Raw genomic sequence first — 57,671 nt, forward strand, 5'->3', positions numbered from 1 at the left:
TATATGTTATTTAGATATTTAATTTATAAAGTATGGATACTTAGTGGTTTGATTAATAAATTATATGGCGACCTCGGGCACCATTTGTTTTTTACTCCCGAGTGTTATTTTCCAATAAATTATCTTTAAAATACTATATTTAAGGGATTATATAAACATTCTTTTTATTCTATTTCATTATTTTTTGTGTTAAAATATTGCAAAAAAGTGGGTTACTAAATGGATTACTTTTTACAATAATACAAAGAATAAAAATGGCAAAAATTAATAAACTTACAGATAGTTTCTTAAAAAGCGTAAAATGCGATAATGGTAAAAAATTTATAAAATTTAGTGATCCTAGTATAAAAGGATCGTATGTTTTTGTTTATCCTAGTGGTAGAAAACTATTTAAAACAAGACAAGCTAATGATACTTATATAACACTTGGGGAATACCCCTTGCTTTCCCTAGCAGAGCTTAGAGAAATAGCTATAAATTCGCACAAACTAAAAGCCAAGGGTCAAAACATAAGCAATGCAAAAAGATTGAAATTTGGCGTATTATATGATGAAGTATTAGAAAATGCAAGAAAGAGTAATTTAGCAACGAAAACAATCCAAAGAGGACTAAGCTACAAAGAAGGTATTTTTAAATCTTTAGAATATAAAAATATTAATGATATAAAAAGAGTAGATATTGTTAATATTTTAAAGACCATAGAGCATAAAAGCGCTACGCTTCAAAAAGCAAAGATATGGATAAATAAAGTATTTGAATATGCTTTGCAACTTGAGATCATAGAAAACAATCCCGTAGCTTCTATCAAAAACAATATTGTATTTAAAAAACCAAATCAGGTTATACACCAACTTACCCTATTAGATGAATCTGATATTAAAGAATATATAAATACTCTAATACATTCAAATATCAAACAAAGTCATAAAAATTTAATGTTTTTTGTGCTTTTAAGAGCCCAAAGACCTGGCAATATTATAAAAGCTACTTGGGATGAGATAGACTTTAAAAATGAAATTTGGACTATATCAGCTCAAAAAATGAAAATGCGTAAAGAGCATAATATAGCATTAAGCAAACAAGCTATAAGTATATTAAAAAATCAATATGCAATTAAAGTCAATGGTTATGTTTTTGCTGGTTCTTCTAAAAAAGGATGTAATAGTGAAAATATCACATGCAATACCAATAAACGCTTAGGATATAAAGGAATTCAAAGCGCACATGGATTTCGTGCTATGTTTAGAAGCATTGCAAACGAAAAGCAATTAGAACATGGAGTAAGTATGGATATAGCAGAACAATGCTTAGCTCATGAGCAAAAAAATGCAATATTAAAAGCTTACAATAGAAGTAAAAATATAGAATTAAAAAGAAGATTAATGCAGTGGTGGGGAGATTATATAGAAAAACTTGCAGGAAAGCTTAGCTAACCTTGCAATATTTTATCCAATCATCAATTTCTTTCTTTTCATACATTAAAACTTTTCCTACTCTAACACCCTTTGGAAAGTTATAAATGGCTTGATTTTTTCTCATTCTCATTTTTCTTATCCTATCAACGCTAAAACCCAAATACTGTGCAACTTCTTTTGTACTTAATAATTTCATATCAATCCTTTTTAATGTTTGTTTCTAAATTGAGTGATTTTATAATGGCTTTTTGCTCTTCATAACTTAAAGTATGTGCTAATAATACTTTGACATTCTCAAAATCAAAACTATTATAAGAAACTCTTGTATCCATAAGCTTTATACATATTCTTTTAAGCTCTACATCAAGCCAAGCCTCTACCTTCCAATAATGTCTAATTTCTTCTTCTAAAGAGTTACATCCATTAGAAAACGAAAGATCATTTCTTATAGAAAGAAATTCTTTAAGCATTTTTGATAATTGTTGTTTTATTTCTTCTAAGTGTTTTTCTATCAAATTTCTTTGATCTAAAAAATCTTTCATCATTTGTAGCATTTTGTCTCCTTTATATTTAATCTTTTATTGAATTTATCTTTTAAAATCTGATAATTATAATTTATTAAATCATCAAGTCTTCGTTTTGTTTCACCTATGATGTTTTTAGTAAGATTTTCACTCCATAAAGCGAAATCTAGCTCATTAAAAATTACCAAACCATACTTAGCTAGCTCTTTTTGTAAAAGCCTTAAATTTTCTTCATTGCTAAAATCCTTTCTTCTTTTTAAAACCTCTAATGCACCTTTGCAAATATCTAACTCATCTTTTGTTTGATTTAGATCATACTTTAAAGCTTTAATTTGATTTTTGAAATTAGTTTTTTGCTGTGCTAGTTGAGATTTATAACCTAAGCTCTGATGATGATTTAAAGAATTTAGTCTTTGATTTTCACTAGATAAGACTTTAAATCTTGCCCTTTCTTGTTCTTGTTCTAGACTTCTAAGCTTTTCTTTCATTTGATAAAAAGCAAAAACTAAAACTTTTTAGCATTTCTAACACTTTCGCTATTTTTCATATAAGTTAAAAGTAGCGTTGCTTGCTGTTCATTCAGATAGTAAATCTTTTTGTTGGTCTTTGCTATTTTTTGAAGTTCAAAGCCTAGTTTCCCAAAATATTCTAAATCTTGCTTGTAATTTCTTATAAGTCTTTGTATGGAACTTATATCTACTTTAGATATTGTAGAAATTTTATTTTGGTCTGTAACCAAACCGCCATTTAAAAAATAAACTAAATCATTAATAATATAATCCTTTTTCAATGTTTAATTATTGAAATAATAATATATTAAAAACTATTAGTCAATATCATTATTATTTTTTCATAAAAATAATAATGATATACATTGAAATTAGACTAACGCTCGGATTTTAAATCTGTTCGTTTTTAATATCGTCAATAAAAAGATACATTATATACTGGTTTAAAGATACTCCAGCTTTTTCTGCTTTTTTTCTAATTTATCTTTTAGCTCATTTGGAATTTTAATCTGTAGATTATAGCTACCTTTACTTTCTTTCTCTTCTGTCATTTTCTTTTTATCCTTTTTTATATCTTTTTTTGTTGCATATTGCAACTTCTGTATTTAAAAAAATGTTTTTGGGGTTAAAGTTTGCATAATTACTCCTGCTTTTTAATTTAAAAGCAGGAGTGTTTTATAAGTTTAGTGTTGTTTTTTTACCTTTTTATAAGCTTTGTAAGCCTCATAAAAAGCAATAATAAGACAAATTGTTAAAAATCCACTAATTATATATTCACCGCTCATTTTTTATCCTTTCTATCTGCATAAATGCTAAGTGCCATAAGCGTCACACTACCAAACACTATATAAATGTTATTTAGCGTAATATTACCACTAAGCAAAGCATAATTTCCATTGACAAATAAGCCAAGTCCTATGTTTTTAAGTAACTCTAACATAGCCCAATTTTAACAAAACTAACTTAAAACACTCTTACTTTCAAACTCATCAAGCGTTTTAAGTCTTGTTTTTAAATGATGATTTTCTAATACTAAATTTAAAGATTTTTTAGCTCGCAAAGGCAAGTCATTATCATTAGCTACTCATTTTTGAATAGTAGAAAGATACACCCCCCCCCCAAAAAAATCTCGCTTAACTTCTTTTGTGTGATATTTAGCTCTTTGCAAACCTTTTTAACGATGTTTTCTTCTGGCATATTACTCCTTTATATCTGTGATAAATCTAAACTCTGCTTTTTTATGCTCTTTTAAGACTTTGTAATATATTTCCTAGTTTAGAAAATGGTGTTCATCGTAAGAATTATAAAAAACATTATTACAAAGTGGGTATACAATGACAGTTTTACCTATATCTAAAGTGATTTTAGTTTTACATTGTTTGCAAGTGATTTCTAAACTTTTTAAATTTAACATCTTAACCTTTCTTTGATTTGATTAAATTGTTCTTTGTTCATTTTTTTATCCTTTTTCTTCGCTTTTTCACCTATATTATTTTGTTATTTTCTAATCATGCAAACAAACTTCTTTCTACATGTTTAAACATAATCTCATTTGCACTTTTAAAAAAATCTTTTTTAATTTCAAATCCATAAGCCTTGCGGTTAAGATTTGCACTAGCAACCAATGTACTTCCACTCCCAGCACAAGGGTCTATAACCACATCACCAGCATCAGTAAAAATGCCAATCAATCTTTCTAAAAGTTTTACAGGCTTTTGGGTAGGATGTATTTTGTTAATATCTTTATCTTTTACCCACTCAAAGCAATTCATAATCATTTTTCCATCGTTATTAAACTTTGGTAATTTTTCTCTATACAAAATTAAAGCATATTCGCAATTTCCAACTATTTTCATATTTGCTTTTAATACTTGTGATGAGCTTTGCTTTCTAAAAACTAAGTTAATGTAATGATTAAAACCATATTTTTTTGCCACATTTATTAACATGAACTGTTGCTCAAAAGAGCAAAAAACTATCATACATGGTGCTTTGCCACATTCTTTTGGCTCTTTTATTAACATGGTGCTACAAAAGTGCATAAATTCATTAACATTAAAATTATGATCAGTATCAAAAAAAGACTTGTTAGCTTTTTTACTCTCGCCGTTTTTATTATCACCACATATATACCACTCAGGACTGCTCGCATAAGCATTATTTCCAAGATTATAAGGTATATCAGCTATTACAAGCTGTGCTTTTGGTATATGATATCTTTTGTAGTTTTGAAAGTGATCATTAAATAATTTAGGTGTATACATTTCATTCCTCTTTATTTTCTTGATTAAAAAGATTAGGTTCTTTCATTTGCTCAAGCTCTCTTATAGCTGTTTTTAAATCTTCTTTATATTCTTTAATGGTTGAATTTAAAGCACTTCTTTCATACTCTGCGTGCTCTATGGATTTATGTAAAGATACAATTTTCATAGATAGTTCTTTTAGATTATTTTGATTATCTATGTTTTCCATTTTTACTCCTTTTTATAATATTTTCCAGCATATCTATACCCCTTTGAAGTATTTGTTTTTCTTCTGTTGTTCTTGATTTAAGCTCATTAGTGTTTTTTGAGCAAATATCGTAAAATACAAAATCAATGCGTTTATAAAGTTTGATTTTTTTCTTGTATTCACATCTTAAGTCATTTTTGATACTTTCTTTGTTTCTTTCAAACAAATCTATAGCAAAAGGATTATCAAAATAAAAACACAGCATTCTTTCATTTGCACTATTGATAATCCTTGCTTCTTTCAAACTATATTTTAAGTCATTTTTTAAACATGCACGAGCTATTTCATTAGCTTCAATTATATTTATGTTATTGTCACAACTGATTCGGAAGATATAATAATATATAGAATTAAAAGGTGGAGGTCTACAAAAAGCATTTGTTCAAATATCAAATACGTATATTTTTTTGATAAAAATTCAGCAAACGATCATATGGAACCCCAAAAGCAAGCACTATATTGCAACGCAATACAATACTATAAAAAGAGAAGTTTTCAACGACCTTTTATTCAACTAAAGCTTTAACACTAAAATATGTTCCAGAAACCCAAGAAAACAGCAAATAAAATTACTGATTCAACTCTTTAATTTTTTCTATATTGATCTCACATTGCTTATAGTGATAAAAAAGTTCACTATAAGCTTTTAATATATCTTTTTCATCTTGCACTATAGGTTTATGCGCTCTATCAAATTCTAAAAGCTCATTTGGTATTTGCACTTTTTGAATTTGTATTTTGGTTAATACTTGTGTTTTGCTCCCACAGCCTATCAAGCATAGCATTAAAAAGCTTAGTGGTGTTAGTTCCATTGCTTTTGGATATATAGTTTTTAACATCATCAACCCTTGTTTTGATTTGATTTTTTTGAGCATTTGCATAAAAGAGTGCTTTTAGTTCTTGCTTGTGTCTTATTTTAAGCTCCTGAGTAATCCTTGTGAGTTCATTATTTACACCCAAAGCTAATTTTAAATCACTTTGACTTTTTTCTAATTTTGCGTTTGTGCTATCTAGCTTAAGATATAAAAATACATTAAGCATAAACATTAGAGCTAAAGCAATATAAAGCTTTGTATTGTTAAATAAAAGATTTATCATTTCTTATTTTAGAAGTTTAAGTAAGATTTGAGTATAATTTCAAAGGGTGGAACACCAAAGGTGGCCGCCTTTGGTGTTAATCAACACCCAGTTAGATGGTGATTAAATTGAACCATAAAATTCTAGTGATAATTATACTACTTTGTATAATTATAATCAAGGCTTATTAACCTTGTCCCCTAAAAAAAAAAAAAAGGGGGGGGGGATTATGTGGTAACCTACCCTAAGCTAAAATTTGTTTGTGATTTCTAATTTTATATTTGATAAATCTTGCTGATATAATGTAAGGGGTATTTTAAAAAGAATATGCAACTATCTCTAGATAATTTTAGCAAAACTCCCAAACAATAGGCTTTTAAAACATATAAAAACAACTTTTTATCTTTCCAAATCTAAAGCGTAAAATATCCCAAATATCCCAAATATCCGTTTTATCCCAAGAAAACGATTAAACGCTGTTTAAAAGATAGATAAAGGCGAAGTTTAGTTGTAAATTTTAAATCCTAAAAATGTTTTACTTTCTAAAGATAGTTACATTTTTACTTAAAATAAACTTATGTTTTATTTTTAATGTAACTATCTTTATGAAACGCTATATAATTATAGTTTAACCACTTTTTACACAAGAATAATATGTAACTATCTATAACTTTAAGGTTTGGAGGATAGTTACATATAAAACTTAAATATTTTTGTAAAATTATATAAATAATATTTTATAGGAATATATAATGAATAAGATTGATAATATTGCAAATTTTTTAGATAGCAACTCTAAAAAATGTTTGGCTATAAATGGATCTTGGGGTATAGGTAAAACTTATTTATGGAAACAAGTTGAAAATAAAATTTCTGAAATAAATGCAGATAAAAAGATTGTTTATATAAAGAAAGTTATAAGCAAATATTAGAAGAAATAGTTTTTAAAATCCATGGAAACTACAATAAAATAGTAAATACTTTTTCACAAATTATAACTAAAATTACAAAAATTAAATCTGCTGGAACAATTAACATTAACCCTGATGCTATTTTCTCATTTTTAAAAAAAGAAGATTTTAAAAAAGTTATTGTGTGTTTTGATAACATAGAAAGAAGAACTGATAATCTTTCTTTGAAAGAAATTTTAGGACTTGTAAATTTACTTAAAGAAGAAAAAGAATGCAATGTTGTTGTGATTTTTCATGAGGAAGAATTAAAAGAACAAGATGACAATTTGACTGAAAATAATAAAGAAGAACAAACCAAACAATATAATAGTAAAAACTGGTATCAAATATACAAAGAAAAGGTTATTGATTGTGAAATAACCATAAAAAACAATGATGAAGTAGCAAAGGCAATCATAAAAGATAGAATAAATAAATATACTAAAATTACAGATGAGATAAGAAATATTATTGAAAATATTATTTTCGAAAGATATAAAGAACAATGCAATGGAAATCTAAGATTGCTATATCATGTGTTAGAGCATATAGATTATTTTAACAAGCATTGTTTTTTATTGTTTTGCAAGTATGAAAATAAAAAAACATTTTCAGATGCTCTAAAATTAAGTTATAAATCATTAATATCTAAAACTAAAAAATATCTTTCTATTAAAATAGAAGAAAATGATTTATCTTCAAGCTACCATCTTTACGAAAAATACCTAAAAAATATGTTTTATTTAAGTAAAGAAGAAAAATACCAACTAAGACGTGATTTTTATCAAACTTTAAAAATTGAACTTTATTATAAACTTCAAAACTGCAAGATAGAATATTTGGTAGGTAGTTTAAGTGATGAACAATTTGTAAAAGATATTGAAAATTCACTCCTAAAAATAGACTTTTATTCAAAAAATGGAATGACACGCTTTCCTTATGGTTTTTATCAAATTTTACTTTCAACCTATGCACAAATTACAAAGAAAAAATTAAGCAACATAGAAGAAAAAATCAATCAGCATTATATAGAAGCTCTTATTATAGAAGAATTTAAGTTTGATCTTAATCATAATTATAGATCTGACATAGCACTTTTAAAATTATTAGAAAATGAAAAATGGAAAGATTATTATGAAGATACCAAAGAAAAATACAAAACAAGCAAGTATGAAAATATTAATGCTTTTATTAATAGCTATGAAAACATAGAAAGTAGTTTTTATCCTGAAGCGATCAAGCAATATAATTTTTTTTAAAAGAGAAGAATTAGTGCAGCTATTTAAAAATAATAACAATTTTTGTAGGAAATTTTTTAATCATTTTTCTAAGAATATGGTTGCAAGTCATAAATTTGACGATGATTTAAATAATAATTTATTTCAAGCTTATTTAGATTTTTTAGATTTAGATGAAAATAAAAAAAGTATTGTTTTAAAATATATAAATTCACAAAATAGCGTATTAAGAAAGCTACTAATAAAATAATTTATAGCTTTCAAAATAAAATCTTTTCATTGCTTTTTGCAATTTTTTGTTAAATTCTTTTAAATTAAAATAAAAGGATTGATCATGCAAATGCAAGAAGTAATTGAAAAGTTAAAAGACATACTTGCAAGCGAAGGCAAGTGTGAATTAAAAACACAAAACTTGCATTAGAAATAAAAGAAGAAATGCAAAAAAGTACCCTATAAAGCTTATGGTTTAACTACTGATATCATTCAGTTTTTAGAAGATAATTATGATATGAATCTTTTTGAAAATCATTGTATTAAGTATTACAAAGAAACTCAAAAATTAAAAACTATTAACTCCAAGCAAAAAAAGAATTGACTGTATAAATGATTTGATAAAAAAGCTGAAGTAAATCCTAAAATCAGTAAAAAGGTTGTTGATTTTTGGAAAAATAAAGTAAAAGAAATAAGATAATCAAATTTAAGTTTAAGGTTTGTAGAAAAATAAAGTGGCCATTTTTATGGACTTTTTATTTTTCCGCCGACATATAACAAGTCATATAATTTTTTACAAGCTTGTCTGCTTTGACCGACACTTTCATCGCTCTTAGTTAAACCTAGCAAAATACAACCTTTTGTATTCTAATAATTATATATTTATCATCTTTTACTCTCAAACATTGCTTTCTAAATAAACTTTCATTTCCAAACTATAAGTTTTGTAGCATTTATAAACTAGACTTTATTTGTTTATAAAGCAATTGTTGTTAATATTTTGAAAAATTTTAGAGAAAAATCATGAAAGATCTTAAAAATACATTGCAAATTCCAAACTAACACGCCTTGAAGTTTTTGTTTATAGCCTTATAAACCTCATCATTTTCCTCACAATCAACAACAAGACTACCCAAATAAGGATACGACAAATACCCCACCGGAGCTGTATCAAATAACCATAGTTAGTTTGGTTTTTGGAAAATTTTCTTTCATAAAAGCTAAAAATTCATCTCTAGCTTTATAATCTGTCTTGTCTTTATCAAACAAATCACTATGTTTTGTTTTATTGACATGAAAATCATTGTTTGGAGTTGTTAAAACACATCCAAAAAGGTAAAAAATCTTTTTGGATGGTATAATTTGAATAGTCTCAACCGCTAAAGCCATTTTTTATTCCTTTTTATATTGTATTGATATAACTATACTGTATAAAATGGACTTTTAAAGTCTATATTTTAACCTTTACATTTTTGAACTATCACATCCATAGCTTCTTGCGAGAGAACAAAATTTGTATGATAAAGCAAGCAACTGCCCATATCAAGTACTTTTAGTACAAGTTTTTTGTTATTAGTATCTTTTGGGTTATGTCTTGTATTAGCTAGATCATAAATTTCATACACCATATCTTTACTAAGCTTGTTAATGTCAAGTTCTATAATATTTTCTTCAAATTTCATAGGTTCTTGCATGAATTCTTCTTTGTTTTCTTTTTTTGCAAAGCTTTTTCTTTTGCTAAAAGATTTTAGCTCATTTTCTTTTGCTTCTTCTAGGGTATAAATTTCATTTAAACTAAAACTTAAATCATTATCATTATTTTTATATCTTAGTAAAAAAGCAAAAGCTTCGTCTTTGCTTTCTTTAAAAAGTGCTTCAACTTTTTCTACTTGAGCTTCAAAGATGATCATATCAAAAGTAGAGTAAAAGTCTAAAACTACAGCCTTAGCATATCTTTTACCACTTTTACTCATCATTGATTTAAAATCTTCAATCTTCCCTACAACCAAAAGTTCACCTTCGCCTTTGAGTGTTTCAAAATCCATACTTTTAAAATATTCTATGCCTTCTATTTGACTTGCAAATTTATCTAAAGGATGGCCTGATACATAAATTCCTAAAATTTCTTTTTCATAACCTAGTTTTTCCATTAGTTCAAATTCTATCTTGCTATCATGAAGCCCTACTTTGATATCTGCAGCTATTTCTTCTTCTCCAAAAAGCGAAGCAGTGGAGTTTCTTTTAACTTCAGCAATTTTCCTACTTGTTTCTGAAATAAGCTCAAGATTATCCACTAAACATTTTCTAGTATAGCCAAACTCATCAAAAGCACCTGATTTAGCTAAATTTTCTATGGTTTTTTTATTGATCTTAGTTGGATCAATCGAGCTTATAAAATCATCAAAATCACTAAAGCCCTCTTCCTTACGAATAGTCATGATATTTTCTATCGCAGGAATTCCCACACTTTTAATCGCTCCAAGCCCATAAATAATAGCTTCAGAACCATCTTCAAGCTTAGTTGCACTAAATTCTCTTTGGGCTTTATTGATACTTGGTGGCAAAAGCTTGATATTCATTCTTTTCATCTCTTCAATGTATTTTGCGACCTTGTCTACATTGCTTTCTTCACTTGTTAAAAGCGCAGCCATAAACTCACTTGGATAATAAGTCTTTAAATACGCTGTTTGAAAAGTTATAAGTGCATAAGCAGCTGAGTGAGATTTATTAAAACCATATTCAGCAAATTTCAAAATAAGCTCAAACAAATCATCAGCCTTTTTCTCATCATAGCCTTGTTTTTTAGCGCCTTCTAGATATTCTGCTTTAAGATTATCCAAAATTTCTCTTTTTTTCTTACCCATAGCACGGCGCACATTATCAGCCCCACCTAAAGAAAAACCACCGATTTTTTGCACTATTTGCATAACTTGTTCTTGATAAACTATAACCCCATAAGTATTTTCAAGTATAGGTTTTAAGTCTTCAAATGCATATGTTGCAGCCTTTCTACCATGCTTGATATCGATAAAATCATCCACCATCCCACTATCAAGTGGTCCTGGTCTATATAAAGCTAAAACCGCGATTAAATCTTCAAATCTTTCAGGCTTTAGCCTAGCATTTAAACTTTGCATACCGCCTGATTCTATTTGGAAAATACCCAAAGTATTACCACTTTGTATGGTTTTATAAACCTTAGGATCATTCATATCAATTTTTTCCCAAATTACATCTTTACCATAGCGCTTTTTCACTAGCTTAATCGCATTATTAATTACCGTAAGAGTTTTTAAACCCAAAAAGTCAAATTTGATTAAATCTACATCTTCAAGATATTCTTTAGAATACTGCGTAACTAAATGACGCTCATCGTTTTTGCTTTGTCTAAAAAGTGGAGCTTTATTCCACAAAGCTTCATTAGATATCACAACTCCGGCTGCGTGCATACCTGCATTTCTATTTAAACCCTCTAGTGCTTTAGCAAAGTCCCAAACTTGACGTCCTTTTGGATGAGAATTTACAAATTCAGCGATCTTTGGTTCTTGCTCATAAGCTTTTTCTAAAGTGATTTTAAGCTCTTCAGGAACTAATTTTGCCAAAGCATCCGCATCAGGTATGCTCATATCACAAACCCTAGCTACATCACGGATTACCCCCTTTGCTAAAAGCTTACCAAAGGTAATAACTTGTGCAACCTTTTCAGCTCCGTATTTATCAATAACATAATCAATCACTTCCCCTCTTCTATCTTGACAAAAATCCACGTCAATATCGGGCATTGATACACGCTCAGGATTTAAAAATCTCTCAAAAAGAAGATTATAAGGTATAGGATCTAAATCTGTAATTTTCAAACAATACGAAACCAAACTCCCCGCTGCACTCCCACGCCCTGGACCAACTGGTATATCTTTTTCCTTAGCTGCGGCGATAAAATCATGAACGATTAGCATATAACCTGAAAATTTCATATTTTTAATAATACTAATTTCTAAATCAAGCCTATCTTTATACTCTTGATGTTTACTCTCATCGATAAATTGAAGTCTTTCTTCTAAGCCCTTTTTACAAAGATACTCAAAAACTATATCATCATTATCAAAGCTAAATTCTTGATCTTCTTGACTTAAGTTTAAGCCATATTTTTTCGCATATTCACGGGTAAATTTAAAATTTGGTGGCGTAGGATCACCTAGTTTTAATTCTAAATTGCATTTATTAGCTATTTCTTGAGTATTTTCAATAGCTTCAGGAATATCAGCGAAAAGCTCACTCATTTGCTCTGGTGTTTTTACATAAAACTCATGCACTTCATGTCTTAAACGCCCTGGATCATCAAGCTTAACCCCCATAGCTATACACATAAATACTTCATGTGCAGCTGCTCTTTCTTTAAAAGTATAGTGTGTATCATTAGTTGCGATGATTTTTATATCAAGCTCTGTAGCAAGTTTGATGATAGAATCATCGATAAATTTTTGATCATCAATGCCATGACGCATAATCTCAAGGTAAAAATCATCTCCAAAAACCTTTTTATACCAAAGCGCAGCTTCTTTTGCGCCTTCATAACCTTTTGCGCCAAATTTTAAATTTCTTTCATTTTTGGTATTTAAATGCCAATTAACCTCACCTTGCAAACACGCCGAAGAACAAATCAAACCCTCACTATGTGCTTCTAAAAGCTTTTTGTTAATCCTTGGGTAATAATACAAGCCATGTATATAGCTTTGTGAACTTAAATACATCAAATTTTTATAGCCAATTTCATTTTTAGCAAACAAACAAATATGAAAGCGTTGTCTTGAGCTTTTATCACTTAAATCATCGTGATTATGTAAATATGCTTCAAGCCCTATAATAGGTTTAATCCCCTCAGCTCTCATCGTTTTATAAAAATCAATAGCACCAAACATATTTCCATGATCAGTCATAGCAACACTTGTTGCACCTTGAGCTTTTAGCGTTTTGGCAAGCTCTTTGAGTTTATTTGCTCCATCAAGTAAAGAATATTCTGTATGTAAATGTAAATGTGTAAATTGGCTCATATTTTCCCTTGTATTTTTTTATTATTATAAAAAAAAACCTTAAATTTAAAACTTACAAGCATAAAAAATGTATAATAGCTTACTTTCAAAAAAGGAGTAAAAAATGGAAGTAAAAATTTATTATTGTAATCTTTGAAATTACAAACCACAAGCTGCAAGGGTTGCAGAAGAAATACAAAACGAATTCAAAGATGCGCAAATTTCTACCATAGAAAAAGGTGGTGGTCATTTTATAGTAGAAGTAGATGGCAAAATCATTTATTCTAAAAAAGACTTGTTTAACTGCGAAGTAGATAGATTTCCTCATGAGGGTGAAATCACCAAGCTTATGAAACAAATATAAGCTAAACCCTCATTAGCGAGGGTTTATTTTGTCAAAGGAACAAGCATACCTTCATAAAGTTTTTGATAAATTTCTTCTGAGCATAAATGCTTAGCAAGCTCCAAACCAAATAAAATAGCCGTAGCAGGCCCAGCTGCTGTGATGACATTTTCATTTACTACAACTGCTTTATTTACTCTAGTTCCTTCAATACCTACTTCACAACCAGGATAGCAAGAAAACTCTCCATTAATCACCCCTGCTTTAGCTAACACCATAGGTGAAGCACAAATAGCCGCTACGATTTTTTTCTTAGCATGTAAATCTTGTATGATTTTTATGATAGCTTGATTGTTTTTTAAATTCATCATACCTTCAAATCCACCTGCCAAAGCAATTGCGTCTAAATTTTCTTGATCAACACTAGCTAAACTCACATCAGCCCTTATACAAATTCCATTAGCTCCTTGCACTAAAAGCTCATCATCTAGTGAAGCAATAATTACTTCTAAATTTCCACTAGCCTCCCCTGCTCTTTTTAAAACATCAGCTATACCTATAAACTCAGCTTCTTCAAAACCTTTTGCCAAAGGCACTAAAACTTTTTTCATTTTTTCTCCTTTTAGTCAATAAATCTTTTATTTAATTCATGAAAATACTCTATGCGTCTATCGCGTAAAAATGGCCACCATCTACGCACATTTTCACATCTTTGCATATCAATTTCAATGATTTTACAAAACTCTTGTTTATCATCAGCCCTAAAAAGCTCTTCGCCTTGAGCCCCAAAGACAAAAGAATTTCCCCAAAATCTTATGCCATCTTCCACACCGCTTTCATCTTTTTCAAAACCCACTCTATTAATAGCTACTACAGGTAAGCCATTAGCTATAGCATGGCCTCTTTGCACACCTATCCAAGCTTCAAGCTGTCTTTGTTTTTCTTCTTTTTCATCTTTATCAAACCAACCTATAGCAGTAGGGTAAATCAAAATTTGAGCCCCTTTTAAAGCCATTAACCTAGCAGCTTCAGGGTACCATTGATCCCAACATATTAAAACTCCAAGCTTTCCAACGCTTGTTTGTATAGGTTCAAAACCTAAATCACCTGGAGTAAAATAAAATTTTTCGTAAAAACAAGGATCATCAGGTATATGCATTTTACGGTATTTACCTGCTATAGAACCATCTTTTTCAAATACCACACTAGTATTATGATAAAGCCCTGCGCTTCTTTTTTCAAATAAAGAAGTTACCAAAACAACTTTATTTTCCCTAGCCACATTAGACCAAAATTTAACATCTTCTTCATAGTCATTTGCCAAATCAAAAAAGTTTGTATTTTCACTTTGACAAAAATACTGCGTTTGATGAAGCTCTTGCAAGCATACAAGCTCAGCCTTTTCTTTTGCTGCTTGCTTGATAAGTTCGCATGTTTTTTCTATAGTTTTTTCTTTATTTTGTTTAAATTCTTGCTGTATGAGTGCTAATTTCATTTTTACTCCTTTCTTCTTCTGAATCATCATAAGGGTCTAAGTGTATATGGATATTCCAAAAATCATCTTTAAAATGCTCCCTTATATTATCTTCAATCTCATCACCGATTTTATGAGCTTTTAAAAGTGATATTGTAGGTTCAAAAACTAAATGCACACTAACATAAAGTATATCAGGACTTTTTCTAGTTTTTAAATGATGAAAGCTTTTAACTTCTTTATTTGCACTTATAATTTGCTTAATCACTTCAACTTGTTCTTTATCAATTGCCACATCTAGTAAAATTTTAGAACTTTCTTTGATGATTTTAAAAGCTGAAAAAATCGTATATAAACTTATAGCTATACCAAATAATCCATCAATAAAATGATAATTTGTAAAAGCTATAATCACAAGTGCTAAAAGCGTTAGAGCATTAGTTAAAAAGTCTATTTTATAGTGCAAGCTATCAGCTTTTATAATCAAGCTTTTTGTTTTTTTGGTAACATAATTTAAAAAAACCACCAAACACAAAGTCACAAGCATAGCAAAAGCCATGACATAAATTCCAAGATCAAGTTTTTCTACACTTTCTTGATTGTGAATTTTTAAAACACTCTCATAAAAAATATAAACCCCAATCCAGCTAATCACAAGACCTTCAAAAAGCCCCATTAAGGCTTCAATTTTACTAAGGCCAAAATTATATTCTTTACTAGATCCTTGAGAGCTTTTTTTCAAAGCTAAAAAATTTAAACCCGAAATCACACAATCAAGTAAAGAATCAATCGCACTAGAAAGCACCGCAACAGAACCCGAAGCTAAACCTACTATAAATTTAACAATAGCTAAAAAAACAGCACATACACTTGCGATGATGGTTGCGCTTTTTTGCAAATTCATCTTTGACCTTCATAACGATTTTGACAAGAACAATGCAAAGAACCATTTTGTCTTAAAAACACTCTTGCATCAACCCCTACTACTTTTCTATCTTTACATGCTTTTTGTAAATTTTCTAATACCAAAGCATCATTTTCATCATTATAAGTTGGCACTATCAAACCACCATTAACAAAAACAAAATTTGCATAAGTAGCACCAAGTCTTTTACCTTCAAAATACAAAGGTTTAGGTAAAGGAAGCTCTAATAAATCAAATCCTGTTTTTTTAAGCTCCTCTTCCATAGCTTTTAAGGGTTTATAATGCTCATCGTTTTCATCTTTACACACACAATAAGCAATAGTTTTTTCATTGATAAATCTTGCTAGAGTATCTATATGATGATCAGTATCATCACCTTTAATATAACCATGATTTAACCATATAATTTGATTTAAGCCAAAAATTTCTTTTAACTTAGCTTCAATTTGATCTTTATTTAAATGTGAATTTCTATTTTCATTTAACAAACAAGCACTCGTTGTAAGCATTACTCCTTGCCCATTAAAATCAATACTCCCACCTTCTAAGATAAGATCAATTTTTTCTAATTTTCCAGATAATTTTTGTGCAAAAAGTTTTGAATTTACAGCATTATCTAGAGTGCTTTGAAATTTATCACCCCAAGCATTAAAAATAAAATCAAGTCCTATAATTTTTTCATCTTCACGCACATCAATTACACCAAAATCTCTAATCCAAGTATCATTAGTATCACACTTAAAAAAATCAACGTTTTTTATATGCTTAAATCTTTGAAAGTCTTTTTCACTTGGTGCTATAAGTAAAACTTTTTGAAAATTTGCCACAGCTTTAACAAATTCTTCATAGCTTTGCAAAATCTCTTCTAAATAAGGCTTCCAATCGCTATTTTCATGAGGCAAGGAAAGTAAAAGTAGCTCTTGTTTTTGCCATTCTGCTATGCTTTTTCTCATTTTGATACCCTTTTTGATAATTAAAAAAGTATTTTAACATTTTTAATGATAGTTTTTTACTCTTTTTTTAAAACCCAAGCAAAATACCATATCGCAAAAGATAAAAGCAAAATCATAAAAAGCTTTTTATCATACACTCCAAATCCTATATAAAGCACAGAATACATAAAACCAAAACTTCCTGCATAAATGCAAATTCTACTCATTAAACCATTTTCCACCGCTCTAAAACATGGGCATTTGTGAAAAAATTTCTTTTTTGCTTCTTTAGGTTTAAAAAAACTCAAAAACGCACTTAAAATCAGCAAAAAACTTAAAAAATATAAAACCTTATCCATTAGTGAAAATACCTTAACCAAGCAGGAATTGCTTTTTGTTCTTCTTTTAAAATGCTTTCTTCTCCATGCCCTGGAAGCAATCTAAAATCTTTTTCATAAGCTAAAACTTTTAATAAACTCTCTTTCATCTTAGCTGCATCTGAGTAAGGAAAGTCCCATCTACCAATACTACGGTAAAATAAAAAATCTCCACTAAAAAGCACATCTTCACCCACAAACTCTATCATACAACACCCTGGAGTATGCCCTGGGAAATGATGAAATTTAAACTTAAACTCATCTATACTAAATTCATTTTCATTTTCTATTAACACATCAGCATTTGAATGTTCAAAACCATAATTAAAAGGATCTTTTAACATAAAAGCATCATCTTTATGGATAAAAAGTGGAATTTCATAAACCTTTTTAACTTTAGCATTATCATAAACATGATCATAATGACCATGAGTATTTAAAATAGCTAAAGGCTTGCTTGCGTTTTCTTTGATAAACTCATAAGCATTTTCACCTGGGTCAATGATGATTTGCTTGTTATTATGATCTATAATATAACAATTTGTTTCATACATTCCGCATGGTTGTTTTAAAATACGCATATAAACTTCCTTTTAACTAAATCAAATATAATTTTAAAAAATTAATATTTAAAGATTTTTTATGAATTATACAAAATTACAAGAATTATTGATCAATTTTATAAAAGAACAAGCAGGAGATAAAAATCTCATCTTAGGTTTAAGTGGTGGGATAGATTCAGCTTTAGTAACTCATCTTTGCAAAAAAGCAGTAGGTGAAAAACTTTTTGTGCTTTTAATGCCTACAAAACATTCTAAAAAAGAAAATTTAGATGATGCGCTAATGCTTTGTAAAGATTTGCAAATTCATCATAAGATCATTTATATTGATGAAGTACTTTGTGCTTATGAAAAAATTTGTCAAGACTTAAACCCTTTACGCTTTGGGAATTTAGCTGCAAGAGTGCGTATGAGCTTGCTTTATGATTATTCAGCCTTGCATAAAGCATTAGTAGTAGGTACTTCTAATAAAAGCGAACTTATGCTTGGTTATGGGACTATTTATGGGGATTTAGCTTGTGCTTTTAATCCTTTGGCTACACTTTATAAAAGTGAAGTTTTTGAGCTTGCTAATTTTATGGGTGTGCATGAAAATTTCATACAAAAAGCCCCTAGTGCTGATCTTTGGCCAAATCAAAGCGATGAAAAAGATCTTGGCTATAAATATGAAGTTTTAGATGAAGTTTTAAAAGCTTTAGAAAATAATCAAAGCTTAGAAAAATTTGATGAGAATTTAAAAAATTTAGTCTTAGAGCGTGTGCAAAATAATGCCTTTAAAAGAAAACTTCCAACAACATTAAAGAATACATATGACTTGGCTTGATCGCTATTTTTTTAAACCTAATTTTTTGCAAAAAACTCTAGCCTTTTTGCTTTTGCCTTTTAGCTTTTTATATATGATTATAGCTATTTTAAATACTAAATTTAAAAAAGAACTTGATTTTAATTTACCCATTATAAGCATAGGCAATCTAACCCTAGGAGGCAATGGAAAAACTCCCATTTGTAAAGCCATAGCAGCTGAATTTGAAAATTGTTTTATCATTTTAAGAGGCTACAAAAGACAAAGCAAAGGCTTAATCATCGTTAAGCATAAAGATGAAATTTTATGCAATATTAAAGAAAGTGGCGATGAAGCTATGGAATATGCACTTACAAAGCATATTGGCGGAGTGATAGTAAGCGAAGATAGGGTTAAAGGTATACAAAAAGCTATCGAGCTTGGAGCAAAGATCATACTTTTAGACGATGCTTTTTCTAAATTTCACATTAAAAAGCTTAATATTTTACTGCAAAGTAAAGATGAGCCATTTTTTGATTTTACCCTACCTAGTGGGGCTTATCGTTTACCAAAATCTTTTGCTAAAAGGGCTGATTTTATAGCTAAAGAAAACGAGGACTTTGTGCGTTATTCTCATGTAAAAGAAAATCAAAAAGCCATTTTAATAAGCTCTATTGCAAAACCTTTTAGGTTATATGAGCATTTTATCAAAGCTAGGGCTTGTTATTTTTTTGCTGATCATTATACTTTCAAAAAAGAAGAATTAGAAAAACTTTTAAAAAAACACAATTGTGACACCTTAATGCTAACCTTTAAAGACTATGTGAAAGTAAAAGATTTTGGTTTTAAAACTGAACTTATTCATCTTGATATTGCTTTAAAAGATAGCTTTAAGCAAGTTTTGCAAGATTATATTGATAAATTTAACAAAAAGGAAGAAAATGTTGCTACACTCAACCCAAGATAAAAACCATCAAGTAAGCTTTTCAAAAGCCTTACTTAGCCCTAGTGCACCTAATAATGCTTTATATGCGCCACTTAATCTACCAAAGCTTGATAATGAAGCTTTAAAAAATTTAAGCTACAAAGAATTAGCCTTAAAAATCATCGCGGCTTTTGATTTTGATTTAGAGCTTGAAGTTTTTGAAAAAGCTTTGAAAACTTATGAGAGTTTTGATGATAAAACCTGCCCTATTAATTTGAAAAAAATCAATGATAAGCTTTATATTAATGAATTATTCCATGGACCAACAAGAGCTTTTAAAGATATGGCCTTACAGCCTTTTGGCGTGCTTTTAGAACACTTAAAAAAAGATGATGATTTTTTAATCATGTGCGCTACAAGTGGTGATACAGGGCCTGCAACATTAAAAAGCTTTGAAAATAAAAAAGGCATAAAAGTAGTTTGTATTTACCCAAATGAAGGCACAAGTAAAACTCAAGCTTTACAAATGACACATTCAAATGCAAGCAATTTAAAATCCATAGCCATTGAAGGTAATTTTGATGATGCGCAAAATGCTCTAAAAGCGCTTTTAAATGATGAGGATTTTAAAAATACTTTAAAAGAAGAAAAGTTAAGTCTAAGTGCCGCAAATTCAGTTAATTTTGGAAGAATACTTTTTCAAATCATCTATCATTACTATGCTAGTTTGAAAATTGACAAAACAATAGATATCATCATTCCAAGTGGAAATTTTGGCGATGCTTTGGGAGCTTATTATGCTAAAAAAATGGGAGCAAATATAGGTAAAATTAAAATTGCTTCCAATTCAAACAATATCTTAAGTGAGTTTTTTAATACAGGCAAATATGATTTAAGAAATAAAAGCTTACAAAAGACTATTTCTCCTGCTATGGATATACTTATATCATCAAATATAGAACGCTTACTTTTTGATAAATTTAAAGATGAACGCACCAAAGAGTTAATGCAGGCTTTAAAGAATGAAAAATATTATGAGCTTAGCCAAAAAGAACTAGAGCTTTTACAAGAAGACTTTGAAGCTGATTTTTGTAATGATGATGAGTGTATGCAATATATCAAACAATACAGCCACTTAGGACTTTTAGATCCTCACACTTGCACTTGCTTTAAAATGCTTGATTCTAACATTACTACGCTTATCACTTCCACAGCACAATGGAGTAAATTTACTCCAAGCATGTATCAAGCAGTTTATAATAAAGAATGCCAAGATGAACAAGCTTGTATGCAAGAACTTGCAAAAGAATTTAAACAAGAAATTCATCCAAATATTGCAAGTTTATTTACAAGCACACAAAAGCAAAATCAAGTTTGCAAACTCAAAAATCTAAAACAAACTATTATAAAATGGATAAAACAATGATAATCATACCAGCAAGATTAAAATCAAGTCGTTTTGAAAATAAAATTTTATGCAAGATTGATAATTTACCTATGTTTATTTATACAGCTAAAAAAATGCAAGAAGTTGATGAAGTGTGTGTGGCGCTTGATGATGAAGAGGTTTTAAAAATAGCGCAAAAACATAATGTAAAAGCAGTTTTAACAAGTAAAAATCACGAAAGTGGCACTGATAGGATCAATGAAGCTTGTCAAATTTTAAAACTAAATGAAAATGAGCTAATCATTAATGTCCAAGCTGATGAGCCTTTTATAGAAACACAAAATATTAAAGATTTTAAAGAATTTAGCCAAAAAGCTTTTAAAGATGAGCTTTGTTTTATGAGTAGTTGTTATAAAGAAATAGATGCAAAAGCTTGCGATGATCCTAATTTGGTTAAAGTAGTTACTGATAGTAATGATTATGCTTTATATTTTTCAAGATCTAAAATTCCTTATGAAAGAGCAAATTATAAACAAAATTTTAAAGCTCATCTTGGAATTTATGCATATAGGGTTAAAAATTTACAAGAATTTTGCACTTTGAAAAACTCAGCTTTAGAAGAATGCGAAAAACTAGAACAATTAAGAGCCTTAGAAAATGGCAAAAAAATCAAAATGTTAAAAATACAAAGCCAAAGCATAGGTATAGATACAAAAGAAGATTATGAAAGGGCTTTAGCTAAATTTGGATCATTTTAAAATTTACCAAGCAAACATTAATGACTTAGAAGATGTATTAATATTAGCAAGTTTATTATTTAACAAACCCATTGTAAAATTAAAGCATGAATTTGAAAATATATTAAAAGATCAAAAATATGCTGTATTTTTACTTAAAATACAGCAATTGTGCATAGGCTTAGCATATGTTAGTATAAGGTATGATTATGTAGAAGGTAGCTCTAGTACTCCAGTAGGATACCTAGAAGGAATTTACATTAGAGAAAATTTCAGAAAAAAATATTATGCGAAAAAACTACTAACATATTGCGAACAATGGATTTTAAATCAAAAAATTAGTGAATTTGCTAGTGATTGCGAATTACAAAATATTGATAGTTTTAATTTCCATATGCAATGTGACTTCAAAGAAGTTAATAAAATTATTTGTTTTATAAAAAAACTAAATTAAGGAAAAAACATGAAAAAAATTATTTTACTACTTGCATTGTTTTTTACACTCAATGCAAAAGAATTAATTGTAGGTATGGAATTAGCTTATCCTCCTTTTGAAATGAGTGATATTAAAGGTAATCCAAGTGGTATTAGTGTGGAGTTTTTACAAGCCTTTGCCAAAGAAAAAAACTATGATTTAAAAATCCAAAACATAGCTTGGGATGGACTTATACCTGCTTTAAGAACTCAAAAAATAGATCTCATCATGTCTTCTATGAGTATAAGTGAACAAAGAAAAAAAGTAATAGATTTTACCTTGCCTTATGCTAAGGCAAATTTAGCGATATTAAGCGCTAAAAAATCAAATATTAATTCCATAGAAGATTTAAATCAAAAAGGGGAAATACTTGCTTTAAAAAGAGGTTCAAGTGCACATTTATATGCTCAAAAAAATCTTAAAAATGCAAAAATCTTAGTATTTGATAAAGAAAATGCGGCTATTTTAGAAGTCATTCAAGCAAAAGCTGATGCTTTTATTTATGATCAAATGAGCATTTATAAAGCATGGAAAAAACATCCTAAACAAACAAAAGCTATTTTTACTCCTTTTGAAAAAACACCTGAGCAATGGGCTATAGCTTTAAATAAAAACAATACCAAATTAAAAGAAGAGCTCAATGAGTTTATTTTAAAATCTAAAGAAAATGGTCTTTTTGATAAGCTAAGTCAAAAATACCTCAAAGATATGCAAGAAGTCTTCAAAGAACAAAAGCTTGAGTTTTTCTTTTAAGAAAAACTCTTTTCAAGTTTTCTTGAAAACATAGAAATAGGTAAAGTTAAAACCAAATAACAAAGTGCCAAAGGAATGTAAATTTCTAAAGTTGAAAAAGTAAAAGCATTGATTTCTTGAGCATTTTGTGTTAATTCTGAAATAGCTATAACACTTAAAAGAGAGCTATCTTTGATCAAATTACTAAGTTGTCCACTTAGTGGTGCTAAGATATTTTTTAAAGCTTGAGGAAAGATCACGCTTTTATAAATTTCAAACTCACTCAAACCCAGAGCCTTAGCACTTTCATATTGCATTTTATCAACACTTAAAATCCCTGCTCTAAATATCTCACAAATATAAGCACTAGCAAATAAAGCTAAAATCAAAACTCCACAAATATAACGATTATCAAGTCCCAAATTATCCGCAAAAATATAATAAATCAATAAAATTTGCACTAGCAAAGGCGTACCCCTGATAAGTTCTATAAAAACCCTTGCGAACATATTAAAAAGCACGATTTTACAAAGACTCATATAGCATAAAATCAAAGCAAAAATCACACCTACAATCAAAGATAAAACACTAATAAAAAAACTTGTAAAAAAACCTTGTATCATTTTATCTTTATATTCATAAATTGCCCCAAAATCAAAATTATAACTAGCGCTTAAAAAAGACAAATAAAAAAATAAAAACAATAAAAAAACCAACAAAAAAGCATTGAATAAAAATACTTTTAGATTAATTTTTTTATGTTCATTAAATTTACTACGTACTATAAAAAGATAACTCAATTCTATCCCTTATTTTTTATCAAATTTTTTAAGTTTTTCATCATTTAAACTAAGCTCCATTTTGCGAATTTCCTCCTCACCACTACGCACTAATTTTTTATCGTATTTAAAATACTTATCTTTAATTTTATTTGGATATTCTAAAACACTAAGTAAATACTTAAACAAATTGATTCTTGCTTTCTTTTTACTATCTGAATTAATAATTATCCAAGGACATTTTGGAGTATTGGAAGCTAAAAGCATAGAATATTTTGCTAGGGTATATTTGTCCCACAATTCTTGGGATTTTTCATCGACTGGAGATAATTTGTATTGTTTTAGTGGATCTGTTCTTCTTTGTTCAAAACGTCTTTTTTGCTCTTGTTTAGAAACTGAAAAATAAAATTTAAAAAATAAAATTCCACTATCAAGCAACATCTCTTCAAAAGAAGACACCTCGCGCAAGAATTTTTTATGCTCATTTGGAGTACAAAAGCCCATCACAGGTTCAACACCTGCTCTATTATACCATGATCGATCAAAAATCACTATTTCTCCTGCTGCAGGTAAATGTGTTACATAACGTTGAAAATACCACTGAGTTTTCTCTACATCACTTGGTTTTTCAAGCGCTACCACACGACAACCTCTAGGGTTTAAATGCTCAATTAATCTTTTAATAGCACCACCCTTTCCTGCCGCATCGCGTCCTTCGATTAAAATCAAAACCTTTAAACCCTTATCTTTAACATGATTTTGAAATTTTAAAAGCTCAATTTGCAATCTTTTAAGCTCACTTTCATACTCAAGCGTTGATTTTTTTACCTTAATGAGAGTAATTTTATCCTTGTCCATAACAGGCTCCTTAATTTAGGATAATTATTAACTTAAATTTACCACAAATAAGTAAAATAAAACAAATTTATTTTCAATTTCAAGGAGAAAAATGCGTTTTTTAGCGGTATTTTTTATTTTTTTCAATTTAGCTTTTGCTAATAATGGAGTATTATCACTCAATGAAGCTTTTAAACTCAATACCCATAGTAACAATCAAGGAATTTTTTTAAAAATCAATCTTGCAGATAGAATTTATCTTTACAAAGATCAAATCAAAGTAGAATTAGACTCTAATAACATTACTTCTTTATTAAATTTCCCACAAACTCAAACGAGAGAAAACAAAGAAGTAATCTTTAGCCAACTTGAACTTTTTATACCTCAATTATTATTAGATGATTTTATTAAAAATAACAAAGCAAAACTTTCCCTAGCTTATCAGGGTTGCTCAGAAGAAGGTTTATGCTATCGTCCTGTATATGTAAATTATGAACTTGATAGACAAAATGGAATTTATACTATAAGATCAGCCAAAGATCAATTTAAAAAGCAAAATGAAGATGAGCAAATTGCCAATGATTTAAGCACACAAAATATATTTATCACACTTTTAACTTTTTTTGGTTATGGCTTATTATTAGCACTTACTCCTTGTATTTTACCAATGATACCTATTCTTTCTTCATTAATTGCAATGAAACTCAAAGATAAACCATCTAAAAAACATAGCTTTTATTTATCTTTTATCTATGTCTTTTTTATGTCTTTAGCTTATGCTATAGCAGGTGCTTTAGTAGGCCTTGCAGGTGCTAATGTACAAGGTTTATTACAACAACCTTGGATTATCATTACTTTTGCGGGTATTTTTGTATTGCTCTCACTTTCTATGTTTGGCCTTTATGAATTACAACTACCACTTAAATTTCAAAATTTTATCAATAAAAAAATAGAAGGCAAAAACGGAGTTTTTGGTATAGCTATTATGGGCTTTTTATCAGCTCTTATTGTAGGACCTTGCGTGGCTGCACCTTTAGCAGGGGCTTTGCTTTATATTACTAATAGCGGTGATGTATTTTTAGGAGGACTTTCTTTATTTGTGATGAGTTTTGGTATGGGTATGCCTTTACTTTTAATAGGACTTGGAGGAAGTTTTTTAAAAAGTGGAGCTTGGATGCTTAAGATAAAGATTTTCTTTGGCTTTATCATGCTCATCATGGCAGTTTGGATGCTAGAAAGAATACTTAGTGCAAACATCATTTTAATGCTTTATGGGGTTATAGGGGTATTTTTTGCTAGCTTTATGGGGTTATTTGATGAAGCAAAAACTAATTTTGATAAATTTAAAAAAGCAAGTATGATTTTAATTTTAGCTTATAGTTTAAGTCTGATTTTAGGCGGCTCAATGGGCTCAAAAAGCTTGCTAAAACCTCTTGAACTTAACCTTGCTTCAAAAGAAAATAGCTCTAGTTTAAGTTTTAAAACCATCAAAAATTTAAAAGAGCTTGAGCAAGAATTACAAAATTCTACCAAACCAGTCATGCTTGAATTTACAGCCGCTTGGTGTGAAAACTGCAAACTCTTAGAAGAATATACTTTTACAGATACAAAAGTACAAAATTTGCTTGCTAATTACACGCTTTTAAAAGCAGATGTAACACACAATAGCCAAGAAGATTTAGCTCTTATGAAAGAATTTGGAGTTTTTGGGCCTCCTGTAATGATATTTTTTAACAAAGGTGAGGAAAAAGGACGTATTATAGGCTATGTAGATGCAAATGAATTTTTAAATAGAGTTCCTTAAAAACTCTATTTAAAATTAATTTTATTTCAAAAAACCTTTCAATCCTTCAAGCTGATACTGCCATAGTTTTTCTATAAAAATTTTAAGTTTTATTGCTAAAAAACCACTAATTGGTTTATGTAAAACCGTGCCAACTGCATAATCCTTTCCGATAGAACAAACGGTATTTCCACTTATAAAAGAAAATTCTTGTTTAAATTCTTTCTCATCAATCATAGCCATTAAAGCTTTAGCTACATAAGCCCCTTCTCTTAATGCAAGCTGGGCTGTTGGAGGATAAGGGGTATTGGTTTTAGGATTTTTAAATAAACTATTATCACCTATAAAAAAGTATCTTGATGCATTTTCAACATTTAATGGATGCATAAAAGCATCTACTTCTATACGCGATCTTGCACTTGGAAAATCTGAGCTATTTTCTATAACACTATTACCTCTAACTCCTGCAGTCCAAATGATAGTATTAGCTTTAACAAATTCTCCCCCATCAAGTCTTATGCCGTTTTTTTCACATTCTATGATTTTAGATTTTTCATATACTTTCACACCAAGTGCTTCTAGCCTTTGCCTTGCTTTTAAAGCCAAACTTTTATCAAACATAGGTAAAATTTGATCCATAGCTTCAATAATAGAAAGTTCTAATTTCTCATAAGCAATTTGCTCTTTTTGGCAAAAGAATTTAAGCTCTTTGGCTAAAGAAGCTACAAATTCAACCCCGCTTAAGCCCCCACCACAAACTGTGATTTTTAAATCATCTTCATTTTGAGTGGTTTTATAATTTTTTATTTTCTCATATATTATTTCATTAATTTTTAAAGCATTTTCATAATTATCTATACTCAAAGCATATTCTTGCATACCTTTAATGCCAAAAGTTTCTTTAGCAAAACCAAGCCCACATACTAAAATATCAAAGTCAAATTCATTATTTTTAGTAAAAACTTTGTCTTTAGAAATTTTTAAAACTTCATCTTGGATAAGGTTAATTTTTGGATTTAATAAAGATAAAAGATCATATTTTGAGCTATAAATATCTTCATTTGAAGCTACTTTGTGTAGTAAAATAGTATGATAATGATAAGAATTGTTATTAATCAAACTCACTTGTGCTTTTTCAAAAAACTCATCAGGCAAGGCTTTTATAGCCGATAAAGTAGCATATCCTGCACCTAAAAATAAAATTTTCTTTTTTTGCATGGATTTTCCTTTAATTTGATAAAAAAATAAATAAAAATTTGGCATAATGGTATTATTTTTTATCTTAAAATATTTTTTATTTAAATTTAGCAAGGAAAAAGCATGCAAAGACAAACTTGGAGCAATACGCTAACTTATATCCTTACAGTAGCAGGAGCGACTATTGGTTTTGGAGCCACTTGGCGTTTTCCATACTTAGTAGGTGAAAATGGGGGCGGTGCTTATGTTTTAGCCTTTTGTATAGCTATGATTTTTATAGGAATTCCTGTGATTTTGGTTGAAAATGTTATAGGAAGACGCAGAATGCTAAATTCAGTTGATGCTTTTGGTGGAAAAACAAGTGATGGAATTAAAATATCTAATTCTTGGCAGGGTGTTGGCTACATGGGACTTTTAGGTAGTTTTGGAATCATGGCTTATTATATGGTAATAGGCGGATGGGTTTTAGCTTATATTTTTAAAATCATCATAGGTGATTTTAATCTTTCAAGTCCCATTAATGCTCAATATACAAGCGAATTTTATAGCTCTACTATAGAAAATAATCCTTTATTAATAGGAATTTTTACTACTATATTTGTAATAATTAACTGGATTATCTTAAAAAAAGGTGTGATTGATGGCATAGAAAAGTCAGTAAAATACCTTATGCCATTTTTATTTATCTGCCTTTTGGTTGTTGTTGCACGCAATTTAACACTTGAAGGAGCAAGTGAGGGCGTGAAATTTTACCTTACTCCTGATCTTTCCAAAATCACTCCTAAATTGTTTATAGATGTTTTAGGACAAGTATTTTTTGCCCTATCTTTAGGCTTTGGGGTAATGATAACCTTATCATCTCACCTTAAGAAAAATGAGAATTTAATCAAAACTTCTGTTTATACAGGAATTTTAAATACCCTCATAGCAGTGCTTGCTGGTTTTATGATTTTTCCAGCTTTATTTAGCGTAGGTTTAACCCCTGATAGTGGGCCATCTTTGGTTTTTAAGACCTTACCTGTTGCATTTTCACATATACCTTTTGGAAGTATAATTTGCGTGTTTTTCTTTTTGCTTTTAATCATCGCTGCACTTACTACAAGCTTGCCAATTTATCAAGTAATCATCAGTGTTTTGGAAGAAAAATTTAAACTAGCTAAAAATACTGCTATCAATCTAACGCTTGGAAGTATTTTTGTCTTGGGAAATTTACCATGCATACTTACATATGGTCCTTTAAAAGATATTACTATCATCAAAGGAAAAAATATTTTTGATAGCTTTGATTTTATTAGTGGAAACATATTCTTTGTTTTAACCGCATTTTTTTGTTGTATATATGTAGGTTGGGTGCTTAAAAAAGATGCAATTTATGAACTTTCTAATCAAAATACCCTAAAAGGAAGTATTTTTAAACTATGGTATTACTATGTTAAGTTTATCATACCTTTGATTATCTTAGTGATTTTTTATTTTGGTATTTTTTAATTTATATTCATAACGCTTTAACATGCTTATATTTCCTTCAAGGCCTCCTTGATGGATATATAAGATTTTTCCACCAAATTGCTCTTGATGAGCTAATAAAGTTTTAAAACCCACCATATCATAAAGCAAATCAAACTCTACTCCACATTCTTTTTTTAGATCTTGATAAAGCTCATAAAATTCCAAATAAGGCTTAGCAAAATGATATTTTTTTGGTGGATTTAATATGGTTAAATTATCAAAATCATAATTTGACTCTAAGCTTAAAATTTGCTCTTTTAAATACGCACTATCTCCCACACAAGCACATGTAAAAACTTTAAATTTGCTATGTTTAGCCAAAAAAGCCGCAGAAGTTCCTGTGCCTGAAGGTAAGAAAATACTTACATTTTCATTCAACTGCTCACTAAGTTCTAAGGCTAGTTGTTGGTATCCAAATTCAGCTTCTTTTATAGCCACACCCTCTTCTATAAAAACATCATCATCTTTTTTTAAAGCTAAAGCTTGCAATCTTCTTGTGGGATAATTTATATTTTCTATCAACTCAACATTGTGTTTTAATGCAAATTCTAAATTTCCATGGGGATTTTCTTTTAAAAAAGAACTCATTTTTTCACAAACAAAAATGAGCAAAAAATCATTTTCGTAACAAAACTTAGCTAAAGCAACTAAAGCATTACTTTGAGAAGAACCAAAAGAAATAAATCTTTGTCCTTTTTTAAATAAATGTTTGTTTTTTTCAAATAAGGCTAGTTTTCTAGCCTTATTACCATTGATGTAACCTAGTAAATCATCTCTTTTGAGTAAAAATTCAAAATCTTTGTATTTTAAAACATCAATTCTACTTGCTATCAAGGTATTTTTCAACCTTTTCTAAAGCATTATTTGTATTGATATTAAACTTAATCTCTATTCTACGGCTTGCTTCTTTATCTTCTTTACCATCTTTCATAATCACATCAGAATAAGACCTACCACTTGCCATTAAAAGTTTTTGCAATCTTGGATCTTTATAAAATGAGTGTATAAAACTCATCACAGCATAAGCTCGTTTTTGTGATAAATCAAGATTATATATATAAGAGCCTGCACTATCTGTATGGCCCTCTATGACTATATTTTCTATGCTGTTTAAGATATTTTCATCTTTTAAAATATTGTCAAAATACTGCGTTAAAATCGTTTTCAAATTCTCTTTTGCTTGAGCTTTTAGCGTAAAAGAATTTGTATCAAAAAGCACTTCAGAAGGCAATACTATCGCCCCTGTATTAGAATCTAGAGTAATATTAGTATCAAATTTTGCTTGAAGATTTTTGATGGTATTTTCTTTGATTAAACCTAGTTCTTTGATCTTACTTTTTGCCTCATCAAAATTACGCTCTAATTCTTTGATTTCTTCATCTTTTTTGTTTAATCTCTCAAGCAAAGCAAAAATTTGTTGATCTTTTTCATCTAAACTTGAATTTAAATCTTGATTGAGTTTAGTAATATTAGCCTCTAAAGCCTGTTTTTGCTTATTAACATCATCAAGCGTGCTTGAAGTATTATTTAATTTTTGACTAAGATTTTTTAAAATATCTTCTTTTTGATTTAATTCTTCTTTGTTCTCTCTTAAGCGCTCTTCTTGTTTTTGTAGATTTTCTTTTATGATTTGCAAATCACTTTGAGTTAAAACATACTTAACAACTATAGCTCCAATAAGCAAAATAAATATAAAAAGCAAGCCCGCCATTAAATCTGCATAAGCTATCCAAAAATTATTTTCTTCATTGTTAGAATTATTTTTTATCATCTATTTTTTCATCTTCTTTTTGATTTTCAAGCTTTGCAATAACTTGTGTGGTTTGCTCATCTAATTCTTTACTTTCTTCTTTAAATTCTTGCATTAGTGAAATTTTTTCATCGATATTTTTTTCATCTTCATATGCTTCTTTAAAAGTATGCATACCTTCTATAATACTTGCCCTAAAACCTTCAAAAAGTTTAGTTTGATTATCAAGCATAAGATTTTGATATTTTTCAATATTATTTGAAAAATTATTCACCTTTTCATCTAAAGCACTCACACTTTTATCTAAATGCACAATTTTATCCGAACTCACATCTAAAAGTCTGTTATATTGCTCTGAAATTCTTAAAGTTAAATCTTTTATGTTTGAATTTAACATATTTACCGCATTTGCAATCTCGCTGTAAGTTTTAACTATATCTTTTTGTTCTCTTTGGGTTTTAGACAAATCACTCATAGTTTGTTTTACATGCTCACTGCTTAATCTTACAGCTTTTTCCTCAGCATTTACAAGCTCTTGAAAAACTTTGAATTTTCTATCTATTGTATTATCTAATTCTTTAAAAAATTCCTCATTACTTACATGCTCAAAAATCGTGCCTATTTTTTCAAAATGCTGTAAACTTTCTTGAAGATACTTTCTATCAATTTCTTCTTTAGACCAGAAAAAATCGCTTGTTGCATTTTTTTGGCGATTAAGAAGTTTTTGGAATTTACTACTGCCGTATTTTTCAAAAAATATCCACCAAAGTGCCAAGAAAATTCCATAAATTGATACATAAAAGGCTGTTCCTACCCCATTTAATAAAACTGAAATTTCTTGTTCTAAACCTGCTGTGTCGCTTGAATTAAAATTTGGCATAGACATGGCTATACTTATAAAAGTTCCTAAAATACCAAGCATAGGAAAAATAGCTGCGCCCACAGAAGCAAAATTTTCATTTCTTAAATCTTTCACATAAGCATAAGCAAAATCATCAAAACTAGCGTTTGACTTTGTTTCTTTACCTATAACTAAAAAATGCTTCATAATATAGCGTTTTAATATAAGTTTAAATTCATCTTTTTGTTGCTCAAAAATACTTGAAGCATAATCAGCGCTGTGTCTAGCAAAGATCAAAGCCACTAAAAAGATAATCCCTATCATTACAACACTATGTAATTCTACTTTAAAATCAATCTTTCCAAAATATCCTAAAAGCACTAAAATATACAATATAGCAGGGATAAATATAATCTTTAAATAAGCAACAATTCCTGTACTACCTTTTCCCTCAGGCAATACAAGATCAGAAAAATCATCAGTTGTTTTAACTTCCATTTTATAAACCTTTGTTAATTTTGCTCTAAAAATTTGAAATCTTCACAGGAAAATCAACTAAGAGTTATAAAACTCTTAGTTTCTATCGATACAATTTAAATCACTAAAAGCACACTCTAAGCGTTTGATCATACTCTCTTCGCCCGCTCTAAGCCATACTCTTGGATCATAGTATTTTTTATTTGGCTTATCATCGCCTTCAGGATTGCCAATTTGTCCTTGCAAATAAGCTTTATTTTTAAGTTCATACTCTCTAACACCATCCCAAAAAGCCCATTGTGTATCTGTATCAATATTCATCTTAATCACACCATAGCTAAGTGCTGCTTTGATATCTTCTATATCACTACCACTGCCACCATGGAAAACAAAATTGATTGGTTTTTCTTCACCAAGATTGAATTTTTCTTTTACATAATTTTGAGAGTTTTTAAGAATTTCAGGTCTTAAAATCACATTTCCTGGTTTATATACTCCATGTACATTACCAAAACTAGCTGCGATTGAAAATCTATCACTAATTTTAGAAAGTCTCTCATAAGCTAGCGCTACATCTTCAGGCTGGGTGTATAATTTTGCATTATCGATATTAGTATTATCTACTCCATCTTCTTCACCACCCGTACATCCTAACTCAAGCTCTAAAGAAATCCCAAGCTCAGACATTTGTTTTAGATAATTTTCGCAAGTGCTTAGATTACTTTCTAAATCCTCTTCACTTAAGTCAATCATATGAGAGCTAAACAAAGGCTTACCTGTTTCTTTTTTAAACTCAATATTTGCTTCAATCAAAGCATCAATCCAAGGAAGTAATTTTCTAGCAGCATGATCTGTGTGTAAAATCACCGGAACTCCATAAGCTTTTGCCATTAAATGTACATGTCTTGCACCACTTATAGCACCAAGCACATCAGCTTTTGGGCAAGCTTTTCCTGCTACAAATTTAGCTCCTCCATTTGAAAACTGAATAATCACAGGTGAATTAACTTTTTTAGCACTTTCTAAAACCGCATTAATAGAATTTGTCCCCACGACATTTACCGCAGGGATAGCAAATCCTTCTTTTTTTGCATGATTATATACGATATTTAGATCATCACCACTTAAAACACCCGGCTTAACAAGATCTAATACGCCCATTATTTGTATTCCACTTTTGCTTTTTGAAGAAGTTCTTGAGCTTTTTTATTCATAAGTTCTTTAAATTCTTCCATTTTAATATTGCTTTCAATACCTGCTTTTACTTCATTATAGCTCATAGTACTTTTTGCTCTAGCATCTTCTTTTAAGATAATATGATATCCAAAATCACTTTTTACAGGTGTTTTAGAAATAGTACCTTTTTTCATAGAAAAAGCTGCATCAGCAAATGGTTTTACCATAGTTGATTCAGCAAACCAACCAAGATCACCACCTTGAGCTGAAGAACCTTTGTCGATTGATTTTTCTTTTGCAAGTTGAGCAAATTTATCATTTAAAGCTTTTCCGCTTAGTTTACTAAGCTCAGCAATAATATCTTTAGCTTCTTTTTCGCTAGTTACCAAAATATGCTTAGCTTTCACTTGAGCTGGTTTAGTGAATTTATCTTTATTTGCCTCATAGAATTTTTTAGCTTTAGCATCATTATTTTTAATTGAATCAAAAATTTTCTTTTGGTAGATATTTACCAAAATAGCTTCTTTAGCACGCTCTAATTCTTCTTTATATGAAGGATCATTTTCTATTTTTTGAGCTTTAGCATCTTTTAATACAAGTTGTTGAACGATATATTGATCAATAATTGCTTTTTTTTGTTCAGCTGGTAAATCAGTGATTTTAGCACCTCTTAGCATAGGAGCAAAAAATTCATTCACTTCTGTATCGCTGATATTGTTTCCATCAAGGGTTGCAACCACCGCAGCATTTAAACTTAAACCTGTTAGCAAAGCCGCAGCAACTAAAGAAATTTTTTTCATTGTTTTTCCTTTTGAAATAGTTTTGTTGATTTTATTATATCTAAACTTTATTTAAAGCCGATTAACATACAATAAGTTTATGAAAAGAAATTTAGAAATTAAAAAATTATTTTTAGAGCATTTTGGACAAGCAAAAACAGAATTAGTTTTTAGTAATGCTTATGAACTTATAGTTTGTGTTATGCTTTCAGCTCAATGTACTGATAAAAGGGTTAATCTCATCACACCGGCTTTATTTGAAGCTTATCCTAGTGTGCAAGATTTGGCTAAGGCAAACTTATCATCTTTGAAGCTTTTGATCAATTCTTGCTCATTTTACAATAATAAAGCACAAAATTTAATCAAAATGGCTCAAGCAGTTTGCGAGCAATTTAATGGTGAAATCCCTATGAATGAGCAAGATTTAAAAACTCTAGCAGGAGTAGGACAAAAAACTGCACATGTAGTGATGATAGAATGGTGCGGGGCTAATTGCATGGCTGTAGATACTCATGTATTTAGAGTTTCACACAGACTTAATCTTAGCAAAGCCAAAACCCCTGAAGAAACTGAAAAAGATTTAACTAAAATTTTTAAAGATAATCTAAACTATCTTCATCAAGCTATGGTACTTTTTGGACGTTATACATGCAAGGCTAAAAATCCTTTATGTAAAGAGTGTTTTTTAAATCATTTATGTAAGAGTAAAGATAAAAAGTTAATCTAGCACTAAATTAGTGCTAGATGATTTTAATGAAAGAATGGTAGATATAAGAAAGCATTAATCACTAAGGCATTTACTATATCTATGAAAAACGCACCTACTAAAGGCACAATAATAAATGCCATATGACTCATGCCATAGTGATTTGTTACAGTTTGCATATTTACCATAGCTGTTGGAGTAGCACCTAAACCAAAACCACAATGACCTGCTGCTAAAACCGCTGCATCATAGTCTTTTCCACATACCCTAAAGGTTACAAATATAGCAAAAGCAGCCATCATAGCAACTTGTACTACTAAAATTACCAACATCGGTAGAGCAAGGGTAACTAGATCCCAAAGATTAATAGTCATTAACGCTAAAGCCAAGAATAAAGACAAGCTTACATTACCTAAAACTGATACTTCTCTATCAAACACATGGTGAATTTTTGTAGCTGATAAAACATTTCTTAAAACAACACCCACAAAAAGACAATACACAAAAGTTGGTAAAGTAAAACCTGTATTTGTTTTAATATAAGTAGATAAAGCACTACCTATTAATAAACACAAAGCAATCAATGCTAAAGACTCTATAAAAGAAGAAGGGGTGATCAATCTTTCTTTTTCTGGAGATTGGAAATTTAAAATTGCATCTTTATCATCATTTTGTTTTGGAACCACTAATTTATGCTTATTAACCAAATATCTTGCAACAGGACCACCTATGATACCACCTGAAATAAGTCCAAAAGTCGCACAAGCAATCGCAACAGTAGTTGCACTAGAATACAAATAAGGCTCTTTAATAAATTCAGCCGCCCAAGCTGCACCTGTACCATGACCACCACTCATTGTAACAGAACCTGCTATAAGTCCCATTAGTGGATTTTGCCCCATAGCAGTTGCCACACCTATACCAACTATATTTTGCGCAAAGAGTAAAGCTACAACTACTACCAAGAAAACTGCTAATTTTCTACCACCTTTTTTTAATGAAGCAAAATCAGCTAACAAACCAATACTTGAGAAAAATGCAAGCATTAGCGGATCTTTCATAGATTCATCAAATTTAATGTCTAGTGAAAAAGAACTATGTAAGATTAAAAGAATAATCGCAGCTATTCCACCACCAACAACTGGTTCAGGGATATTATAATCACGAAGAAATTTTACCCTTTTAATGACAAAAACGCCTAAAAGCAGCACTATAACCATAGTAACTAGCGTTGCATAAAAATCAAATTTCATACCTCTCCTTTGTTTGATTTACTTATCAATTGTAATCTAAATGACTTTAAAAACAACGCAAATAAACACTACTCTTTACTAAAATATTACAAAATGAAACATTTTTAAGTCTATTTTACTCTGAAATCAATACTATATTATGATATAAATTAACATTTTTAAGCAAAGATAGTTTCGCTCTACTAAGTTCTTGAAGTGAATTAATAAGCAAAGCATCCGCATCAAGATAATCTTTTAGCTCATTACGCCCTAATTCATATTTTTCAAAATATAATTGTGTAATTTTTGCTTGATTAGTATTAATGTCTTTTACTAAATTTAACAAATCATTGTAGTATTTATCGTTTTCATAACAAAGTTTAAACTCATGAATGGCTCTTTGCAATGCATCTTTATACTCATATAAGCGTGCTTGGTATGCAAATTCAGAAATTTTTACATTTTGTCTTACTCTATAAAAGTCCAAAAATGGTAAGTCAATAACAACATTTCCACCTAAGATTAAAAATTTAAAACTCTCATCAAAATTTTTATCACTCCCATCTAAATTTCCTAATATTTTTATACTAGGTAAAATGCTTTTTTGTACACTTACATAATCCTTATAAGAAGCCATAAGTTGATTTAGTTTTGCTTGAACTTGTGGTCTATAAGCAAGCATTTTTAACTCTATATCAAAATTAATTTTTTGCAATGAAAAATCTTCAAGGGTATAATTTAGCATTTTATTAATCAAACGCTCATCATCTTTACCTAGTAAATCTTTTATATTTTTAAGTGTTAAGTCTTTATTTTGCAAATTTGTGATGATATTTTGTTTAGTATTTAATAAAGACTTTTTGATATTTAAAAGATCAATATACTCAACCTTGCCATAATCAAATTTAGTAGTATAAATTTCTAGCATTTGCTCAAGATTTTTTAAATGATTGTTTAGTAAGCGATCTACATCGTTAAAATAAATCAATTCAAAAATACTATTAATTGCTAAATTAATCGTATCAAGCTCCAAAGAGCGCAACTCATATTCGCTTGCTTTTGCTAAAAATTCAGAACTAGCAACTTGATCTGAAATTTTGCCATATATATCAAGCTCATAATTTAACATAATACCATTTGAAAAGCTATGCATTTCTGTACCATTGTTTAAATTTTTTCTTATATTAGCACCTAAATTTCCACTCAAAGTAGGATAAAGATCTAAATTTAAAAGCTTATATCTAGCTAAAGTGCTTAAAAAATTAATTCTTGCTACATTTAAATCTTTGTTATTATCAATAATAGCTTTTAAGATATTATTTAAATCTTGATTATTATATTTTTCCCACCAAGCCTTGCTTGCATTAAAATCTTCAAAATATTCTTTTTTTATTTGCTCTTGAGACACTTGCTCTAATTTTACTCCTACGCAAGCATTTAAAAAAAAGGCTATAAAAAATAATAAAAATATTCTCATCTCATTCCTTTGATAAAGCACTAATAGGATTTAAATTTGCTGCATTTTTTGCTGGGAAAAATCCAAAAACCACTCCGATTAAAACTGAACTTAAAAGCCCTAAAAATACTGAATTTAATGAAAGTATCATCGTAAAACCAAAATTTAAAGAATTAAATACTTCAATGATAATAAAAGAAAGCATTACTCCAAAAATAGCTCCTAAAGAACAAATCAACACAGCTTCAATTAAAAACTGCATCAAAATATCTTCTTTTCTAGCTCCAATAGCCATTCTAACTCCAATTTCCCTTGTACGCTCACTTACTGAAACAAGCATGATATTCATCACACCAATACCACCTACTATTAAAGACACTACCGCGATAGAAGAAATAAGTAAAGTTAAAGTAGCAGTATTTTCCTCAATAGCATTTTTAATTGCATCAGAATTTATAGTGAAAAAATCTTTTTTTCCGCGTTTAATCTCTAAAATTTTTACCATAGCCTCTTCAGCTAAAGCAGGATTTACCTCATCTTTTACCTTAGTTACTATAGCTCTTATTTGCTTATCTCCTGTGATTTTATTCATCAAAGTAGAATAAGGAGTATAAATTTTAATGGTATTTTCATCAGCCCTAAAGCCTTTATTATCTCTTTCTTTTTTTAAAACTCCAACTATGGTTAAAGGCTGTTTGTTAAAAATCACACTTTTACCTAAAACATCTTTAGCACTGATATTATCAAATAAAATTCTCAAAGCATTTTCATCTATAATGCAAATATTAGTATTATCTTTTATATCCTCATTATTAATAAACCTACCATCTACCATCACAAAACCTCTAAGTCTTAGATGATTTGGCCCTACTCCATAAATTCTAGCCTGCAAAGAATTATTCTTATAAGTTACAACCCCTACTTTACCCACATCTGCTTCTACTGCTTCTAAATAAGGCAAAGAACTTAAGGTTTTTAAATCACTTAAATTAAGCCTTGTTCTACCTGATCGAATATCCCCCAAGCCTCGCCCTGAAACAACTTCTATGGTATTAGTCCCAATAGAGCTAATAGAAGCAAGTATATTTTGTTGAGCTCCAAGCCCTAAAGCAACCACGCAAACTACTGAAGCTATGCCTATGATAATACCAAGCATAGTAAGCAAAGAACGTAGCTTGTGTGCTACAATGGAAGCTATGGACATTTTCAAACTTTCAAAAAGCTGATTTTTAAGCAAATTAAAGCTTTTTTTCTCTTTTGGCATTAACTTAGCTTTTATTTCATCTGCTTTTTTTGCACCATTATCACTTATAATCTTACCATCTTTAATTTCTATAACTCTTTTTGCTCTAGCAGCTATTTCCCTATCATGAGTGACTAAAACTACGGTGTGTCCTTGCTCATTTAGTTTATTTAAAATTTCTAAAACTATCTTACCGCTTTTAGAATCAAGCGCACCTGTTGGCTCATCTGCTAAAATAAGCTCACCACCATTCATCAAAGCCCTTGCTATGGAAACTCTTTGTTGTTGTCCCCCGCTTAGCTCATTTGGCTTTGATAATTCTTTATGATCAAGCTCTAAAAAAGAAAGTAATTCTTTAGCCTTTTGCGATCTTTCATGTTTGTTTTTACCTGCATAAACAGCAGGCAAGGCTACATTATCTTTAGCATTTAAAAGACTAAGTAAATTATATCTTTGAAAAATAAAACCAATTTTTTCACGTCTTATCCTTGCTTTTTCATCTTTGCTTAAATTAGTTACTTCATATGCATCTAAAAAATATTTTCCACTACTTGGTTCATCAAGTGTTCCTATAATATTTAAAAGAGAGGTTTTTCCACTACCTGATTGCCCTATAATAGCTACAAATTCTCCCTTTTGAATATAAAGATTCATATTTTCTAAAATAGTTGTATTATTAATCTTTTTTTGTATATTTTCTAAGCGTATCATTTTTTATTTTTACCTATGATAACTAAATCACCCTCATTAATACCATCTAAAATTTGAGTATTTAAACTATCTTTAATACCTAATTTAACAGGTGTTTTTACACTTATATTATTTGCTTTTAAAATTTCTACATAATAACCTTTTGTATCGCTTTTTATAGCCAAAGTTGGTATAACTAAGGTATTATTTTCTGTTTTAATAGCAATTTCATTTTCTGTACTCATACCTATGCGTAAAAAATTATTATCATTTTTTACAAAAACCCTTGCATAATAATACACAGCACTAGCGCTAGTACTTGAGTTTGAGTTTAAATTTGTATTACTTGTTGCATCACTTATGGTAGTATTTGCTGGATCTATACTTGAAATAATTGCTTCGTATTTTTTATCAGGCTCATTTAAAATGCTAAATTTAACCTTTTTTCCAACACTGATTTTATTAATATCAGCTTCAGCTATTTGCATACGAATTTCCATTTCACTTAAATCAGCCAAACGCACTATACTTGGTGTATTTTGGTTTGCATTTACAGTTTGACCTTCTTCAACCGCTACATTAATAATCTCACCCTTACTAGGTGCGGTTATAGTAGTATAAGCTAAATCTTTTTGAGCATTTTTTAAAGAGATTTCAAGTTGAGTAGTTTGAGCTTTTAAATCAGCCACATTTGCTCTTAGAGCATAAAAAGTATTTTTAAGATTTTCAAGATTTTCTAAGGAAGTAGCCTTTTTAGCATAAAGCTTTTGCTCTCTTTGGTATTGTTTAGTAGCTATATCAAGAGCGATTTTTTTACTTTCTAAATTTGCCTTTGCGCTTTCAAGCTGAGCTTTGGTAATATCTAAATCATTTTGTTGCTTATCTTTATCAATTTGTGCGATTAAATCACCCTCATTAACATGATCACCTAATTTTACATAAAGTTTAGTAATTTGCCCACTAACTTGCGCACCAACATCAACTTGTGTTTTTGCATAAACTTCGCCTATTGCTTCTATACTTTGAGTAATATCTTGTTTTTTAACTTCATAAGTTAGATAATTATATTCTTCCTTATTTGCAAAAAAGAAAAAATACACCCCTATAATGAGTATAATCAAAAATATGCTTAAATAAATTATTTTTTTCATTTTAATCCTTTAAAAATCATATAATAAAACATTTGTATGAAGTAAAAATAAAATTGTAACAATAAAATATAATTTTAACAATTTTAAAGCTTATAAGATATAAGATAAATCAAAAAAAGGAAAAATAATGCAAGATTATTTAAATTTAATGCAAAATCGTTCTTCTATTAGAGCTTACACCCAAGAAAAAATTTCTAAAGAGAATTTAGAATATATCTTAGAATGTGCTAGATTATCTCCTAGCTCCTTAGGACTTGAACCTTGGAAATTCTTAGTTTTTCAAAAAGATGAACATAAAAAAGAAATTGCTAAAATAGCTAATAATCAAAGCCATGTAGCAAATTGTGCTGCTATTATAGTTGTAATTTCAAGGGCTGATTTTAAAGATTATTTTGAAGAAAAACTAAAAAAGAGAGGTTTAAACCAAGAAGAATTAAACAAACGCTTGCAAACTTATAAGCCATTTTTAGATGCAATGGATTTAGAACAAAGTTTTATTTATGCTAAAGAACAAAGCTATCTTGCTATTGCAAATATTATCAATGCTGCTTATAGTTTAAATTTAGGCTCATGTATTATCGGTGGTTTTGATAAAGATAAAATCAATCGATATTTAAATTTAGACACCACTAAACAAAGAGTATCCATGCTCATTACTTTAGGACATACCCAAGAAAATATTAGCGCAGAAAAAGTTCGTTTTGCATTTAATGAAGTGGTAAAATTTAAAGATTAATCAATTATCAAAACTTCATTTAAATTTTATATAATAAAATAATATTTTTAAAATAAAATGGAGTTTTTAATGCAAGGAAATTTTTTAAAAATTTTTGGCGTATTGCCATTTTTAGCAGTAGCCTTTATTAATGCTTTTGTGGATTTAGGACACAAAATCATTATACAAAACACTATCTATAAATTTTACGAAGATAGCACCCAGCTTTTTCTAACTGCTATTGTTAATGCTTTAATGCTTTTACCTTTTATCCTTATGCTTTCACCTTCTGGATTTTTAGCAGATAAATTTCCTAAAAATAAAATCATGAAAATATCTGCATTATTTTCAGTAATATTAACTTGTATTATTTGTTTGTGTTATTATCTTGGAGCATTTTGGCTTGCTTTTGTAATGACTTTTATCATGGGAGTACAATCTGCCTTATACTCTCCTGCAAAATATGGTTTTATAAAAGAATTAGTAGGAAAAGAGCTTTTAGCTATGGGAAATGGAGCTGTAAACGCAGTAAGTATTGTTGCTATTTTAGCGGGTATGGCGGTATTTTCTCTAAGCTTTGAAATGCTTTTTGATCCAAATTTTAACACTCCTTCAGATATTTTAATACAAATTGCACCTTTAGGTTTTGTATTAATAGCTTTTGCTTTATTAGAACTTTTTTTAGCTTATAAACTTCCTTGTTTAAAAGAAGAAGATAAAAGTTTAAGTTTTGATAAAAAACAATATTTCCAAGGAAAGCTTTTAGCCTCTAATTTAAAAACAATATTTTCTCATAAAATCATTTGGCTTTGCATTGTAGGAATTTCACTTTTTTGGGCCATATCACAACTTTACTTAGTAAGTTTTCCTGTATATGCAAAAAATGATCTTTTCATAGAAAATACCTTTTATGTACAATGCTCTTTAGCTTTTTCTGGTATAGGAGTGATTATAGGATCGCTTATTAGTGGTAAGTTTTCTAAAAATTACATCGAATTAGGTCTTATACCACTAGGTGCTTTAGGGATTTTTCTAATGAGCATTTTAATGCCGTTTTTAGAAAACTTACTAAGCTATAGTGTGGTGTTTTTTATTTTTGGTTTAAGCGGAGCATTTTTTATCATACCTTTAAATTCTCTCATACAATTTCATGCAAAAGAAAATGAACTAGGAAAAGTCTTAGCAGGAAATAATTTCATACAAAATATTTTTATGTTAGGCTTTTTAGCACTAGCTACTTTTGCTGCTTATGCTGAATTTGAAGTGATAAATTTGTTTTATTTTATCATCGCTGTAGCATTTTTTGGAAGCATTTATGTACTAAGTAAACTACCTTTTTCTTTAGTGCGTTTATTAATGAGCATAGCGTTTTTTCAACGCTATCGTTTATTAGTAGAAGGTTTTGAGAATATTCCTGAGAAAGGTGGAGCATTATTACTTGGTAATCATATATCTTTTATAGATTGGGCTATTGTACAAATGGCTATACCAAGAAAAATTTATTTTGTTATGGAAAAAAGCATTTATTCTAAGTGGTATATTAAAATTTTTCTTGATAAATTTGGAGTTATTCCTGTTTCAAGTGCTTCTAGTAAATCAAGCTTAGAGCTTATTGCTATGCATATTAAAAACGGAAATTTAGTTTGCCTTTTCCCAGAAGGAGTACTTTCACGCCATGGGCAGCTTAATGAATTTAAAGGCGGATTTGAGTTAGTTTGCTCAAAATTAGAAGAACAAGATGGAGTGATTTTGCCTTTTTATATTAGAGGACTTTGGGGAAGTGCTTTTTCAAGAAGCGATGAAGAATTTTCAGCAAGAAACCGCAAAATAAGCAAAAGAAAAATCGCTATTGCTTTTGGAAAAAGCTTGCCAATACACACTAAAAAAGAAGTGGTTAAAACAAAAGTTTTTGAACTTTCTTTTATTGCTTGGAAATCTCAATGTGAAAGTATGCATACTATAGCTAGAGCTTGGATAGATAGCGCTAAAAGAAATTTAAGTCAAATAGCTATTGTTGATCCTTTAATAGGTGGTATTACCTATAGAAAAATGCTTGCTTTAAGCTTGGTTTTTAGCTCTTTCATAAAAAATAAATCGCGTGAGTTAAATATACAACCTACCCAAGGAAGTTATGCTCCAAAAGAAGAATGTGTGGGAATTTTACTCCCTGCTTCTATGGTTAGCTCTCTTTGCAATCTAGCTGTATTACTTGCAAATAAAATCGTGGTAAATTTAAACTTCACAGCAGGTGTAAAAGCGATTAATCAAGCCATTCAAAGTTCTCAAATTCAACAAATTTATACTTCTAGAAAATTTATGGAAAAATTAGAAAATAAAGGTATAAAACTAGAATTTAAAGAGCATGTTAGAATTATTTTCATGGAAGATGTTATCACAAGCTTTAAAAAACAAAAACTCAAAATCTTTACTATGCTTGCTTTAGTAAGTACTTTACCTACTTGTTTAATAAAAGCATTATTTGCACCTAACAAACAAAACCTTGCCATAGCTGCTATATTATTTAGTAGTGGTAGCGAGGGAACACCTAAAGGAGTAATGCTAAATAATCGTAATATCTTAAGTAATATAGCTCAAATTTCAGATGTATTATGTGCAAAAAATGAAGATGTTGTCTTATCCTCTTTACCACCTTTTCATGCTTTTGGATTAACTGTAACTACTTTTATGCCTTTATTAGAAGGGATTAAAAGCATAACACATGCTGATCCAACTGATGCGCTAGGTGTAGCAAAAGCTATAGTAAAAAATAATGTTAGTATTATGTGTGCTACTTCAACTTTTCTAGGTATTTATGCAAGAAATAAAAAACTTGATGCGATTATGTTTGAAAGCTTAAGGATTATCGTCTCAGGTGCTGAAAAACTCAAAAGCGAAGTAAGAACTGCCTTTGAAATGAAATTTAAAAAACCTATTTTTGAAGGCTATGGAGCCACTGAAACCACTCCGGTTGCAAGTGTAAACTTACCAAATAAATTTGATCCTGACTATTGGATTTTACATCGTGCAAATAAAGAAGGTAGCGTAGGTATGCCTTTACCAGGAAGCGCTATACGCATAGTAGATCCATCTACTTATGAAAGTTTAAATCATGGAGAAGATGGATTAATACTCATTGGTGGCCATCAGGTTATGGTGGGTTATTTAAACAATAAAGAAAAAACCGATGAAGTTATCAAAGAAATCGATGGTATACGCTGGTATAATACCGGCGATAAAGGCCATGTAGATGAGGATGGCTTTTTATATATAGTAGATCGTTATTCTCGTTTTGCAAAAATTGGTGGCGAGATGATATCTTTAGGAGCTTTAGAAGAAGAAATTGCTAAATTTATCAATACAGATATAGTAAAATTTTGCGCAGTTGCGCTAGATGATGATAAAAAAGGTGAAATGGTATGCTTATTGGTAGAATGTCAAGAGCAAGACTTTGATGGAATTTGCGAAGCGATTAAAAACTCTACTATGCCTGCTATTTTTAAACCAAGTAAATATTTTAAAGTAGAACAAATTCCACTTTTAGGCTCTGGTAAAGTAGATTTAAAAGGCGCTAAAGATTTAGCTAAAATCTTACAATAAAATTAATTCCCAAAGTAATTTTACTTTGGGAAATTTTACAAACTATTTCTTTTAGTTTTATAATCATATTTTTTATCAAAAACAAGCTTATCATTTTCTTTGACTGCTATTTTTCCTTTAATATAAAAATACTCCAAATCACTAGTTTGTGTTAAGATTATATCAGCCTCTATCATACAACCCTCGCGTCCTATTTGCATTGTTTGAGTAATAGTATACTCTGCGCTTAATGGGTTTTCATTTTGAAGTTTTAATTCTCTTTTTAAATTGTGCTTTACTAAAACATCAACCTCATCAAATCTATAAACACCTTCTCCAAAAACTCCACCAACACCATCTGTAATACAAGTCCAAGTATCGTTTAAAATATCATAAGAAATGCTTCTGTCTACCCTACCTTCTTCTAAAAGTGTTATTGGAGTTAAAGGAGCACTTTGTGGTTGCATATTGATTTTATCGCTATCTTGACCACTAAAACATGGTAAATTAAATTCACACTCATTTAAATCTAAAGTTAATGTTGAAATTTTTGGCATAGGCCAAAACATAGGCCAAAAAGAATTTGCTAATGATAATCTTATCTTAGAACCCTTAGCAAATCTATATCCACAAGCATCAAGTTTGATTTGCTTTTGGATAAATTCATCTTTTTTTAAAGGTATAAATTGCTCTTTATCATCACTTAATGCAAGATTGATCACTCCATAACTTACTCTTTTTACAAAACCATCAGCTCTAACTTCACTAAGCTGAGCAAAGAGCATAGCTTTTTCTTGATCACTTACAATTTTTACATTTAAAACTGGAAAACCCAAAATATCTAAATCTTGTTCTAAAAAATCACTTTCAAAAACAACCGCCATCCCATCATCTAGCCTTTGGTCACTAGGACTTTCTCCTAAAACACCAGCCCCCATCCATTCTCCGGATAAAAGCCCATGATTTAGCGGAGTGTTGATTTTGATAAATTCACTTGATTTTTTGCATGTTAGTTTATACGGATTTAAATAGTATTTTTTATAGCTAATATCATTTTTAAAATCATTTAAAGTAACAAAACGACCTTCTACTTTATCTGTTTTTGAATTTGGCTTAGAACTATTTTCAATATATGCTTGTATCATAGGAGCTTCAAGCACATCATTTTCTTCATTTTTAAGCCATTTGTCCCACCATTTAAGTGCTTCTTGTAAAAAGCCCATTGCAGGTAAAGGAGATCCATCATGAGGATAAACATGAGCCCAAGGGCCAACGATAGCTTTTTTTGGAACTTTCAAAGCATTCATTAGAGTAAAAACAGGATTAGTATAAGAATCAGCCCACCCATCTAATGCAAAAACAGGAACTTGTATATCATCATAATTTTCTCCAACAGATCCGTGCTTCCAATAATCATCTTTTAAAGTATGCTCAAGCCATAATATAGGCCATAAAGGCATATTCTCAAGCCTATTGAGCCATTTATTTCTACCATTTGGATCAATTTTTGGATCAACAAAACGTGATTGATATGCAAGCATGATATTACCCCACCAAAAATTATCATTAAGCAAACATCCACCTTTATAATGAATATCTTCATTAAATCTATCATCAGTAAAACCTACTACTATAATAGCTTTTAAATTTTTAGGTTTTCTTGCTGCAACTTGTAAAGAATTAAATCCACCCCAAGATTTACCCATCATACCAATATTTCCATTGCACCATTCTTGCTTTGCTATCCACTCAATAACTTCTAATGCATCATCTTGTTCTTGTTTTAAATATTCATCTTCTAATAAACCATCAGATTCCCCACTTCCTCTAATATCAACCCTAACAACCGCATAGCCATTACCGCTAAAATATCCATGCATAGGCTCATCTCTACCTCTTGTTCCATCATTTTTTCTATAAGGAATGTATTCTAATATAGCAGGAACTTTTTCTTCAACCTGAGGAAGCCAAATTCGTGATGAAAGCTTGGTGCCATCTTTTAAAACTATCCATTCATTTTCTATCACTTTAACCTTGTTTTTAAAATCAAGAATAATTTCTTTCATTTCATCTCCTTTTTATTGTATTTTTTAATCCAAATCAAACAAAACATTACACCCAAAATAGCCATAGCTATCATAATAGTAAAATATATATGAAAACCTTTTACACCTGGATATCTATCTAATAAATCTCCAGCAAGCAAAGGTGCAAAAACCTCAGGTAAATATCCAAAAGTAGATACAATACCTATGGCCATACCTGCTAAATGAATAGGAATTTTTCCCTCACTAAGTAAAGAGTAATAAATTCCAAAATTAGAATACATAGCTACATAAATTACCACACAAGCAGAAGTTAAAACACTCATTTGCAAAAATCCATTTAATTTTGAACTAAGCATTAAAAAAATAACACCAATTCCCATTAAAATAAAGCCTATCATCATTATTTTAGCCTTTCCATATCTATCTGCTATAAACCCACCTACCACAGAAGAAACAGGACGAATGTATTGAGCTAATACTGTTAAAATAGCTGCAAAAACAGCAGAAGCTCCTATTACATTACTTGCATAAGGAGTAAAATAATAAAAGCTCATATTAAAAAAATAGGTACAAAAAGTAATAGCAACCACAAGCCAAAGAGCAGAATTTTTTAAAAGAAAAACTAAATCTTTGATTTTAATCTTCTCACTTTGTTCATTAACCTCATCTTTTAAAAGAAAAAATAATAAAACAGCACTTGCAATAGGAGCTATAGAATAAAAAATAATAACCATTTCTATACCTTGTGCGGCTAAAGCTTTTGTTTGAAAATATCCAAAAATACTTGTAGCTATAGCCAAATGTGCAGCACCAACAATACCTCTACCACCTTCAAAAATTCCATAAGCTTTTGCTTGCTCTTTAGAATTTGCCAAGCTTCTTACTATTTTCATCAAAGAAGGCCAAAAAGTTAATAATGAAGTAATCCCCCAAATTCCATAAATAATCAAAAGTGCATTTAAAGAAGTAAAATATAAGTGCAACAAACCACCAAGCCCTGTAGCAATTAAAGAAAAAATCAATAATTTTTTTGGCGCAAAACGATCTGCTAAATACCCTCCTAAGGCATAAGAAAACAAACCAAGCAATCCATAAGCACTACCCAAAAGCCCCATTTCAAAATTATTTAAATGATAAAAACTCATATAATCATCATAATAATATTTTCTAAAATAAGGCAAACCATAAATAATAGATCCACAAAAAGATAACAGTAAAAGTGTAAAAAAGTTATTTTTTAAACTTTGCTTTTCATTTTGATACATTAATCAACCTCCTTTTTTATACTATATATGATTTTTTTATTTTTTTATTCAAAAATAAATATTTTTAGACAAAAAATAAAAATTGATATATTTTTTACACATTTAAGATATTTTTTAGAAAAAATTATTAGTCAAATAAAATATAATTACGATAAAAATTCTATGAAATATAAAAATTATCCATAATTTTTATATTTCGTTATCATTTTTTTGATACATTTACACATTAAAAATATTAAAAAGGGAAATAATGAAAATTTTTGATATGGTAGTTATTGGTGCTGGTCCTGCAGGTATTGCAGCAGGAATAGAAGCTAAAATAAAAAATAAAGAAGTTGTTGTTTTAGAAAAAGCTGATGCGATTTGTCAAACCTTAGTAAAATTTTATAAAGAAGGCAAAAGAGTAGACAAAGCTTATAAAGGTTGTGATAGCACAAATCACGGACATATAAATTTTGAAGATGGAACTAGAGAAAGCACGATAGAAACTTTCCAAAATGCCATTAAAGAGCATAATCTTGAAGTAAAGCTTTCTAGTGAAGTTGAAAGTGTTAAAAAAGATGGAGAAAATTTCATCGTTAGCACTGCAAATGAAAATTATATTTGCAAAAATGCAGTTATTGCCATAGGTAGAATGGGTAAACCAAATAAACCAAGCTATACTTTACCTATAACTTTAACAAAAATCATCAATTTTAATGCAAATTCAGCAAGCCAAGGTGAAAAAATCTTAGTTGTAGGTGGTGGAAATTCAGCAGCAGAATACGCTATAGATTTAGCTAAAAATAACGATGTGACGCTTTGCTATAGAAGAGAAACTTTCTCAAGATTAAACGATATTAATCTAGAAGATATTCAAAAAGCTTTTGAACAAGGTAGTGTAAAAGCAAAACTTGGCATAGATATAACTAGTATTGAAGATGAAGGCGGTAAAGCTAAAGTAAATTTCACTAATAACACAAATGAAATTTATGATCGTATTATTTATGCTATTGGGGGTTCAACTCCACTTGATTTCTTACAAAAATGCTCTATAGAAGTTGATGAAAAAGGCGTGCCAAGCTTTGATGAAAATAAAGAAAGTAATGTAAAAGGATTATTTGTAGCAGGCGATATAGCGAGTAAAAACGGAGCTTCTATTGTAGTAGGTTTAAATGATTCATTTAAAATCTGCGATCATCTTTATAAATGCTAAAACTCTTTCAATATTCAAAAGGCTATCGCTATAATAACGATAGTCTTTTACTTTTTGACTTTTTATCTAAATATAATTTAAAAGGAAATATCCTTGACATAGGATGTGGTTGTGGAATTTTAGGACTTTTGATAAAGCAAAAATTTCCAAATTCAAAAGTTTATCTACTAGATATCCAAGAGCAAAATATCAAACTAAGTTATAAAAATGCCAAAGAAAATAAACTTGAAATTCAAGGCATTTGTGAAGACTTTTTAAACTATAAAAGTGATATAAAATTTGATTTTTTGATCTCTAATCCTCCATTTTATAAAAAAAATACACAAAAAAGCCAGGATTTGCATTTATGTATATCAAGATATCAAGAATTTATGCCACTTGAGAAGATGCTTGCTAAAATAAATACTTTAATCAAACCAAATGGTAGTTTTTTTATGTGTTATGAGGCAAGTTTTATAGATGAAATTTGCGCTTATTTAAAACAATTTAAATTAAAACTAGTTTCACTTCAATGTGTTCATACTAATGCACAAACTAACGCAAGACTTGTTTTAATGCATATTAAAAAAAATAGCAAAAGTCCTTGCGCGATAATGCCTACACTTTTTATGTATGAAAATGATGTTTTAAATCCAAAAATTAGTGAAATTTATGAAAATACAGAAACTATAAGCTATGATGTGTGAAAAAGGTTTTGATTATTCTTTTGATGAAAGTGCTTGTGAAAAATGCGGCGGGAAGTGTTGCACTGGAGAAAGTGGGTATATCTATGCTAGCAAAGAAGAACTAGAAGCTATTGCTAGTTTTTTAAATTTAAGCTTTGAAGCCTTTAAAGAGCAATACCTCATCAAAGTTGGGTTTAAATATAGCTTTAAAGAAGCAAAGTATGAAAATGGCTATCGTTGTATTTTTTTTGATACAATGTATAAAAAATGTTTAATTTACAAGCATAGACCAAAACAATGTAGAACTTTTCCATTTTGGGAGTATTTTAAAACACACAAAGAGGAGTTAAAAAAAGAATGTATAGGGGTTTGCTTTCACTAATTATAGTTTTTATCTTAACAAGCCTTGCTTTAGCTAAAGGTGAAGATAAAATCCTACAAGCACTTATTTATGAAGAGCATGGACAATTTCAAAAAGCATGTGATATTTATACAAATTTATTTCATGAAAATAATGAAAGTATTTATTTGCAAAAGGCTTTACTTTTAGCTTTAAGTGCTAATTTAAAACAAAAAAATGAGCTTTTAAAAGCTTCTAAAGACTTTTTAGAACACACAGCTATTGCAAGATTAAATGCTTTATATTTTTTTGAAATAGGAGATTATAAACAAGCTGAAGCTATACTTTATAAACTCATTAAAGAAGAACAAGATTATAGAAATTATGAAATATTAGGCGATATTTTTGCTAAAAAAGCTTTATATACTAAAGCTTTAGAGCAATACAATCTTGCTTATAAGCTTTTTGAACATGAAAATTTATTACTTAAAATAGTTGAAGTTAATATCAAAAATAAAAATATCAACCAAGCTAAAAAGACCTTAGAAGAATTTGTAAAAAACTCACACTGTACCCTTAAAACATGCACCCTACTTTTAAAAATTTATCAAGAACAAAAAGATTATAAAGCAAGCATCCAAACCCTTGAAAAGCTATATAAACTCAACAATGATATTAAATACATCTACGCTATGATAGAATTACTAGTACAAGAAAAAAATTATACTCAGGCTCTAAATTTAACCCAAAAATATAACATAGATCCTGATACTAAAATTTTCTTATACACACAAACAAAAGATTATGAAAAAGCTTATGAAATAGCTTTAAAACATTATGAACTTAGCAAAGATAAAAAATATCTTTCTATGGCAGGTGTTTTAGAATTTGAAATTCATATGGATCCTAAAAGTAAAAAAGTCACGGACCCAAAAATTCTAGCCTCTATCATGAAAAAATTTGAACAAAGCGTAGATGTGCGCAGTGATGCTTTATATCAAAACTACTATGGCTATGCTTTAATTGAATATGATATTGATATAGCCAAAGGTATAGAGCTAGTAGGCTGGGCGCTTGAACAAGAACCACAAAATCTTTATTATCTTGATTCTTTAGCTTGGGGGTATTATAAACTTAAAGATTGCAAAAAGGCTTATGAAATTTTGCAAAAAACACTGCATGATAAAGAATTTTCAAGCTCAGATGAAAGCAAAGAGCATTTAAAGGCCATCGAAAAATGTTTAAAACAATAGATTTAAAAAATCATTTTTCAAAAACACAAAAAATTCTTGAAAATAAAAAAGAAATTTTTCCTTATGATATGTTAGGCAGAAGTCTAGCTTCTAATGCTTTTTATCCTAAAGATATTTATACACTTTTACTTGAAGGAAAACTTTCACATTTTTTATATTCTAAAGATTTAAATTTTAATCATGAAAATTTCGATGCCATCATCTTACCAACAAGCCCTTTGCTTAATCAAGACATACAAAATTTAAGTCTTTTTAGACGCTATCATGAAAAACCTATTGTGCAATTTGATTTTATTTTTGATGAATATCAAATTTTAGAAAGCTTAGTATATGGGGCTGATGCGTTTATTGTATTTCCTAAAATGCTAAAAACCATGCAACTAAAAAAACTCTATAATTTTGCAATACATCTTGGTTTAGAGGCCATTTTTTACCTTGAAAGCAAAAGCGATCTTAATAATGCTATTTTAGCTGGAGCTAGAATTTTTTTGCTAGAAGATGAAAAGCTATTACCTTTGATACCAAAAAATAAAGCTCTTATAAGTAAAAATATTAAAAATCTACATGCTTGCATAAAGGAGAGTTGATGGAGTATTTATACGCACCTTGGAGGGATGTTTATTTTAACAATAAAGATAAAAATTTTTGCCCTTTTTGTCATTGTAAGCATGAACTTAATGAAGATGAAAAACTTGGGGTGATTTTTAGAGCTAAAGAATGTTTTGGCATTATGAATAAATACCCTTATAGTCCGGGTCATTTTATGATTATCCCTTATGAGCATTTAGAAAATATAGAAGATTTAAGTGATGATACATGGCTAGAAATTAGCCATTTTGTACGTATTGGAGTTAAAATTTTAAAAGAAAACTTTCATGCTAAGGGTGTTAATATAGGTATGAATTTAGGCAGCGCAGCAGGAGCTGGCATAGCACCACATTGTCATTATCATTTAATCCCAAGATGGCAAGGGGATACAAATTTTATCACTACCATAGGACAAACTAGAGTTTACGGGAGTGATTTAGAAAAAGTTTATACCACCTTATGCAAAGCTTTTAAAGACTATGTATAAAGAAGTTGATTTTGAAAATTTTTTAAAATTTAATTTTGATCTTTTAATTGATGCAAGAAGCCCCAAAGAATACAAACTTGCTCATATAAAATCTGCGCAAAATTACTACGCACTCAATGATAATGAATTTGAAGAAATAGGCACACTTTACAAGAAAAACAAAGGCTTAGCTAAAGCAAAAGGTGCAAGTTATATTTGTAAAAATATGAGCGAGCATATTAATAAACTTTATCAAGATTATAAAATAGGCTCTTTGGTGGGAATTTATTGCGCAAGAGGTGGTAAAAGATCAAAAGCTATTGCTTTAATCTTAGCTGAACTTGGTTATAGGGTTGTAAGATTAGAAGGTGGATATAAAGCTTATAGAAGCTACGTGAGTGAGTTTTTTAGAAAAGATTTAAATATTGAGTTTTTATGTCTTTGTGGCAATACAGCAAGTGGCAAAAGTGATTTAATCCAAACTTTAGATAATGCCTTAAATTTAGAAAAAATAGCCAACCACCAAGGATCAAGTTTTGGTAAAATTTATGGAGAACAACCAAGCCAAAAAGCCTTTGAAGATGAATTGTTTTATTTTTTAAAAGATTATACCTATAAAACTTGTTTTATAGAAGCTGAAAGCAGACAAATTGGAAATTTAACTATTCCTTTAAATTTATACAATAGCATGCAAAAAGCTAAGAAAATTTGGTGTGAGTGTGATATGAATTTACGCATTCAAAGAGTTTTAAAAAACTATACTCCAATGGATAAAAAAGTATTTTATCAAAGTGTTGATAAAATCTCACCCTATATCAGTAAAGATTTCAAAATGAAACTTTGTCAAAAATATGAAGAAAACAATTTAGAACTTTGTGTAAAAATGCTTTTTGAATACTATGATAAAGTATACAAAAAACCTGTAAAAATTGATTATTTTATCAATAGTTCTAATTTAGATGAAGCTAAAAAACATCTTATGAGTTTAAACTCATAAGATTGTATTTACAAAGATAATAAAAATAATACTTGAAAGAATTCCAGCAACTGGTAAGGTAATCACCCATGCTAAACCAATAGGCTTCATCATAGCCCATTTAGCATCTTTATTAAATACCCCTATACCTAAAATAGCACCGATTAAAATATGGGTTGAGCTAACTGGAATTCCAAGTTGGGTAGCTAAAAGTATAACAATACTTGCACCAAGTTCAGCACTAAAGCCTGTTGTTGGTTTAATTTCAGCAAGTTTTGAACCCACAGTTTGAATAACTTCTTTACCTAAAAACCAAAGCCCAATAACTAAAGCTATACCAAACATAAGCATTACAGCAAAAGGCACTGGTGAGCTAGGATTAATGGTGTTGTTTTTAAGTACATCTAAAATAGCAGCAAATGGTCCAAGAGCATTAGCTATATCATTAGCTCCATGTGAAAAAGCAAAACTTGAAGCAGTAAAAATTTGAAACCACGAAAAAATCTTTTCTATGGTCTTATTAACCTGCGTTTTTTTCATCAACCTCACGACTGCTAAAGTAACAATATAAGCAAAAATAGAAATGATCGAAACTATCCATAAATTTTGCATTACATCTAAAGTAGAAACATTATTTAAACCCTTAAATAAAAACATAGAAGCAATAGTCAATGCACCTACACCTGCTATTAAAGGAACATGAAATTTCATTCTTGAGAAAACATCTATGTTTTTTTCTTTTTCTTTTAATTCTTTGATTTTTAACTTATATTCACTTCTTTTTTCATCATCATCTAAAACAATAGCACTAAGTTCTTTGATTTGCTCTTCTTGGCTTTTGTTTTTTAAATTTTTAAAATATTCTTCTTTAAAAGCCTTTTTTTCTTTTTTGATTTCTTTTACTACAAGAGTTATTTCTTCTGATGGCTTTAGGATTTTTTTATAAATATAAGCATAAATTAAATACGCCACAAGCCCGCCAAGCAAAGGCGAAATAACCCAACTCATAGCTATTTTATAAATACCATTCCAATTTACCATAGATAATGCTTGATCTTGATCAAAAAATACAAAGCCCATAGCAATACTTGAACCTACAATACCTCCTATAATACTATGAGTGGTAGAAACTGGAAGTCCTTTTTTAGTCGCCACAAAAAGCCAAATTCCTGAACTTAATAAAGCTGAGAGCATTACGCATACAAATACCATGGGATTAACTCCATCAGGTAAAACTACTATACCACTTCTTATAGTATTTGTTACCTCTCCTCCTGCAAATACAGCCCCGCTTAATTCAAATACCGCTGCAATAATCAAAGCTTGTTTTATAGTAACTGTTTTAGCACCCACGCTAGTACCAAATGAATTTGCAACATCATTGCCACCGACATTAAAGGCCATGAAAATACCAAATACACTAGCAAGGATAAATAATATCATGGAATTATTAGGAATATAATTATACCCCCAAACAAAAAAGCATAAAACACTCACAATAAAAATAAAAAATGCAATAGCATTATCTTTACTCAAGCATTCTCCTTAAGAATTTATTTTAATGAATTAATTTTAGTAACTTTTACTTAGTTTTTTCTTTGATTTTTAAAAATTGCAAAGCAGATTTTACTGCTTGCATATAACTTTGTAAATTAATTTTTTCATTTTTATAAGCCCTATCATAAGCTGTACCATGATCAACGCTAGTGCGAATTATAGGTAAATTTAAACTTACATTAATACTTTTTTCAAAATACAAAGCCTTTAAAGGTGCTAAGCCTACATCATGGTACATACTCACTAAATACTTACATTTACTTAATGCAAAAGGAGTAAAAGCACTATCAGCCACCAAAGGCTCACTTAAATAAATATTTTCCTTATAAGAAAGTTCTTTTTCTTTTTGACTTAAAAAATCTTCATTTTCTAAATTTTGTAAATTTAACGTGTAATCTTTTAAAAATACATTTGCCATTCTTATAGCTTTTTTTATTTCCTGCTCTTCTTCTCCACCTATTACGCCATTATCACTTGCATGAGGGTTAAAACTTAAAACTCCAATTTTCTCAAATAAAGTACATTGATAAAAATTAATTAAAAATTGCGCAAGCTCAAAAGCCTTAATCTCTTTATAAACATCTCTTAAAGCCATATGCTCAGTATATAAAGCCACAAAAAGCTCATCACACCCTAGCATCATAATAGCATCTTGTTTGAAAAAATCTCTTAGTGCCTCAGTGTGACCTTTATAGCTCACTCCCCCCATTTGCCAAGTCTTTTTATTAATCGGTAAAGTTACCAAAGCATCTAAAAACAAATGCGCACAATAACTAGCTCCTTCAAAACTTAAAAAAGAATAAACCCCACTTTTAGCGTCTAAATTCGCAGGATTTAACTCAAAATCAAAATCAATAATTTTACTAGCTTGATATGAAAACTCATAAATTAAAAAATTTTCTTTTTCTTCTTTAAAGACAAAATGTGGTTTTGAAGCATTAGAAATTTCAACTAAATTGATTTTAGATTTAGGATTTATTTTCAAAAGTTTATTTGCTTTTTGAAATAATTCATAATGCACAAAATAATAAGGCTCGCAAATTTTTACTAGCTCATCATGACAAGCTAATAAAATTTGCATACCTATGCCATTTAAATCCCCTATGCTAATAGCAATTTTTTTCATCTTTTAATCAAAGCTTTCATTTGCAATATAGCTTTTTCTAAGCCTACAAAAACCGATCTTGCTACTATACTTTGTCCTATATTTAACTCTTCTATTTCTAAAATATCTACAATATTTTTTACATTTTTATAATTAAGCCCATGTCCAGCTGCTACTCTTAAATTTAAACTCTTAGCTAAACTTGCACTTTGTCTTAATCTTTGGAGTTCATTTTCTAAAAGCTTTTTAAGCTCATTCTTACTTAAAATTAATTCAGGCAATGCATAAGAAGTTTGATTAATATTAGTATATAGTGCATTATAAATATTAGCATACAAGCCTGTATGAAGCTCTATAAAATCAGTATTTAAAGAAGATGATTTTTTAATATCTTCTAAATTTGGATCAATAAATAAAGAAACTTCGATTTGCTCTTGCTTTAAAGCATTAATAACTTCTTGTAGTTTTTCATTATCTAAATTTAAACCACCTTCTGTTGTAAGCTCTTGTCTTTTTTCAGGTACTAAAGTAACGCGTGAGGGCTTGTATTTTAAAGCATATTCTATCATATCAATAGAGCATTCTAAATTCACTACACATTTGCAATATTTTAAGATATTTTCTAAATCAAACTCATTAGCATGGCGACGATCTTCTCTCACATGGATAGTGATTTGATCAGCTAAATTTGCACTCAAAAACGCAGCTTCAAGCAAATCAGGATCATTTACTTTTCTAGCTTCTCTTAAAACTGCTATATGATCGATATTAACCCCTAAAAGCATAAGTTTTCCTTATAAGTTTTTTGCTATTATACTTTAAATTTTTTAAGGAGAGCTAGTGCTAGGTATTGATATGGGTTCAAATACATTAAGAGCTGTTTTAATGGATGAGAATTTTAATAAATTAAAAAGCGAAGAATTTATCATAGGGGCAGCTAAAAATATGCAAAATGATATCATTAGTGATGAAGCCATAGAAAGAATTTTTAGCGCTTTAAAAATCTTAAAAGAAAAAAATTATGACTTAAGTCAAGCCAAAGCAGTCGCCACAGCTGCTTTTAGAAAAGCAAAAAATACTGAGTTTATTTTTGAAAAAATTCAAAAAGAATTTAAACTTGATGTAAAATTAATCGATGCAAAAACCGAAGCAAAACTAAGTATTTTAGGTATGCAAGAGCGTCTTAAAGCTCTTAAGCTTTTTAGAAAAGACCTAAACTATTGTGATTTAGGCGGTGCTTCTTGTGAAATTTCAAATGATAAGTTTAGTAAAAGTTATGATTTTGGAATTATTAGTTTTTATGAAAGAATGCATTTTAAAGCTATAAAACCAAGTGCTTATGTAAAATTTTTTAAAAAATATCCACAAAATCTTGCGCGTATTAAAGATGAAAAATTAAAAATTCATCTAAGCCCCTATCCTA

Annotated in this window: 59 protein-coding genes and 2 pseudogenes (1 of these 61 running past the window's edge); 25 read left to right on the forward strand and 36 right to left on the reverse strand. The window is 29.3% G+C overall.

The window, feature by feature from the left end:
- Positions 1-254: 254 nt before the first annotated feature.
- A complete protein-coding gene (locus ACOTVC_RS01345; RefSeq protein ID WP_421627488.1) occupies positions 255-1,433 on the forward strand; it encodes a tyrosine-type recombinase/integrase in 1,179 nt (392 codons plus the stop codon).
- On the opposite strand, the gene ACOTVC_RS01350 is transcribed toward ACOTVC_RS01345, so the two are convergent.
- The 11 genes from ACOTVC_RS01350 to ACOTVC_RS01400 form a co-directional block, all read right to left on the reverse strand.
- Complete coding sequence (locus ACOTVC_RS01350; RefSeq protein ID WP_012661534.1) at positions 1,426-1,611, reverse strand: helix-turn-helix transcriptional regulator; 186 nt, start codon at positions 1,609-1,611, stop codon at positions 1,426-1,428. The two genes, ACOTVC_RS01345 and ACOTVC_RS01350, sit on opposite strands and share 8 nt — an antisense overlap.
- Before the next feature lies 1 nt (position 1,612).
- Positions 1,613-1,969 carry a hypothetical protein gene (locus ACOTVC_RS01355; protein ID WP_421627491.1) on the reverse strand — a complete coding sequence of 119 codons (357 nt, stop codon included), beginning with the start codon at positions 1,967-1,969 and terminating at the stop codon, positions 1,613-1,615.
- Positions 1,957-2,427, reverse strand: coding sequence for a hypothetical protein (locus ACOTVC_RS01360; RefSeq protein WP_250323671.1), 471 nt, complete (start codon positions 2,425-2,427; stop codon positions 1,957-1,959). Before ACOTVC_RS01360 ends, ACOTVC_RS01355 begins: the two co-directional genes overlap by 13 nt.
- A 17-nt stretch (positions 2,428-2,444) precedes the next feature.
- Positions 2,445-2,729 (reverse strand): hypothetical protein, encoded by a 285-nt coding sequence (locus tag ACOTVC_RS01365; protein ID WP_250323672.1) that lies wholly within the window; start codon positions 2,727-2,729, stop codon positions 2,445-2,447.
- Between the two features lie 500 nt (positions 2,730-3,229).
- Positions 3,230-3,388, reverse strand: coding sequence for a hypothetical protein (locus tag ACOTVC_RS01370; protein WP_214099689.1), 159 nt, complete (start codon positions 3,386-3,388; stop codon positions 3,230-3,232).
- A 330-nt stretch (positions 3,389-3,718) separates the two neighbouring features.
- On the reverse strand, positions 3,719-3,862 hold the full coding sequence (locus ACOTVC_RS01375) for a hypothetical protein (RefSeq protein ID WP_214116916.1): 144 nt from the start codon (positions 3,860-3,862) through the stop codon (positions 3,719-3,721).
- Between the two features lie 94 nt (positions 3,863-3,956).
- On the reverse strand, positions 3,957-4,712 hold the full coding sequence (locus tag ACOTVC_RS01380) for a DNA-methyltransferase (protein WP_421627493.1): 756 nt from the start codon (positions 4,710-4,712) through the stop codon (positions 3,957-3,959).
- Position 4,713: 1 nt separating this feature from the next.
- On the reverse strand, positions 4,714-4,920 hold the full coding sequence (locus ACOTVC_RS01385; protein ID WP_214099692.1) for a hypothetical protein: 207 nt from the start codon (positions 4,918-4,920) through the stop codon (positions 4,714-4,716).
- On the reverse strand, positions 4,904-5,203 hold the full coding sequence (locus ACOTVC_RS01390) for a hypothetical protein (RefSeq protein ID WP_421627495.1): 300 nt from the start codon (positions 5,201-5,203) through the stop codon (positions 4,904-4,906). The genes ACOTVC_RS01385 and ACOTVC_RS01390 overlap by 17 nt, the downstream gene beginning before the upstream one ends.
- Positions 5,204-5,528: 325 nt before the next feature.
- Positions 5,529-5,681, reverse strand: a complete 153-nt coding sequence (locus ACOTVC_RS01395; protein WP_250325339.1) for a hypothetical protein — start codon at positions 5,679-5,681, stop codon at positions 5,529-5,531.
- Positions 5,665-6,057 (reverse strand): hypothetical protein, encoded by a 393-nt coding sequence (locus ACOTVC_RS01400; RefSeq protein WP_421627497.1) that lies wholly within the window; start codon positions 6,055-6,057, stop codon positions 5,665-5,667. The genes ACOTVC_RS01395 and ACOTVC_RS01400 overlap by 17 nt, the downstream gene beginning before the upstream one ends.
- 731 nt (positions 6,058-6,788) lie before the next feature.
- Between ACOTVC_RS01400 and ACOTVC_RS01405 the strand changes: the two genes are divergently transcribed.
- From ACOTVC_RS01405 to ACOTVC_RS01420, 4 genes and pseudogenes are all read left to right on the forward strand, one after another.
- Entirely contained in the window at positions 6,789-6,968 is a 180-nt protein-coding gene (locus tag ACOTVC_RS01405) for a P-loop NTPase fold protein (protein WP_214117049.1), read from the forward strand.
- 161 nt (positions 6,969-7,129) lie between these two features.
- Positions 7,130-8,245, forward strand: a complete 1,116-nt coding sequence (locus tag ACOTVC_RS01410) for a hypothetical protein (protein ID WP_421627499.1) — start codon at positions 7,130-7,132, stop codon at positions 8,243-8,245.
- Positions 8,246-8,558: 313 nt separating this feature from the next.
- A pseudogene (locus ACOTVC_RS01415) lies at positions 8,559-8,639 on the forward strand (S24 family peptidase); the annotation flags it as partial.
- Positions 8,633-8,915 (forward strand): annotated as a pseudogene (locus ACOTVC_RS01420) (hypothetical protein); the annotation flags it as partial. The pseudogenes ACOTVC_RS01415 and ACOTVC_RS01420, both read left to right, overlap by 7 nt.
- A 470-nt stretch (positions 8,916-9,385) precedes the next feature.
- Here ACOTVC_RS01420 and ACOTVC_RS01425 read toward each other — a convergent pair.
- Together ACOTVC_RS01425 and dnaE are read right to left on the reverse strand one after the other, a co-directional pair.
- The gene (locus tag ACOTVC_RS01425; protein ID WP_167969120.1) at positions 9,386-9,604 is read right to left on the reverse strand and encodes a hypothetical protein; all 219 of its coding nucleotides are present in this window, start codon (positions 9,602-9,604) and stop codon (positions 9,386-9,388) included.
- Between the two features lie 68 nt (positions 9,605-9,672).
- Positions 9,673-13,266 (reverse strand): DNA polymerase III subunit alpha, encoded by a 3,594-nt coding sequence (gene dnaE / locus ACOTVC_RS01430; RefSeq protein WP_214116579.1) that lies wholly within the window; start codon positions 13,264-13,266, stop codon positions 9,673-9,675.
- 103 nt (positions 13,267-13,369) lie between these two features.
- Between dnaE and ACOTVC_RS01435 the strand changes: the two genes are divergently transcribed.
- Entirely contained in the window at positions 13,370-13,609 is a 240-nt protein-coding gene (locus ACOTVC_RS01435; RefSeq protein WP_257906301.1) for a SelT/SelW/SelH family (seleno)protein, read from the forward strand.
- A gap of 23 nt (positions 13,610-13,632) precedes the next feature.
- Here the strand turns inward: ACOTVC_RS01435 and ACOTVC_RS01440 are convergent, their stop codons facing one another.
- Genes ACOTVC_RS01440 through ACOTVC_RS01465 form a run of 6 tightly spaced genes read right to left on the reverse strand, consistent with a single transcriptional unit; the run spans position 13,633 to position 17,877 of the window.
- Complete coding sequence (locus tag ACOTVC_RS01440) at positions 13,633-14,199, reverse strand: DJ-1 family glyoxalase III (RefSeq protein WP_214097567.1); 567 nt, start codon at positions 14,197-14,199, stop codon at positions 13,633-13,635.
- A gap of 11 nt (positions 14,200-14,210) precedes the next feature.
- On the reverse strand, positions 14,211-15,083 hold the full coding sequence (locus ACOTVC_RS01445; RefSeq protein WP_087685073.1) for an N-carbamoylputrescine amidohydrolase: 873 nt from the start codon (positions 15,081-15,083) through the stop codon (positions 14,211-14,213).
- On the reverse strand, positions 15,052-15,966 hold the full coding sequence (locus ACOTVC_RS01450) for a cation diffusion facilitator family transporter (protein WP_087685072.1): 915 nt from the start codon (positions 15,964-15,966) through the stop codon (positions 15,052-15,054). The genes ACOTVC_RS01445 and ACOTVC_RS01450 overlap by 32 nt, the downstream gene beginning before the upstream one ends.
- On the reverse strand, positions 15,963-16,940 hold the full coding sequence (locus tag ACOTVC_RS01455; protein ID WP_214116577.1) for an agmatine deiminase family protein: 978 nt from the start codon (positions 16,938-16,940) through the stop codon (positions 15,963-15,965). The genes ACOTVC_RS01450 and ACOTVC_RS01455 overlap by 4 nt, the downstream gene beginning before the upstream one ends.
- A gap of 56 nt (positions 16,941-16,996) precedes the next feature.
- The gene (locus tag ACOTVC_RS01460; RefSeq protein WP_087690568.1) at positions 16,997-17,278 is read right to left on the reverse strand and encodes a hypothetical protein; all 282 of its coding nucleotides are present in this window, start codon (positions 17,276-17,278) and stop codon (positions 16,997-16,999) included.
- Entirely contained in the window at positions 17,278-17,877 is a 600-nt protein-coding gene (locus tag ACOTVC_RS01465; RefSeq protein WP_214116575.1) for an MBL fold metallo-hydrolase, read from the reverse strand. The genes ACOTVC_RS01460 and ACOTVC_RS01465 overlap by 1 nt, the downstream gene beginning before the upstream one ends.
- Before the next feature lie 61 nt (positions 17,878-17,938).
- On the opposite strand from ACOTVC_RS01465, the gene ACOTVC_RS01470 reads away from it, so the two are divergent.
- The 6 genes from ACOTVC_RS01470 to ACOTVC_RS01495 are packed head-to-tail and all read left to right on the forward strand — an operon-like array spanning position 17,939 to position 22,914.
- The gene (locus ACOTVC_RS01470; RefSeq protein WP_214116573.1) at positions 17,939-18,679 is read left to right on the forward strand and encodes an NAD+ synthase; all 741 of its coding nucleotides are present in this window, start codon (positions 17,939-17,941) and stop codon (positions 18,677-18,679) included.
- The gene (locus ACOTVC_RS01475) at positions 18,666-19,604 is read left to right on the forward strand and encodes a tetraacyldisaccharide 4'-kinase (protein WP_214116571.1); all 939 of its coding nucleotides are present in this window, start codon (positions 18,666-18,668) and stop codon (positions 19,602-19,604) included. The genes ACOTVC_RS01470 and ACOTVC_RS01475 overlap by 14 nt, the downstream gene beginning before the upstream one ends.
- The gene (gene thrC, locus ACOTVC_RS01480) at positions 19,579-20,988 is read left to right on the forward strand and encodes a threonine synthase (protein WP_257906296.1); all 1,410 of its coding nucleotides are present in this window, start codon (positions 19,579-19,581) and stop codon (positions 20,986-20,988) included. The genes ACOTVC_RS01475 and thrC overlap by 26 nt, the downstream gene beginning before the upstream one ends.
- Positions 20,985-21,707, forward strand: coding sequence for a 3-deoxy-manno-octulosonate cytidylyltransferase (gene kdsB, locus ACOTVC_RS01485; protein WP_257904305.1), 723 nt, complete (start codon positions 20,985-20,987; stop codon positions 21,705-21,707). The genes thrC and kdsB overlap by 4 nt, the downstream gene beginning before the upstream one ends.
- Positions 21,694-22,140 carry an aminoglycoside 6'-N-acetyltransferase gene (aac(6'), locus tag ACOTVC_RS01490; RefSeq protein ID WP_214116566.1) on the forward strand — a complete coding sequence of 149 codons (447 nt, stop codon included), beginning with the start codon at positions 21,694-21,696 and terminating at the stop codon, positions 22,138-22,140. Before kdsB ends, aac(6') begins: the two co-directional genes overlap by 14 nt.
- A 9-nt stretch (positions 22,141-22,149) precedes the next feature.
- Positions 22,150-22,914, forward strand: coding sequence for a transporter substrate-binding domain-containing protein (locus ACOTVC_RS01495; protein WP_421627505.1), 765 nt, complete (start codon positions 22,150-22,152; stop codon positions 22,912-22,914).
- Here ACOTVC_RS01495 and ACOTVC_RS01500 read toward each other — a convergent pair.
- Together ACOTVC_RS01500 and ppk2 are read right to left on the reverse strand one after the other, a co-directional pair.
- On the reverse strand, positions 22,911-23,693 hold the full coding sequence (locus tag ACOTVC_RS01500) for an amino acid ABC transporter permease (RefSeq protein WP_421627506.1): 783 nt from the start codon (positions 23,691-23,693) through the stop codon (positions 22,911-22,913). The two genes, ACOTVC_RS01495 and ACOTVC_RS01500, sit on opposite strands and share 4 nt — an antisense overlap.
- 9 nt (positions 23,694-23,702) lie before the next feature.
- A complete protein-coding gene (gene ppk2 / locus ACOTVC_RS01505; protein ID WP_214116908.1) occupies positions 23,703-24,530 on the reverse strand; it encodes a polyphosphate kinase 2 in 828 nt (275 codons plus the stop codon).
- A gap of 91 nt (positions 24,531-24,621) precedes the next feature.
- On the opposite strand from ppk2, the gene dsbD reads away from it, so the two are divergent.
- A complete protein-coding gene (gene dsbD / locus ACOTVC_RS01510; RefSeq protein WP_421627508.1) occupies positions 24,622-26,313 on the forward strand; it encodes a protein-disulfide reductase DsbD in 1,692 nt (563 codons plus the stop codon).
- A gap of 21 nt (positions 26,314-26,334) precedes the next feature.
- On the opposite strand, the gene ACOTVC_RS01515 is transcribed toward dsbD, so the two are convergent.
- On the reverse strand, positions 26,335-27,510 hold the full coding sequence (locus ACOTVC_RS01515) for an NAD(P)/FAD-dependent oxidoreductase (protein ID WP_421627510.1): 1,176 nt from the start codon (positions 27,508-27,510) through the stop codon (positions 26,335-26,337).
- Positions 27,511-27,612: 102 nt separating this feature from the next.
- Between ACOTVC_RS01515 and ACOTVC_RS01520 the strand changes: the two genes are divergently transcribed.
- Positions 27,613-28,977, forward strand: coding sequence for a sodium-dependent transporter (locus ACOTVC_RS01520; RefSeq protein WP_214114752.1), 1,365 nt, complete (start codon positions 27,613-27,615; stop codon positions 28,975-28,977).
- On the opposite strand, the gene ACOTVC_RS01525 is transcribed toward ACOTVC_RS01520, so the two are convergent.
- The 5 genes from ACOTVC_RS01525 to ACOTVC_RS01545 all read right to left on the reverse strand — a co-directional run bounded on the left by ACOTVC_RS01525 (position 28,948) and on the right by ACOTVC_RS01545 (position 34,042).
- Positions 28,948-29,832 carry a 1-aminocyclopropane-1-carboxylate deaminase/D-cysteine desulfhydrase gene (locus ACOTVC_RS01525; protein WP_421627512.1) on the reverse strand — a complete coding sequence of 295 codons (885 nt, stop codon included), beginning with the start codon at positions 29,830-29,832 and terminating at the stop codon, positions 28,948-28,950. The genes ACOTVC_RS01520 and ACOTVC_RS01525 overlap by 30 nt on opposite strands.
- Positions 29,819-30,769 carry an OmpA family protein gene (locus ACOTVC_RS01530; RefSeq protein ID WP_039628394.1) on the reverse strand — a complete coding sequence of 317 codons (951 nt, stop codon included), beginning with the start codon at positions 30,767-30,769 and terminating at the stop codon, positions 29,819-29,821. The genes ACOTVC_RS01525 and ACOTVC_RS01530 overlap by 14 nt, the downstream gene beginning before the upstream one ends.
- Positions 30,756-32,087: a MotA/TolQ/ExbB proton channel family protein gene (locus tag ACOTVC_RS01535; protein ID WP_039626332.1), complete on the reverse strand. Its 1,332-nt coding sequence runs from the start codon at positions 32,085-32,087 to the stop codon at positions 30,756-30,758. The genes ACOTVC_RS01530 and ACOTVC_RS01535 overlap by 14 nt, the downstream gene beginning before the upstream one ends.
- 75 nt (positions 32,088-32,162) lie before the next feature.
- Positions 32,163-33,227: a class II fructose-bisphosphate aldolase gene (gene fbaA, locus ACOTVC_RS01540; RefSeq protein ID WP_258107514.1), complete on the reverse strand. Its 1,065-nt coding sequence runs from the start codon at positions 33,225-33,227 to the stop codon at positions 32,163-32,165.
- Positions 33,227-34,042 carry a major antigenic peptide/PpiC-type peptidyl-prolyl cis-trans isomerase gene (locus ACOTVC_RS01545; protein WP_039618453.1) on the reverse strand — a complete coding sequence of 272 codons (816 nt, stop codon included), beginning with the start codon at positions 34,040-34,042 and terminating at the stop codon, positions 33,227-33,229. The genes fbaA and ACOTVC_RS01545 overlap by 1 nt, the downstream gene beginning before the upstream one ends.
- Before the next feature lie 79 nt (positions 34,043-34,121).
- On the opposite strand from ACOTVC_RS01545, the gene nth reads away from it, so the two are divergent.
- Positions 34,122-34,748, forward strand: coding sequence for an endonuclease III (gene nth / locus ACOTVC_RS01550; RefSeq protein WP_039618455.1), 627 nt, complete (start codon positions 34,122-34,124; stop codon positions 34,746-34,748).
- Between the two features lie 23 nt (positions 34,749-34,771).
- On the opposite strand, the gene gltS is transcribed toward nth, so the two are convergent.
- From gltS to ACOTVC_RS01570, 4 genes are all read right to left on the reverse strand, one after another.
- The gene (gltS, locus tag ACOTVC_RS01555; protein WP_039641630.1) at positions 34,772-35,980 is read right to left on the reverse strand and encodes a sodium/glutamate symporter; all 1,209 of its coding nucleotides are present in this window, start codon (positions 35,978-35,980) and stop codon (positions 34,772-34,774) included.
- 115 nt (positions 35,981-36,095) lie between these two features.
- Entirely contained in the window at positions 36,096-37,436 is a 1,341-nt protein-coding gene (locus ACOTVC_RS01560; protein WP_421627517.1) for a TolC family protein, read from the reverse strand.
- Between the two features lies 1 nt (position 37,437).
- On the reverse strand, positions 37,438-39,369 hold the full coding sequence (locus ACOTVC_RS01565; RefSeq protein ID WP_421627518.1) for an ABC transporter permease: 1,932 nt from the start codon (positions 39,367-39,369) through the stop codon (positions 37,438-37,440).
- Positions 39,366-40,499: an efflux RND transporter periplasmic adaptor subunit gene (locus ACOTVC_RS01570; protein WP_421627520.1), complete on the reverse strand. Its 1,134-nt coding sequence runs from the start codon at positions 40,497-40,499 to the stop codon at positions 39,366-39,368. The genes ACOTVC_RS01565 and ACOTVC_RS01570 overlap by 4 nt, the downstream gene beginning before the upstream one ends.
- A gap of 127 nt (positions 40,500-40,626) precedes the next feature.
- Between ACOTVC_RS01570 and ACOTVC_RS01575 the strand changes: the two genes are divergently transcribed.
- Together ACOTVC_RS01575 and ACOTVC_RS01580 are read left to right on the forward strand one after the other, a co-directional pair.
- Positions 40,627-41,235: an NAD(P)H-dependent oxidoreductase gene (locus ACOTVC_RS01575; protein ID WP_421627522.1), complete on the forward strand. Its 609-nt coding sequence runs from the start codon at positions 40,627-40,629 to the stop codon at positions 41,233-41,235.
- Between the two features lie 69 nt (positions 41,236-41,304).
- Positions 41,305-44,811, forward strand: coding sequence for an acyl-[ACP]--phospholipid O-acyltransferase (locus ACOTVC_RS01580; protein WP_421627523.1), 3,507 nt, complete (start codon positions 41,305-41,307; stop codon positions 44,809-44,811).
- A gap of 35 nt (positions 44,812-44,846) precedes the next feature.
- On the opposite strand, the gene ACOTVC_RS01585 is transcribed toward ACOTVC_RS01580, so the two are convergent.
- Both ACOTVC_RS01585 and ACOTVC_RS01590 read right to left on the reverse strand, forming a co-directional pair.
- Entirely contained in the window at positions 44,847-46,856 is a 2,010-nt protein-coding gene (locus tag ACOTVC_RS01585; protein WP_421627525.1) for a CocE/NonD family hydrolase, read from the reverse strand.
- Positions 46,853-48,103, reverse strand: coding sequence for an MFS transporter (locus ACOTVC_RS01590; protein WP_421627527.1), 1,251 nt, complete (start codon positions 48,101-48,103; stop codon positions 46,853-46,855). Before ACOTVC_RS01590 ends, ACOTVC_RS01585 begins: the two co-directional genes overlap by 4 nt.
- Before the next feature lie 250 nt (positions 48,104-48,353).
- Between ACOTVC_RS01590 and ACOTVC_RS01595 the strand changes: the two genes are divergently transcribed.
- The 7 genes from ACOTVC_RS01595 to mnmH are packed head-to-tail and all read left to right on the forward strand — an operon-like array spanning position 48,354 to position 53,607.
- The gene (locus ACOTVC_RS01595) at positions 48,354-49,298 is read left to right on the forward strand and encodes an NAD(P)-binding domain-containing protein (protein ID WP_087685051.1); all 945 of its coding nucleotides are present in this window, start codon (positions 48,354-48,356) and stop codon (positions 49,296-49,298) included.
- Entirely contained in the window at positions 49,292-49,984 is a 693-nt protein-coding gene (locus ACOTVC_RS01600) for a tRNA1(Val) (adenine(37)-N6)-methyltransferase (protein ID WP_421627529.1), read from the forward strand. Before ACOTVC_RS01595 ends, ACOTVC_RS01600 begins: the two co-directional genes overlap by 7 nt.
- Positions 49,974-50,345, forward strand: a complete 372-nt coding sequence (locus tag ACOTVC_RS01605; RefSeq protein WP_039626360.1) for a YkgJ family cysteine cluster protein — start codon at positions 49,974-49,976, stop codon at positions 50,343-50,345. Before ACOTVC_RS01600 ends, ACOTVC_RS01605 begins: the two co-directional genes overlap by 11 nt.
- Positions 50,321-51,556 (forward strand): tetratricopeptide repeat protein, encoded by a 1,236-nt coding sequence (locus tag ACOTVC_RS01610; RefSeq protein ID WP_039618474.1) that lies wholly within the window; start codon positions 50,321-50,323, stop codon positions 51,554-51,556. Before ACOTVC_RS01605 ends, ACOTVC_RS01610 begins: the two co-directional genes overlap by 25 nt.
- Positions 51,541-52,143 (forward strand): hypothetical protein, encoded by a 603-nt coding sequence (locus ACOTVC_RS01615; protein WP_052243101.1) that lies wholly within the window; start codon positions 51,541-51,543, stop codon positions 52,141-52,143. Before ACOTVC_RS01610 ends, ACOTVC_RS01615 begins: the two co-directional genes overlap by 16 nt.
- Positions 52,143-52,631, forward strand: a complete 489-nt coding sequence (locus ACOTVC_RS01620) for an HIT family protein (RefSeq protein WP_087685049.1) — start codon at positions 52,143-52,145, stop codon at positions 52,629-52,631. The genes ACOTVC_RS01615 and ACOTVC_RS01620 overlap by 1 nt, the downstream gene beginning before the upstream one ends.
- Positions 52,624-53,607, forward strand: coding sequence for a tRNA 2-selenouridine(34) synthase MnmH (gene mnmH / locus ACOTVC_RS01625; protein ID WP_421627532.1), 984 nt, complete (start codon positions 52,624-52,626; stop codon positions 53,605-53,607). Before ACOTVC_RS01620 ends, mnmH begins: the two co-directional genes overlap by 8 nt.
- On the opposite strand, the gene ACOTVC_RS01630 is transcribed toward mnmH, so the two are convergent.
- Genes ACOTVC_RS01630 through ACOTVC_RS01640 form a run of 3 tightly spaced genes read right to left on the reverse strand, consistent with a single transcriptional unit; the run spans position 53,602 to position 57,033 of the window.
- Complete coding sequence (locus tag ACOTVC_RS01630) at positions 53,602-55,122, reverse strand: inorganic phosphate transporter (protein ID WP_214116478.1); 1,521 nt, start codon at positions 55,120-55,122, stop codon at positions 53,602-53,604. The genes mnmH and ACOTVC_RS01630 overlap by 6 nt on opposite strands.
- 46 nt (positions 55,123-55,168) lie before the next feature.
- Complete coding sequence (gene pdxA, locus ACOTVC_RS01635; RefSeq protein WP_421627533.1) at positions 55,169-56,269, reverse strand: 4-hydroxythreonine-4-phosphate dehydrogenase; 1,101 nt, start codon at positions 56,267-56,269, stop codon at positions 55,169-55,171.
- Positions 56,266-57,033 (reverse strand): pyridoxine 5'-phosphate synthase, encoded by a 768-nt coding sequence (locus tag ACOTVC_RS01640; RefSeq protein ID WP_214116481.1) that lies wholly within the window; start codon positions 57,031-57,033, stop codon positions 56,266-56,268. Before ACOTVC_RS01640 ends, pdxA begins: the two co-directional genes overlap by 4 nt.
- A gap of 55 nt (positions 57,034-57,088) precedes the next feature.
- Here ACOTVC_RS01640 and ACOTVC_RS01645 point away from each other — a divergent pair, with 55 nt between their 5' ends.
- On the forward strand, positions 57,089-57,671 hold the 5' portion of the coding sequence (locus ACOTVC_RS01645) for a Ppx/GppA family phosphatase (RefSeq protein ID WP_421627535.1). The gene runs 377 nt beyond the window's last position; the window shows 583 of its 960 coding nt (coding positions 1-583); it begins with the start codon at positions 57,089-57,091; the stop codon falls past the right edge of the window.

It is taken from the genome of Campylobacter sp. GB48, from assembly GCF_049221845.1.
GTDB classification, from domain to species: domain Bacteria; phylum Campylobacterota; class Campylobacteria; order Campylobacterales; family Campylobacteraceae; genus Campylobacter_D; species Campylobacter_D lari_C.

What these genes read in the sequence shown, in the direction of transcription:
- ACOTVC_RS01605 (WP_039626360.1), top strand. Translation starts at nt 49,974, where the DNA reads ATGATGTGTGAAAAAGGTTTTGATTATTCTTTTGATGAAAGTGCTTGT.
- ACOTVC_RS01440 (WP_214097567.1), bottom strand. Translation starts at nt 14,199, where the DNA reads ATGAAAAAAGTTTTAGTGCCTTTGGCAAAAGGTTTTGAAGAAGCTGAG.
- ACOTVC_RS01495 (WP_421627505.1), top strand. Translation starts at nt 22,150, where the DNA reads ATGAAAAAAATTATTTTACTACTTGCATTGTTTTTTACACTCAATGCA.
- ACOTVC_RS01580 (WP_421627523.1), top strand. Translation starts at nt 41,305, where the DNA reads ATGCAAGGAAATTTTTTAAAAATTTTTGGCGTATTGCCATTTTTAGCA.
- ACOTVC_RS01360 (WP_250323671.1), bottom strand. Translation starts at nt 2,427, where the DNA reads ATGAAAGAAAAGCTTAGAAGTCTAGAACAAGAACAAGAAAGGGCAAGA.
- ACOTVC_RS01465 (WP_214116575.1), bottom strand. Translation starts at nt 17,877, where the DNA reads ATGCGTATTTTAAAACAACCATGCGGAATGTATGAAACAAATTGTTAT.
- ACOTVC_RS01405 (WP_214117049.1), top strand. Translation starts at nt 6,789, where the DNA reads ATGAATAAGATTGATAATATTGCAAATTTTTTAGATAGCAACTCTAAA.
- ACOTVC_RS01570 (WP_421627520.1), bottom strand. Translation starts at nt 40,499, where the DNA reads ATGAAAAAAATAATTTATTTAAGCATATTTTTGATTATACTCATTATA.
- ACOTVC_RS01350 (WP_012661534.1), bottom strand. Translation starts at nt 1,611, where the DNA reads ATGAAATTATTAAGTACAAAAGAAGTTGCACAGTATTTGGGTTTTAGC.
- ACOTVC_RS01445 (WP_087685073.1), bottom strand. Translation starts at nt 15,083, where the DNA reads ATGAAATTAGCACTCATACAGCAAGAATTTAAACAAAATAAAGAAAAA.
- ACOTVC_RS01450 (WP_087685072.1), bottom strand. Translation starts at nt 15,966, where the DNA reads ATGAATTTGCAAAAAAGCGCAACCATCATCGCAAGTGTATGTGCTGTT.
- ACOTVC_RS01530 (WP_039628394.1), bottom strand. Translation starts at nt 30,769, where the DNA reads ATGATAAAAAATAATTCTAACAATGAAGAAAATAATTTTTGGATAGCT.
- ACOTVC_RS01595 (WP_087685051.1), top strand. Translation starts at nt 48,354, where the DNA reads ATGAAAATTTTTGATATGGTAGTTATTGGTGCTGGTCCTGCAGGTATT.
- fbaA (WP_258107514.1), bottom strand. Translation starts at nt 33,227, where the DNA reads ATGGGCGTATTAGATCTTGTTAAGCCGGGTGTTTTAAGTGGTGATGAT.
- kdsB (WP_257904305.1), top strand. Translation starts at nt 20,985, where the DNA reads ATGATAATCATACCAGCAAGATTAAAATCAAGTCGTTTTGAAAATAAA.
- mnmH (WP_421627532.1), top strand. Translation starts at nt 52,624, where the DNA reads ATGTATAAAGAAGTTGATTTTGAAAATTTTTTAAAATTTAATTTTGAT.
- ACOTVC_RS01425 (WP_167969120.1), bottom strand. Translation starts at nt 9,604, where the DNA reads ATGGCTTTAGCGGTTGAGACTATTCAAATTATACCATCCAAAAAGATT.
- ACOTVC_RS01455 (WP_214116577.1), bottom strand. Translation starts at nt 16,940, where the DNA reads ATGAGAAAAAGCATAGCAGAATGGCAAAAACAAGAGCTACTTTTACTT.
- ACOTVC_RS01460 (WP_087690568.1), bottom strand. Translation starts at nt 17,278, where the DNA reads ATGGATAAGGTTTTATATTTTTTAAGTTTTTTGCTGATTTTAAGTGCG.
- ACOTVC_RS01470 (WP_214116573.1), top strand. Translation starts at nt 17,939, where the DNA reads ATGAATTATACAAAATTACAAGAATTATTGATCAATTTTATAAAAGAA.
- ACOTVC_RS01620 (WP_087685049.1), top strand. Translation starts at nt 52,143, where the DNA reads ATGGAGTATTTATACGCACCTTGGAGGGATGTTTATTTTAACAATAAA.
- ACOTVC_RS01520 (WP_214114752.1), top strand. Translation starts at nt 27,613, where the DNA reads ATGCAAAGACAAACTTGGAGCAATACGCTAACTTATATCCTTACAGTA.
- ACOTVC_RS01565 (WP_421627518.1), bottom strand. Translation starts at nt 39,369, where the DNA reads ATGATACGCTTAGAAAATATACAAAAAAAGATTAATAATACAACTATT.
- ACOTVC_RS01355 (WP_421627491.1), bottom strand. Translation starts at nt 1,969, where the DNA reads ATGCTACAAATGATGAAAGATTTTTTAGATCAAAGAAATTTGATAGAA.
- ACOTVC_RS01600 (WP_421627529.1), top strand. Translation starts at nt 49,292, where the DNA reads ATGCTAAAACTCTTTCAATATTCAAAAGGCTATCGCTATAATAACGAT.
- gltS (WP_039641630.1), bottom strand. Translation starts at nt 35,980, where the DNA reads ATGAAATTTGATTTTTATGCAACGCTAGTTACTATGGTTATAGTGCTG.
- ACOTVC_RS01400 (WP_421627497.1), bottom strand. Translation starts at nt 6,057, where the DNA reads ATGATAAATCTTTTATTTAACAATACAAAGCTTTATATTGCTTTAGCT.
- ACOTVC_RS01560 (WP_421627517.1), bottom strand. Translation starts at nt 37,436, where the DNA reads ATGAGAATATTTTTATTATTTTTTATAGCCTTTTTTTTAAATGCTTGC.
- ACOTVC_RS01590 (WP_421627527.1), bottom strand. Translation starts at nt 48,103, where the DNA reads ATGTATCAAAATGAAAAGCAAAGTTTAAAAAATAACTTTTTTACACTT.
- thrC (WP_257906296.1), top strand. Translation starts at nt 19,579, where the DNA reads ATGTTGCTACACTCAACCCAAGATAAAAACCATCAAGTAAGCTTTTCA.
- ACOTVC_RS01370 (WP_214099689.1), bottom strand. Translation starts at nt 3,388, where the DNA reads ATGTTAGAGTTACTTAAAAACATAGGACTTGGCTTATTTGTCAATGGA.
- ACOTVC_RS01380 (WP_421627493.1), bottom strand. Translation starts at nt 4,712, where the DNA reads ATGTATACACCTAAATTATTTAATGATCACTTTCAAAACTACAAAAGA.
- ACOTVC_RS01615 (WP_052243101.1), top strand. Translation starts at nt 51,541, where the DNA reads ATGTTTAAAACAATAGATTTAAAAAATCATTTTTCAAAAACACAAAAA.
- ACOTVC_RS01640 (WP_214116481.1), bottom strand. Translation starts at nt 57,033, where the DNA reads ATGCTTTTAGGGGTTAATATCGATCATATAGCAGTTTTAAGAGAAGCT.
- ACOTVC_RS01515 (WP_421627510.1), bottom strand. Translation starts at nt 27,510, where the DNA reads ATGCAAAAAAAGAAAATTTTATTTTTAGGTGCAGGATATGCTACTTTA.
- ACOTVC_RS01535 (WP_039626332.1), bottom strand. Translation starts at nt 32,087, where the DNA reads ATGGAAGTTAAAACAACTGATGATTTTTCTGATCTTGTATTGCCTGAG.
- ACOTVC_RS01475 (WP_214116571.1), top strand. Translation starts at nt 18,666, where the DNA reads ATGACTTGGCTTGATCGCTATTTTTTTAAACCTAATTTTTTGCAAAAA.
- ACOTVC_RS01585 (WP_421627525.1), bottom strand. Translation starts at nt 46,856, where the DNA reads ATGAAAGAAATTATTCTTGATTTTAAAAACAAGGTTAAAGTGATAGAA.
- ACOTVC_RS01610 (WP_039618474.1), top strand. Translation starts at nt 50,321, where the DNA reads ATGTATAGGGGTTTGCTTTCACTAATTATAGTTTTTATCTTAACAAGC.
- ACOTVC_RS01575 (WP_421627522.1), top strand. Translation starts at nt 40,627, where the DNA reads ATGCAAGATTATTTAAATTTAATGCAAAATCGTTCTTCTATTAGAGCT.
- dsbD (WP_421627508.1), top strand. Translation starts at nt 24,622, where the DNA reads ATGCGTTTTTTAGCGGTATTTTTTATTTTTTTCAATTTAGCTTTTGCT.
- pdxA (WP_421627533.1), bottom strand. Translation starts at nt 56,269, where the DNA reads ATGAAAAAAATTGCTATTAGCATAGGGGATTTAAATGGCATAGGTATG.
- ACOTVC_RS01375 (WP_214116916.1), bottom strand. Translation starts at nt 3,862, where the DNA reads ATGTTAAATTTAAAAAGTTTAGAAATCACTTGCAAACAATGTAAAACT.
- dnaE (WP_214116579.1), bottom strand. Translation starts at nt 13,266, where the DNA reads ATGAGCCAATTTACACATTTACATTTACATACAGAATATTCTTTACTT.
- ACOTVC_RS01385 (WP_214099692.1), bottom strand. Translation starts at nt 4,920, where the DNA reads ATGGAAAACATAGATAATCAAAATAATCTAAAAGAACTATCTATGAAA.
- nth (WP_039618455.1), top strand. Translation starts at nt 34,122, where the DNA reads ATGAAAAGAAATTTAGAAATTAAAAAATTATTTTTAGAGCATTTTGGA.
- ACOTVC_RS01545 (WP_039618453.1), bottom strand. Translation starts at nt 34,042, where the DNA reads ATGAAAAAAATTTCTTTAGTTGCTGCGGCTTTGCTAACAGGTTTAAGT.
- ACOTVC_RS01345 (WP_421627488.1), top strand. Translation starts at nt 255, where the DNA reads ATGGCAAAAATTAATAAACTTACAGATAGTTTCTTAAAAAGCGTAAAA.
- ppk2 (WP_214116908.1), bottom strand. Translation starts at nt 24,530, where the DNA reads ATGGACAAGGATAAAATTACTCTCATTAAGGTAAAAAAATCAACGCTT.